At 69.9% G+C, this 56087-nt stretch carries 56 protein-coding genes and 1 pseudogene (2 of these 57 running past the window's edge); 24 read left to right on the top strand and 33 right to left on the bottom strand.

Annotated features, from left to right (window positions below):
* Together OVA26_RS05355 and guaB are read right to left on the bottom strand one after the other, a co-directional pair.
* Window positions 1–777: pseudogene (locus tag OVA26_RS05355) on the bottom strand (ABC-F family ATP-binding cassette domain-containing protein); it reaches 912 nt to the left of the window's first position.
* A gap of 216 nt (window positions 778–993) precedes the next feature.
* A complete protein-coding gene (guaB, locus tag OVA26_RS05350) occupies window positions 994–2496 on the bottom strand; it encodes an IMP dehydrogenase (RefSeq protein ID WP_268103307.1) in 1503 nt (500 codons plus the stop codon).
* Between the two features lie 346 nt (window positions 2497–2842).
* Between guaB and OVA26_RS05345 the strand changes: the two genes are divergently transcribed.
* Genes OVA26_RS05345 through OVA26_RS05330 form a run of 4 tightly spaced genes read left to right on the top strand, consistent with a single transcriptional unit; the run spans window position 2843 to window position 6830 of the window.
* Window positions 2843–4132: an ABC transporter permease subunit gene (locus OVA26_RS05345; protein WP_081349859.1), complete on the top strand. Its 1290-nt coding sequence runs from the start codon at window positions 2843–2845 to the stop codon at window positions 4130–4132.
* Window positions 4133–4139: 7 nt separating this feature from the next.
* Window positions 4140–5123 (top strand): branched-chain amino acid ABC transporter permease, encoded by a 984-nt coding sequence (locus tag OVA26_RS05340; protein WP_056226471.1) that lies wholly within the window; start codon window positions 4140–4142, stop codon window positions 5121–5123.
* 13 nt (window positions 5124–5136) lie between these two features.
* A complete protein-coding gene (locus OVA26_RS05335; RefSeq protein ID WP_143017967.1) occupies window positions 5137–6111 on the top strand; it encodes an ABC transporter ATP-binding protein in 975 nt (324 codons plus the stop codon).
* The gene (locus OVA26_RS05330) at window positions 6108–6830 is read left to right on the top strand and encodes an ABC transporter ATP-binding protein (protein WP_141375095.1); all 723 of its coding nucleotides are present in this window, start codon (window positions 6108–6110) and stop codon (window positions 6828–6830) included. The genes OVA26_RS05335 and OVA26_RS05330 overlap by 4 nt, the downstream gene beginning before the upstream one ends.
* A gap of 540 nt (window positions 6831–7370) precedes the next feature.
* Here OVA26_RS05330 and OVA26_RS05325 read toward each other — a convergent pair.
* From OVA26_RS05325 to groES, 3 genes are all read right to left on the bottom strand, one after another.
* Window positions 7371–8720 carry an ABC transporter substrate-binding protein gene (locus tag OVA26_RS05325; RefSeq protein WP_144782696.1) on the bottom strand — a complete coding sequence of 450 codons (1350 nt, stop codon included), beginning with the start codon at window positions 8718–8720 and terminating at the stop codon, window positions 7371–7373.
* Between the two features lie 167 nt (window positions 8721–8887).
* Window positions 8888–9829, bottom strand: a complete 942-nt coding sequence (gene rarD / locus OVA26_RS05320) for an EamA family transporter RarD (protein ID WP_268103306.1) — start codon at window positions 9827–9829, stop codon at window positions 8888–8890.
* Between the two features lie 138 nt (window positions 9830–9967).
* Window positions 9968–10264, bottom strand: coding sequence for a co-chaperone GroES (gene groES / locus OVA26_RS05315; protein WP_013583903.1), 297 nt, complete (start codon window positions 10262–10264; stop codon window positions 9968–9970).
* A 132-nt stretch (window positions 10265–10396) separates the two neighbouring features.
* Between groES and OVA26_RS05310 the strand changes: the two genes are divergently transcribed.
* Window positions 10397–11584 carry a THUMP-like domain-containing protein gene (locus OVA26_RS05310; protein ID WP_268103305.1) on the top strand — a complete coding sequence of 396 codons (1188 nt, stop codon included), beginning with the start codon at window positions 10397–10399 and terminating at the stop codon, window positions 11582–11584.
* Window positions 11585–11593: 9 nt separating this feature from the next.
* Here OVA26_RS05310 and OVA26_RS05305 read toward each other — a convergent pair whose 3' ends face one another.
* Genes OVA26_RS05305 through tsaB form a run of 4 tightly spaced genes read right to left on the bottom strand, consistent with a single transcriptional unit; the run spans window position 11594 to window position 14353 of the window.
* Window positions 11594–12058: a hypothetical protein gene (locus OVA26_RS05305; RefSeq protein ID WP_268103304.1), complete on the bottom strand. Its 465-nt coding sequence runs from the start codon at window positions 12056–12058 to the stop codon at window positions 11594–11596.
* Window positions 12055–13155 (bottom strand): tRNA (adenosine(37)-N6)-threonylcarbamoyltransferase complex transferase subunit TsaD, encoded by a 1101-nt coding sequence (tsaD, locus tag OVA26_RS05300; RefSeq protein ID WP_056228327.1) that lies wholly within the window; start codon window positions 13153–13155, stop codon window positions 12055–12057. Before tsaD ends, OVA26_RS05305 begins: the two co-directional genes overlap by 4 nt.
* Complete coding sequence (gene rimI, locus OVA26_RS05295) at window positions 13155–13721, bottom strand: ribosomal protein S18-alanine N-acetyltransferase (RefSeq protein ID WP_268103303.1); 567 nt, start codon at window positions 13719–13721, stop codon at window positions 13155–13157. Before rimI ends, tsaD begins: the two co-directional genes overlap by 1 nt.
* Window positions 13721–14353 (bottom strand): tRNA (adenosine(37)-N6)-threonylcarbamoyltransferase complex dimerization subunit type 1 TsaB, encoded by a 633-nt coding sequence (tsaB, locus tag OVA26_RS05290; protein ID WP_268103302.1) that lies wholly within the window; start codon window positions 14351–14353, stop codon window positions 13721–13723. Before tsaB ends, rimI begins: the two co-directional genes overlap by 1 nt.
* 64 nt (window positions 14354–14417) lie before the next feature.
* On the opposite strand from tsaB, the gene OVA26_RS05285 reads away from it, so the two are divergent.
* Window positions 14418–15386 carry an alpha/beta fold hydrolase gene (locus OVA26_RS05285; protein ID WP_268103301.1) on the top strand — a complete coding sequence of 323 codons (969 nt, stop codon included), beginning with the start codon at window positions 14418–14420 and terminating at the stop codon, window positions 15384–15386.
* Here the strand turns inward: OVA26_RS05285 and tsaE are convergent.
* From tsaE to coaA, 9 genes are all read right to left on the bottom strand, one after another.
* Complete coding sequence (gene tsaE, locus OVA26_RS05280; RefSeq protein ID WP_442786050.1) at window positions 15364–15867, bottom strand: tRNA (adenosine(37)-N6)-threonylcarbamoyltransferase complex ATPase subunit type 1 TsaE; 504 nt, start codon at window positions 15865–15867, stop codon at window positions 15364–15366. The two genes, OVA26_RS05285 and tsaE, sit on opposite strands and share 23 nt — an antisense overlap.
* Complete coding sequence (gene alr / locus OVA26_RS05275; protein ID WP_268103300.1) at window positions 15864–16985, bottom strand: alanine racemase; 1122 nt, start codon at window positions 16983–16985, stop codon at window positions 15864–15866. The genes tsaE and alr overlap by 4 nt, the downstream gene beginning before the upstream one ends.
* Complete coding sequence (locus OVA26_RS05270) at window positions 16982–17389, bottom strand: holo-ACP synthase (RefSeq protein WP_268103299.1); 408 nt, start codon at window positions 17387–17389, stop codon at window positions 16982–16984. Before OVA26_RS05270 ends, alr begins: the two co-directional genes overlap by 4 nt.
* Window positions 17390–17493: 104 nt before the next feature.
* Window positions 17494–19344, bottom strand: coding sequence for a glutamine--fructose-6-phosphate transaminase (isomerizing) (gene glmS / locus OVA26_RS05265; RefSeq protein WP_268103298.1), 1851 nt, complete (start codon window positions 19342–19344; stop codon window positions 17494–17496).
* 10 nt (window positions 19345–19354) lie between these two features.
* The gene (locus OVA26_RS05260) at window positions 19355–20392 is read right to left on the bottom strand and encodes an HTTM domain-containing protein (RefSeq protein ID WP_268103297.1); all 1038 of its coding nucleotides are present in this window, start codon (window positions 20390–20392) and stop codon (window positions 19355–19357) included.
* Window positions 20389–20754: a hypothetical protein gene (locus tag OVA26_RS17355; protein ID WP_326493354.1), complete on the bottom strand. Its 366-nt coding sequence runs from the start codon at window positions 20752–20754 to the stop codon at window positions 20389–20391. The genes OVA26_RS05260 and OVA26_RS17355 overlap by 4 nt, the downstream gene beginning before the upstream one ends.
* 27 nt (window positions 20755–20781) lie before the next feature.
* Window positions 20782–21198, bottom strand: coding sequence for a DUF5819 family protein (locus OVA26_RS17350; RefSeq protein ID WP_326493353.1), 417 nt, complete (start codon window positions 21196–21198; stop codon window positions 20782–20784).
* Window positions 21199–21200: 2 nt separating this feature from the next.
* Window positions 21201–24404, bottom strand: coding sequence for a choice-of-anchor G family protein (locus OVA26_RS05250; protein WP_268103296.1), 3204 nt, complete (start codon window positions 24402–24404; stop codon window positions 21201–21203).
* A 412-nt stretch (window positions 24405–24816) separates the two neighbouring features.
* Entirely contained in the window at window positions 24817–25770 is a 954-nt protein-coding gene (gene coaA / locus OVA26_RS05245) for a type I pantothenate kinase (protein ID WP_056226432.1), read from the bottom strand.
* A gap of 74 nt (window positions 25771–25844) precedes the next feature.
* Between coaA and OVA26_RS05240 the strand changes: the two genes are divergently transcribed.
* Window positions 25845–26774: a Ppx/GppA phosphatase family protein gene (locus tag OVA26_RS05240; protein ID WP_056226429.1), complete on the top strand. Its 930-nt coding sequence runs from the start codon at window positions 25845–25847 to the stop codon at window positions 26772–26774.
* Window positions 26775–26836: 62 nt separating this feature from the next.
* On the opposite strand, the gene glmM is transcribed toward OVA26_RS05240, so the two are convergent.
* The 4 genes from glmM to OVA26_RS05220 form a co-directional block, all read right to left on the bottom strand.
* Window positions 26837–28192, bottom strand: coding sequence for a phosphoglucosamine mutase (glmM, locus tag OVA26_RS05235; protein ID WP_268103295.1), 1356 nt, complete (start codon window positions 28190–28192; stop codon window positions 26837–26839).
* A gap of 14 nt (window positions 28193–28206) precedes the next feature.
* Window positions 28207–28677, bottom strand: coding sequence for a 30S ribosomal protein S9 (gene rpsI / locus OVA26_RS05230; RefSeq protein WP_074696481.1), 471 nt, complete (start codon window positions 28675–28677; stop codon window positions 28207–28209).
* A 24-nt stretch (window positions 28678–28701) separates the two neighbouring features.
* Window positions 28702–29163: a 50S ribosomal protein L13 gene (rplM, locus tag OVA26_RS05225; protein ID WP_268103294.1), complete on the bottom strand. Its 462-nt coding sequence runs from the start codon at window positions 29161–29163 to the stop codon at window positions 28702–28704.
* A gap of 359 nt (window positions 29164–29522) precedes the next feature.
* Window positions 29523–30359 (bottom strand): alpha/beta fold hydrolase, encoded by an 837-nt coding sequence (locus tag OVA26_RS05220; protein WP_268103293.1) that lies wholly within the window; start codon window positions 30357–30359, stop codon window positions 29523–29525.
* A 141-nt stretch (window positions 30360–30500) separates the two neighbouring features.
* Here OVA26_RS05220 and OVA26_RS05215 point away from each other — a divergent pair, with 141 nt between their 5' ends.
* Together OVA26_RS05215 and OVA26_RS05210 are read left to right on the top strand one after the other, a co-directional pair.
* Entirely contained in the window at window positions 30501–30980 is a 480-nt protein-coding gene (locus OVA26_RS05215; protein ID WP_268103292.1) for a PepSY domain-containing protein, read from the top strand.
* Window positions 30981–31142: 162 nt separating this feature from the next.
* Window positions 31143–32447, top strand: a complete 1305-nt coding sequence (locus OVA26_RS05210) for a hemolysin family protein (protein ID WP_268103291.1) — start codon at window positions 31143–31145, stop codon at window positions 32445–32447.
* A gap of 51 nt (window positions 32448–32498) precedes the next feature.
* On the opposite strand, the gene OVA26_RS05205 is transcribed toward OVA26_RS05210, so the two are convergent.
* Window positions 32499–32636 (bottom strand): hypothetical protein, encoded by a 138-nt coding sequence (locus tag OVA26_RS05205; RefSeq protein ID WP_176786380.1) that lies wholly within the window; start codon window positions 32634–32636, stop codon window positions 32499–32501.
* A 113-nt stretch (window positions 32637–32749) separates the two neighbouring features.
* Here OVA26_RS05205 and OVA26_RS05200 point away from each other — a divergent pair, with 113 nt between their 5' ends.
* The 3 genes from OVA26_RS05200 (at window position 32750) to OVA26_RS05190 (ending at window position 34442) form a co-directional block, all read left to right on the top strand.
* Window positions 32750–33226 carry a MarR family winged helix-turn-helix transcriptional regulator gene (locus OVA26_RS05200; RefSeq protein ID WP_268103290.1) on the top strand — a complete coding sequence of 159 codons (477 nt, stop codon included), beginning with the start codon at window positions 32750–32752 and terminating at the stop codon, window positions 33224–33226.
* A gap of 36 nt (window positions 33227–33262) precedes the next feature.
* Window positions 33263–33682 carry an organic hydroperoxide resistance protein gene (locus OVA26_RS05195; RefSeq protein WP_056226410.1) on the top strand — a complete coding sequence of 140 codons (420 nt, stop codon included), beginning with the start codon at window positions 33263–33265 and terminating at the stop codon, window positions 33680–33682.
* A gap of 112 nt (window positions 33683–33794) precedes the next feature.
* Window positions 33795–34442, top strand: a complete 648-nt coding sequence (locus tag OVA26_RS05190) for a response regulator (protein WP_268103289.1) — start codon at window positions 33795–33797, stop codon at window positions 34440–34442.
* 21 nt (window positions 34443–34463) lie between these two features.
* Here OVA26_RS05190 and OVA26_RS05185 read toward each other — a convergent pair whose 3' ends face one another.
* Entirely contained in the window at window positions 34464–35534 is a 1071-nt protein-coding gene (locus OVA26_RS05185; protein WP_268103288.1) for a PIG-L family deacetylase, read from the bottom strand.
* A 251-nt stretch (window positions 35535–35785) separates the two neighbouring features.
* On the opposite strand from OVA26_RS05185, the gene OVA26_RS05180 reads away from it, so the two are divergent.
* From OVA26_RS05180 to OVA26_RS05170, 3 genes are all read left to right on the top strand, one after another.
* Window positions 35786–36067: a hypothetical protein gene (locus OVA26_RS05180; RefSeq protein WP_056226400.1), complete on the top strand. Its 282-nt coding sequence runs from the start codon at window positions 35786–35788 to the stop codon at window positions 36065–36067.
* A gap of 69 nt (window positions 36068–36136) precedes the next feature.
* Complete coding sequence (locus tag OVA26_RS05175; protein WP_268103287.1) at window positions 36137–36661, top strand: YbhB/YbcL family Raf kinase inhibitor-like protein; 525 nt, start codon at window positions 36137–36139, stop codon at window positions 36659–36661.
* 10 nt (window positions 36662–36671) lie between these two features.
* Window positions 36672–36893 carry a three-helix bundle dimerization domain-containing protein gene (locus OVA26_RS05170; protein ID WP_268103286.1) on the top strand — a complete coding sequence of 74 codons (222 nt, stop codon included), beginning with the start codon at window positions 36672–36674 and terminating at the stop codon, window positions 36891–36893.
* Window positions 36894–36913: 20 nt separating this feature from the next.
* Here the strand turns inward: OVA26_RS05170 and OVA26_RS05165 are convergent, their stop codons facing one another.
* Window positions 36914–37990, bottom strand: a complete 1077-nt coding sequence (locus tag OVA26_RS05165) for a PIG-L family deacetylase (RefSeq protein ID WP_268103285.1) — start codon at window positions 37988–37990, stop codon at window positions 36914–36916.
* A gap of 258 nt (window positions 37991–38248) precedes the next feature.
* Here OVA26_RS05165 and OVA26_RS05160 point away from each other — a divergent pair, with 258 nt between their 5' ends.
* From OVA26_RS05160 to OVA26_RS05140, 5 genes are all read left to right on the top strand, one after another.
* Window positions 38249–39829, top strand: coding sequence for a sugar transferase (locus OVA26_RS05160; protein WP_268103284.1), 1581 nt, complete (start codon window positions 38249–38251; stop codon window positions 39827–39829).
* Between the two features lie 76 nt (window positions 39830–39905).
* The gene (locus tag OVA26_RS05155) at window positions 39906–41231 is read left to right on the top strand and encodes a UDP-glucose dehydrogenase family protein (protein ID WP_268103283.1); all 1326 of its coding nucleotides are present in this window, start codon (window positions 39906–39908) and stop codon (window positions 41229–41231) included.
* Between the two features lie 207 nt (window positions 41232–41438).
* A complete protein-coding gene (locus OVA26_RS05150) occupies window positions 41439–41663 on the top strand; it encodes a hypothetical protein (protein WP_268103282.1) in 225 nt (74 codons plus the stop codon).
* Between the two features lie 29 nt (window positions 41664–41692).
* On the top strand, window positions 41693–42100 hold the full coding sequence (locus OVA26_RS05145) for an MFS transporter permease (protein ID WP_268103281.1): 408 nt from the start codon (window positions 41693–41695) through the stop codon (window positions 42098–42100).
* A gap of 252 nt (window positions 42101–42352) precedes the next feature.
* A complete protein-coding gene (locus tag OVA26_RS05140; protein ID WP_268104874.1) occupies window positions 42353–44356 on the top strand; it encodes an ABC1 kinase family protein in 2004 nt (667 codons plus the stop codon).
* A gap of 71 nt (window positions 44357–44427) precedes the next feature.
* Here OVA26_RS05140 and OVA26_RS05135 read toward each other — a convergent pair whose 3' ends face one another.
* Window positions 44428–44631: a hypothetical protein gene (locus OVA26_RS05135; protein WP_268103280.1), complete on the bottom strand. Its 204-nt coding sequence runs from the start codon at window positions 44629–44631 to the stop codon at window positions 44428–44430.
* Window positions 44632–44872: 241 nt separating this feature from the next.
* Window positions 44873–45148 carry a helix-turn-helix domain-containing protein gene (locus OVA26_RS05130; protein WP_056226374.1) on the bottom strand — a complete coding sequence of 92 codons (276 nt, stop codon included), beginning with the start codon at window positions 45146–45148 and terminating at the stop codon, window positions 44873–44875.
* A 673-nt stretch (window positions 45149–45821) separates the two neighbouring features.
* On the opposite strand from OVA26_RS05130, the gene OVA26_RS05125 reads away from it, so the two are divergent.
* The gene (locus tag OVA26_RS05125; RefSeq protein WP_268104872.1) at window positions 45822–48272 is read left to right on the top strand and encodes a LuxR C-terminal-related transcriptional regulator; all 2451 of its coding nucleotides are present in this window, start codon (window positions 45822–45824) and stop codon (window positions 48270–48272) included.
* 201 nt (window positions 48273–48473) lie between these two features.
* On the opposite strand, the gene OVA26_RS05120 is transcribed toward OVA26_RS05125, so the two are convergent.
* The 3 genes from OVA26_RS05120 to OVA26_RS05110 form a co-directional block, all read right to left on the bottom strand.
* On the bottom strand, window positions 48474–49166 hold the full coding sequence (locus OVA26_RS05120) for a DUF998 domain-containing protein (protein WP_268103279.1): 693 nt from the start codon (window positions 49164–49166) through the stop codon (window positions 48474–48476).
* 570 nt (window positions 49167–49736) lie between these two features.
* Window positions 49737–50045 carry a hypothetical protein gene (locus OVA26_RS05115; RefSeq protein ID WP_268103278.1) on the bottom strand — a complete coding sequence of 103 codons (309 nt, stop codon included), beginning with the start codon at window positions 50043–50045 and terminating at the stop codon, window positions 49737–49739.
* Window positions 50042–50419, bottom strand: a complete 378-nt coding sequence (locus OVA26_RS05110) for a DUF7882 family protein (protein ID WP_268103277.1) — start codon at window positions 50417–50419, stop codon at window positions 50042–50044. The genes OVA26_RS05115 and OVA26_RS05110 overlap by 4 nt, the downstream gene beginning before the upstream one ends.
* A gap of 80 nt (window positions 50420–50499) precedes the next feature.
* On the opposite strand from OVA26_RS05110, the gene OVA26_RS05105 reads away from it, so the two are divergent.
* The gene (locus tag OVA26_RS05105; RefSeq protein ID WP_268103276.1) at window positions 50500–51093 is read left to right on the top strand and encodes a MarR family winged helix-turn-helix transcriptional regulator; all 594 of its coding nucleotides are present in this window, start codon (window positions 50500–50502) and stop codon (window positions 51091–51093) included.
* Between the two features lie 81 nt (window positions 51094–51174).
* Window positions 51175–53028 (top strand): DUF2207 family protein, encoded by a 1854-nt coding sequence (locus OVA26_RS05100; RefSeq protein ID WP_268103275.1) that lies wholly within the window; start codon window positions 51175–51177, stop codon window positions 53026–53028.
* A gap of 9 nt (window positions 53029–53037) precedes the next feature.
* On the opposite strand, the gene OVA26_RS05095 is transcribed toward OVA26_RS05100, so the two are convergent.
* Window positions 53038–53727 carry an esterase/lipase family protein gene (locus OVA26_RS05095; protein ID WP_268103274.1) on the bottom strand — a complete coding sequence of 230 codons (690 nt, stop codon included), beginning with the start codon at window positions 53725–53727 and terminating at the stop codon, window positions 53038–53040.
* A 126-nt stretch (window positions 53728–53853) separates the two neighbouring features.
* Between OVA26_RS05095 and OVA26_RS05090 the strand changes: the two genes are divergently transcribed.
* Window positions 53854–54096 (top strand): hypothetical protein, encoded by a 243-nt coding sequence (locus OVA26_RS05090; protein ID WP_056226351.1) that lies wholly within the window; start codon window positions 53854–53856, stop codon window positions 54094–54096.
* 210 nt (window positions 54097–54306) lie between these two features.
* Here the strand turns inward: OVA26_RS05090 and OVA26_RS05085 are convergent, their stop codons facing one another.
* A complete protein-coding gene (locus tag OVA26_RS05085) occupies window positions 54307–54495 on the bottom strand; it encodes a hypothetical protein (protein WP_056226347.1) in 189 nt (62 codons plus the stop codon).
* An 89-nt stretch (window positions 54496–54584) separates the two neighbouring features.
* Window positions 54585–56087 carry the 3' portion of an MMPL family transporter gene (locus OVA26_RS05080; protein ID WP_268103273.1) on the bottom strand. The gene runs 1104 nt beyond the window's last position, so 1503 of the gene's 2607 nt are visible here — the last part of the coding sequence; its start codon lies beyond the right edge, outside the window; its stop codon occupies window positions 54585–54587.

Genomic DNA, 56087 nt, shown 5'->3' with positions numbered 1-56087 from the left:
CATGCGGTCCTTCCGCGCGGCGCCGTACGTGCCGAATCCCCCGCCGTGCACTCAGGCGGTGCTCCCCGCGGCTCCCGTCTCGAGGGTGACGATGCGGTCGGCGGCGCGGGCGAGCAGTTCGCGGTCGTGCGAGACGAGCAGCACGGTCTTGGCCGTGGCTCGCAGCTGCTCCTCGAGCCAGCGCTTGCCGGGCACGTCGAGGTAGTTGTCGGGCTCGTCGAGCAAGAGCACGTCGTCGGGTCCGCGCAGCAGGGCCTCCAGGGCGAGCCTCTTCTGCTCGCCGCCCGAAAGCGTCGACAGGTCGCGGAACCGCGCCCGCTCGTACGGCAGCCCGAGGGCGGCCGTCGTGCAGGTGTCCCAGACCGTCTCGTGCTCGTAGCCGCCCGCGTCGGCGTAGTCGGCGAGCGCCGAGGCGTACCGCAGCTGGGTGTCGAGGTCGTCGCGCTCGATGAGGGCGTTCTCGGACGCCTCGAGCTCGATCGCCGCACGTCGGATGCGGGTCGGCGACACCGACACGAGGAGGTCGTGGACGCTCTCTTCGTCGCGCCCGTGCCCGACGAACTGGTCCATCACTCCGAGCGAGCCACCCATCGACACGACACCGCCGTGCGCCTTCTCGTCACCGCGGATGATGCGCAGCAACGTCGTCTTCCCCGCCCCGTTGGGACCGACCAGAGCGGTCGTCATCCCCTCGCCGACGCGGAACGTCACCTCGTCGAGCAGGGGCCTGCCGTCGGGCAGCGTGAACGAGAGGGCGGCGAGGTCGAGGTATCCCATGGCGAATTCCGGGTCGGCCGCTCGTGGCGGCGGAGGCGACGTCGGATGCCCACGGCAGTCCCACGTCGGCCCGCGGCTGGCGAGCCGACCAGCTTATCGGCATCCGGATGCCGTGTCCCCAGCGACCACCCGCGCTTCGGGCGCTACCGCCGAGGAGCCGCGGCGAAACGACGACGGGCCGGGCAGTCGCCTGCCCGGCCCTTTCGTGCAGAACGCCTACTTCTTGTAGTTCGGCGCCTCGACGACGATCTGCACGTCGTGCGGGTGCGACTCCTTGAGTCCCGCCGAGGTGATGCGGACGAACTTGCCCTTGGACTTGAGCTCCTCGACCGTGCGAGCCCCGACGTAGAACATCGACTGACGCAGCCCGCCGATGAGCTGGTAGGCCACGGCCGCCACGGGGCCGCGGTAGGGCACCTGGCCCTCAATGCCCTCGGGGATCAGCTTGTCGTCGCTGGGGACGTCGGCCTGGAAGTAGCGGTCCTTCGAGTACGAGGTCTTCTTGCCGCGCGTCTGCAGAGCGCCGAGCGAGCCCATCCCGCGGTACTGCTTGAACTGCTTGCCGCCCTGGAAGACGATCTCACCCGGCGACTCGTCGGTTCCGGCGAGGAGCGAGCCCAGCATGACGGTGTCGGCGCCCGCCACGAGCGCCTTGGCGATGTCGCCCGAGTACTGCAGGCCGCCGTCGGCGATCACGGGCACGCCCGCGGGAATCGCCGCCTTCGCCGCCTCGTAGATCGCGGTGACCTGCGGCACGCCGACGCCGGCGACGACGCGGGTGGTGCAGATGGAGCCCGGTCCGACGCCGACCTTCACCGCATCCACCCCCGCGTCGATGAGCGCCTGGGCGCCCTCGCGCGTCGCGACGTTGCCGCCGATGACGTCGACGTGGTCGAAGGTGGAGTCGGCCTTCAGGCGACGCACGATGTCGATCACGCCGGCCGACTGCCCGTTCGCGGTGTCGACCACGAGCACGTCGACGCCCGCGTCGCGCAGGGCCTCGGCACGCTGCCACGCGTCACCGAAGAAACCGATCGCCGCGCCCACGCGCAGGCGCCCCTGCTCGTCCTTGGTGGCGAGCGGGTACTTCTCGCTCTTGTCGAAGTCCTTGATGGTGATGAGGCCGGCGAGCTTGCCGTCGTCGTCGACGAGCGGCAGCTTCTCGACGCGGTGCTTGGCGAAGGTCGCGATGACGTCGTTGGCGTGGATGCCGACGTGCCCGGTGATCAGACCGTCCTTGGTCATGACGTCCTTGACCTTGGTGGTCTGACGCTCGAAGCCCGAGACGAAGCGCATGTCGCGGTTGGTGATGATGCCGACGAGGACCCCGTCGGGGTCGACCACCGGCAGACCCGAGATGCGGTACTGCGCGCACATCGCGTCGACCTCGGCCACCGTGGCATCCGGATTCGTGGTGATGGGGTTCGAGACCATGCCCGACTCGCTGCGCTTGACCTGGTCGACGATGCCGGCCTGATCCTCGATCGAGAGATTGCGGTGCACGATGCCGATACCGCCCTGGCGCGCGATCGCGATCGCCATGCGCGCTTCGGTGACGGTGTCCATCGCGCTCGAGAGCAGGGGCGTCGCCACCGTGATGCGGCGGCTCAGACGCGACGACGTGTCGGCCTCGCTCGGGATGACGTCGGTGTGGCCGGGAAGCAGCAACACGTCGTCGTAAGTCAGTCCGATGAATCCGAACGGGTCGTGCTGCTCCATGAATCCTCCTGCGCGCGCGGCGCCTGCTCGAAAAGGGACGTCGTCGGCCGGGGCGCGTGCGAGGCGCTCCGCCTGAAAGTGTAAGCGCCGGAGGGGCGTCTTTTCTTCCCCGCCCGCGCGGTATACCCCACCCTGCGCTCTCCCCTCTACCCCCGTTCCGCATTCTCGACGGCGCCGGAAATGCGCAACGCACAGCGAATCCATCGCATCCAGGTATCGTTCTCGCATCGACTGCTGCGATGGAAACAACGCGGCAATATTCCCGGACTACGGTGTCCGGGCGGCGACGGTCCACGTCGTCGAACGACCAGGAGGTTTCGTGACCACTCGGCAAGCATCCCCACGGATGCCTCGCCGTCGACGCTCGATCCTGACGCTGTTGTCAGGACTCTTCGCTGCCGCCCTGGTGCTGGGGTTCGCCCCGGCATCGACGGCAGCCGTCAACGATGAGGATCTTCCCTATTCGATCACGGTGAACGTGCGCTCCGAAGGTGAGCCCGTCGCTCAAGCGAAGGTGACCGCCACAGACGGTTCCTTCACCGGCGAGGCCACAACGGACGAGCGCGGTCGCGCGACGATCAAGGTCCCCACGAAAGAGGGGGCGTGGACGGTCGACCTCGACCGCAACTCGCTCCCCTCGGGAGTCACCGTCCCCGACGGGCAGGAGTTCGAGCGGCAGGTGCAGTTCGGCAGCTCCAGCACCGTCTCGAGCAACTTCACCCTCGGCGCCGCGGAGCGCCAGACGGTCGGCTTCATGGACCAGCTGCTCTCTCGCACGGTGAACGGCCTGAACTTCGGTCTCATGCTCGCCCTCGCCGCGATCGGCCTCTCCCTCGTGTTCGGCACGACGGGCCTGTCGAACTTCGCGCACGGCGAGATGGTGACCTTTGGCGCCATCGCGGCCCTCTTCCTGAGCGCCGGCACCGGGTGGTCGATCTGGATCGCCATCCCGCTCGCGGTGATCCTCTCGGGGGTCTTCGGACTCGCGATGGATGCCGGGATCTGGCGGCCCCTCCGGCGCAAGGGCCTCGGCATCGTCCAGCTCATGATCGTCTCGATCGGCCTCTCGCTCGCGCTGCGCTACATCTTCCAGATCTTCATCGGTGGTGGCACGCAGCAGCTCCCGGGGGCGTCGAGCGACATCATCCCGGGCCTCGGGTCGATCCGCATCAGCGTCACCGACCTGACCAGCATGGGCATCTCGATCGTCGTCATCGCGGCGTTCGCGTGGTTCCTCACGCGCACGCGACTGGGGCGCGCCACGCGCGCGGTGTCGGACAATCCGTCGCTGGCCGCTGCGAGCGGCATCGACGTCGACAACGTCGTGCGCATGGTCTGGATCCTGTCGTCGGCTCTGGCCGGTCTCGCGGGCGTGCTGTGGGCCTACTTCCGCCCCGGCATCCGCTGGGACATGGGTTCCGGCATCCTGCTTCTCATGTTCGCCGCCGTCGTGCTCGGCGGACTCGGTACCGCGTTCGGAGCCCTCATCGGCTCGATCGTGGTCGGCCTCCTCGTCGAGGTGTCCACCCTGTGGATCCCCTCCGACATGAAGTATGTGGGCGCCCTCGTCGTGCTCATCGTCATCCTCCTCTTCCGGCCGCAGGGCATCCTCGGCCGCCGAGAGCGAATCGGGTAGGTAAACCATGGACTTCCTGCAGATCCTCTCGAACACGGCCTCGCAGATCCTCGCGCCGGCCACGTTCGGTTACGCCCTCGCCGCCATCGGCCTGTCGATGCACTTCGGCTTCGCCGGCCTCCTCAACATGGGCGTCGCCGGCTTCATGGCCATCGGCGCGTACGGCTTCGCGATCTCGATCCTGACGTTCGGTCTCGCGTGGCCGATCGCGGCCCTGATCGGTTTCGCCGCCGCCGTCGTGTTCGCGCTCATCATGGGCATCCCGACGCTGCGACTGCGAGGCGACTACCTCGCCATCGTCACGATCGCGGCCGCCGAGATCCTCCGTCTGGTGTTCCTGACCTCGACCTTCCGTGGCGTCACGGGCTCGGCCGACGGTCTGTTCAACTTCCAGTCCGGCTGGCGCGGCGAGAACAACCCGCTCCCCGCGGGCGACTACGGATTCGGCCCGTGGACCTACAACGCCAACCGGTGGTACGTCATCATCCTCGGCCTGCTCGCCGTCGTGGTCGCCGTGCTCCTGGTCTGGATGCTCATGCGCAGCCCCTGGGGTCGTGTCATCCGCGGCATCCGCGAAGACGAGGACGCCGTGCGCGCGCTCGGCAAGAACGTCTTCGCCTTCAAGATGCAGGCGCTCGTCATCGGCGGCGTGATCATCGCGGCGGGCGGCATCATCACCGCGATGGACACGAACGTGAACCCGAACGTGTACGTCACGTCGCAGACGTTCTTCGTCTACACGGCGTTGCTCCTCGGTGGGGCCGCGACGATCTTCGGCCCGGTGCTCGGCGCGGTGCTGTTCTGGGTCGTGCGCGCGTTCCTGTCGAACCTGCTGCCGGCGCTGTCCTCGATCGGACTGTTGCCCTTCCTCACCGCCGACCAGTCCCAGATGCTCGTCTTCGTCATCGTCGGCGTCGCGCTCATGCTGCTCGTGATCTTCCGCCCCCAGGGAATCCTGGGCAGCAAGAAGGAGATGACCTTTGTCCGATGAGTCCACGCCGGTCGTGCCCAGCGCTCCCGCGCAACGGGTGAAGGCGACCGGACTGCACAAGGGCGAGATCGCCCCCGGCGTCGCCAAAGTCGATCCGATCATCGTCGCCGACAACGTCCGTCGCGACTTCGGCGGCAACACCGCCGTCGACGTGAAGCACCTCGAGATCCCGCGCAACGCCATCACGGCGCTGATCGGGCCCAACGGTGCGGGCAAGACGACGCTGTTCAACCTGCTCACCGGCTTCGACAAGCCCAACAGCGGCCAGTGGTCGTTCGACGGTCGCAACCTCGCCGGCATCCCCGCGTTCAAGGCGGCCCGGATGGGCCAGGTCCGTACGTTCCAGCTCACCAAAGCGCTGGGCCTTCTGACCGTGCTCGAGAACATGAAGCTGGGCGCCACGAAGCAGAAGGGCGAGAGCCTGCTCTCGAGCATCCTCCCCTTCGTCTGGCGCAAGCAGGAGACCGCCAACGACGAGAAGGCGCGCGATCTGCTGAAGCGGTTCAAGCTCGACTCCAAGGAGACGGACTTCGCCGCGTCGCTCTCGGGCGGTCAGCGCAAGCTTCTCGAGATGGCGCGAGCGCTCATGAGCGACCCGACGCTGGTTATGCTCGACGAGCCGATGGCCGGGGTCAACCCGGCGCTGACGCAGTCGCTGCTCGACCACATCCTCGACCTGAAGGATCTCGGGATGACCGTGCTCTTCGTCGAGCACGACATGCACATGGTCCGCCACATCGCCGACTGGGTCGTGGTGATGGCCGAGGGCAAGATCGTCGCCGAGGGACCGCCCGACACCGTCATGAAGGACCAGGCCGTGATCGACGCCTACCTCGGAGCCCATCAGGACGTCGACCTCGGCGTCGTCACGGGTCGCCACGAGGGGACGGTCGACTCCGCCGCCGCCGCCGAGCTGCTCGAGACCGCTCAGCAGGTCGACGCCGCGATCGACAACGAGTCGTCGCACGAGAAGGAGGACGGTCGATGACCGCCAACGTTGTCGAGCTCCGCGACGTTCACGCCGGCTACCTGCCGGGCGTGAACATCCTCAACGGCGCCAACCTCACCGCCGCTCCCGGCGAGCTGATCGGCATCATCGGCCCCAACGGCGCCGGCAAGTCGACGATGCTCAAGGCGATCTTCGGTCAGGTGAAGGTGCGCTCGGGCTCGGTCCTGCTGCAGGGCGAGGAGATCACGGGGCTGCGGGCGAACAAGCTCGTCGCGAAGGGCGTCGGGTTCGTCCCCCAGACGAACAATGTCTTTCCGAGCCTCACGATCGCCGAGAACCTGCAGATGGGTCTCTACCAACGACCGAAGGGGTTCACCGAGCGCGTCGACTTCGTCACGAGCATCTTCCCCGACCTCGCCAAGCGCCTCAAGCAGCGGGCGGGGTCGCTGTCGGGCGGTGAACGCCAGATGGTCGCCATGGGCCGCGCGCTCATGATGGACCCGAAGGTGCTGCTGCTCGACGAGCCGTCGGCCGGTCTCTCTCCCGTCCGTCAGGACGAGGCGTTCATCCGCGTCTCCGAGATCAACAAGGCCGGCGTGACCTGCATCATGGTGGAGCAGAACGCCCGCCGCTGCCTGCAGATCTGCGACCGCGGCTACGTGCTCGACCAGGGCCGTGACGCCTACACGGGCACGGGCCGCGAGCTCATGGACGACCCGGCCGTGATCGGCCTGTACCTGGGCACGCTCGGCACCTGAGCCGCGCTCCCGCCGGAAGGCCCGAGTCCCCCCGGGGGCTCGGGCCTTCTTCGTTCCGTGAGGCGGCGCTCCCCCGCCCCTGCCGACGAGCAGCGCACCCGTGCACCCGGTGCGGCCGCGGGCTCCGCCATCCGCCTCTGTCGACGAGCCGACTCGCGCATCCGCCCGTCGCGCCGTGAACCTGGCCGCCCCTTCCGACGAGCAGCGCGCTCATGCGCCCGTCGCGGCCACGGGCCACGGCATCCATCCCCGGTCCGTCCGACTCGAACACCGGCGACGAGCCCGCGGAACCCGCATCGCGCCGTCCGCGTCCTGCGACCCCCGTCGGTGACCGATCCCGGATGCCGCGACGCCCCGCCGACGGGCGCGTCCCTCGTCCGCGGGTCCTTCCCGGATGCCGCGACGTCCCGCCCCCGCTCCGCCCCGCGCCCACGGGTCCACTCCAGGCGCCACCGACGGCCTCGAACCGCCCTCGGCGCCGCTGCGCGCACGACAAGAGGCCCCGGGACCGAAGTCCCGGGGCCTCTCAGAGGGAACCGATCAACCGGCGCGGAGCCAGCTGTAGTTGTTGTCGTCGCCGTACTCGAAGACACCGATGGTGGCCTGCGTCGGGTCGCCCACGTCGTTGAACGTGATGGGGCCCGAGACGCCGTCGTAGTCGGCTTCGCCGCCGCCGACGATGATGTCAGCGCACTGGGCGTAGCTGGTGCACTTCGTGCCGCCGCCCTTGCCGCCCGAGACCGCCTGCATGTTCGCGGCCACGTCGGGACCGGCAGCCGAGCCCGCCTTCAGCGCCGCGAGGGCGAGGAGGACGACCGAGTCGTACGACTCGGGGGCGTAGGTGTAGTCCTCGAGCTTGGCGTTGCCCTTGCCCGTCCAGAACGAATCCAGCGTGCTGCGGAAGGTCGCCGTCGAGTCGGGGTCGACGCTGGGGTACGTGCCCTTGGCGCCGGTGAGGGTGCCGTTGGGGAACTGCGTGCCGAAGTTCTTCAGGTTGCCGTCGACGAAGAACAGCTTGTCCTTCGCGAAGCTGGCCGTCAGGTCGGGGATGATCGTCGAGACCTCGTCGAACGTGATCAGGGCGATCGCGTCGGGCTTCTGGGCCAGGACGTCCTCGATCTGCGCCGAGAAGTTCGTGTCACCGGTGTTGTACAGGCTGGTGGCGACGACGGATCCGCCCGCGCCCTCGAACGCCTTCTTGGTGAAGCACGCGAGGCCGGTGCCGTACGAGTCGTTCAGCACGATCATGCCGAGGGTCTCGTTGCCCTCGGAGGCGATCAGGTTGCCGAGGACCTCGCCCTGGAGCACGTCCGAGGGAGCAGTCCGCCAGTACAGGCCCTTGTCGTTGTAGCCCGTGAAGGCCGCCGAGGTGTTCGCCGGCGAGATCTGCACGGCATTGGCCGCGATGACCTGGTCGATGAACTGCAGCGAGGTGCCCGACGACGCCGCACCCACGATGGCCGTGGCACCGGCGCCGAGCAGGCGCGGGATCTCGGTCTCGTAGGCCTTGTTGTCGGTGTCACCCGAGTCGCCCTGGATGAGGTTGATGTTGACGCCCTTGTTGGCGGCGTTGATGTCGGATGCCGCGAGCTCGGTGCCCGCGATCTCGGGCGGGCCGAGGAAGGCGAGGTTACCGGTGACGGGCAGGGCCGTACCGATGTTGTACGTGAGGTCCTTGGCGGGGCCGGTCGAGGTCGACGAGTACTCGGGCGTGTACGAGGCGGGTTCGGCGGCGTTGCAGTCGATCGGGAAGTCGCCCCCACCGGCGGCGTTGCCGGAGTCGGACGGAGTGCTGGTGCCGGTACAACCGGCGAGGACGAGCGCGGTGACGCCGACCACGGCGAAGCCGCCGATGATCTTCGCCGCACGCGAACGGGAGAGGACACTCATATGGGTGCTCCTTGGTGAGATGGAACCGCGCGGATAACCCGCTCGGATTGTGACAAACCTAATGGCGCACTTGTAGCCGTGATGTTGCAATGTGTTAACGGTCGATTACGCGACCTAATCGTTACTTTCGCGCGGCAATTCCGGGCCGAGAAACGAAGGAAAAGGCGTCACACGGGCTCGACGACATCGACCGGAGCCCGTCGATGACGACGCGAGGCGACGACGGAGTCGACGCTGAGGATCGCGAGAGCCGCCCAGACGAGGGCGAAACCGGTCCAGCGCTCGACGGTCATGGGCTCGTGCAGCACCCACACCCCGATCGCGAACTGGATGATCGGGGCGACGAACTGCAGCAGGCCGATGACGGTGAGCGGCACGCGCCGAGCTCCCGAGGCGAACAGCAGCAGGGGGACGGCCGTGACGGCCCCCGCCGAGAGGAGGAGAACCGTGTGCAGCGTTCCCGCCGTGCCCAGGGTGATCCCCGTGAGATTCGCGACGAACACCAATTGGATGGCGGCGACCGGCAGGAGCCAGAGTGATTCGAGAGTGAGTCCGCTGACCGCATCCACCGCCGGCCCGATCTGCTTCTTCACGAGACCGTAGAAGCCGAACGAGAAGGCGAGGGTCAGCGCGATCCAGGGGAACGCACCGTAGCCGATGACGATCACCGCGACCGCGACGACGGCGAGGCCGATGGCGATCCACGGCACGAGGCGCAGCCGCTCGCGCAGCACGATGACTCCGAGCAGCACGGTCACGATCGGGTTGATGAAGTAGCCCAGGCTCGTCTCGATGACCCGATCGGTCAGCGCGCCGAACAGATAGGTCTGCCAGTTCACGTAGATGAGCACGCCGGCCACCGCGGTGAGCCCCATCAGACGCGGCTGGCGCACGATCGCGAGGAAGGGCCGCCACATGCGCAGCACCGTCAACAACAGGAGGCAGAAGACGAACGCGAGGATGATCCGCCAGGCCACGACCTCGAACGGGCCGGTGGGCTTGAGCTGCAGGAAGTAGATCGGCAGGACGCCCCACAACAGGTAGGCGCCGAGGGCGTACAGCGCACCGCGGGTGCTCCCGCCGGTCGGGGCGGAAGGAGCGGAGGTCACCGATCCAGCCTAGGGCTCCGCTCGCGCGTCGGGCCGCCGACCATCGCGCCTTTCCTGCCAGAGGGAGCCGATGAGCGCCGGGGACGACGAAGGCCCCGGATGCCGTGGCATCCGGGGCCTTCGAACGATCTCACTCGGTCAGCGGACGACGACCGCCAGGACGTCGCGAGCCGAGAGCACGAGGTACTCCTCGGCGCCGAACTTGACCTCGGTGCCGCCGTACTTGCTGTAGAGCACGCGGTCGCCGACGGCGACGTCGAGGGGGACACGGTTGCCGTTGTCGTCGATGCGGCCGGGGCCGACGGCGACGACTTCGCCCTCCTGCGGCTTCTCCTTGGCGGTGTCGGGGATGACGAGACCACTCGCAGTGGTCTGCTCAGCCTCGACCTGCTTGATGACGATGCGGTCCTCGAGCGGCTTGATGGAAACCGACACGGTCTACCTCTTCTTTCTCGTTACAGAAGACTTGTCAGCACTCACGCGGGGAGAGTGCTAATTCGAGTGTAGAGAAGCGCTGGCACTCACGCAACGCGAGTGCCAGCAACGACCCGCGCCTAGGCTGAATCGGTGGATACCACCGAGCTGACCGCCCTGCTCACACCCGAGGGCCTGCGCCTCCTCGACGAGGTGGGCGCCCTCGACTCGACCGACGAGGTCGCCCGAGCCGTCTCGCGCCTGCGAGCCTCCGGGCACTCCCCCGATCTCGTCTCGGCCGTCGTCGGGCAAGCGCGCCTCCGCGTCCGTGCGGCCGCGAAGTTCGGACCCTTCGCCGAGCGGATGCTCTTCACCAAGGCCGGCCTCGAACAGGCCACGCGCCTGTCCATCGCCGCCCGACACGCGGGTCGCTTCCGCGCCGCGGGGATCGACCGCGTGACCGACCTCGGCTGCGGGATCGGCGGGGACGCCCTCGGGATGGCGGGTCTCGGCATCCGGGTGCACGCCGTCGACGCCGACGAGGTGACCGCCGCGATCGCCGCCTACAACCTCGCCCCCTTCGGCGACGCGGCCACGGTGCAGCACGCGCGGGCCGAGGACGTCGACCTGAGCGGGACGGATGCCGTCTGGCTCGATCCCGCGCGCCGCACCGCGGGGCACGCCGAGACGCGACAGGTGTCGTCCGCCGAGTGGTCGCCGTCTCTCGAGTGGGTCTTCGAGCTGCTGAAGACGAAGCCGGGTGGGGTGAAGCTCGGGCCGGGATTCGATCGCACGCAGATCCCCGACGACGTCGAGGCGCAGTGGATCAGCGCCGACGGCTCGACCATCGAACTCGTCCTCTGGGCCGGATCCCTCGCCCGCGCGGGCGTGCGACGGGCCGCGCTCGTGGTGCGGGGCGGAGACGCCTGGGAGCTCACCGCCCCGGCCGACAGCCCCGACGTCGCGGACCGCGAACTCGGCGCGTTCGTCCACGAGCCCGACGGCGCCGTCATCCGCGCACGGCTCATCGGCGAGGTCGGACGAGCCCTGGATGCCGGCATGCTCGCGCCCGGCATCGCGTACCTGACCTCCGACGCGGCGTTGACGAGCCCGTTCGTGTCGTCGTTCCGCGTGCGCGAGCAGCTGCCGGCCGACCCGAAGAAGCTCGCTCAGGCCCTCCGCACCCGGGGCATCGGCACGCTGGAGATCAAGAAGCGCGGTGTCGACGTGGATCCGGCGGTGCTCCGCAAGAAGCTCGCGCTCCGCGGGGACGCAGCCGCCACGCTCATCCTCACGCGCGTGGGGTCGAAGCGGCTCGCCCTCCTGGCCGACCGCGTCTGACGACCCGGGTCACCCGACCGAGAGCTGCGAGAAACCCCAGATCAACCATCCGACGCTGAACGCGATCGACACCACCGCGAGAGCGAGAGCCCAGACGGCGCCCCGGCGACTGTCGTGCGCCCGGCGGAGGGAGACGGTCGCGAGGATCGCCCCGACGACACCGATCGGCACCAGCCACCCGGTGAACAGCGCCGCCGCGAGGGCGATGATCGCCACCCCCAGGGCCCAGGGCGCGACGGACGGCGGCTTCGGCGGAACGGGCGGCGCGTACGGGATCAGATGATCGCCGAACGCGGCCATCTCGAGTTGAGCGGTCGGCAGGCGACCGTCGTCATCGTCACCCGCGTCGGGGGTCGTCATCTCGGAACCCGCCGCCCGGACGTCGGCGGGCAGTGGTGGCACGGGAGGCAGCTCGACCGCGGGGGCGACGTCCTCCTTGCGGGCCCGACGCGTGGGCGGTGGCACCTCGGTCACGGGGTGGCTCCCGCGCGCGGCGCCGGGGTCTCGGCATCCGGATCCTCCGCCACCTGGATCTCGGTGACGGGGAGCGTCGAATCGGCCCCGAAGGCGAGGGTCGAGGGGCGACGGCCCGACGAGATGAGCTCCGCAGCGAGCGCCGCGATCATCGCGCCGTTGTCGGTGCACAGCCGCAGCGGCGGGATGCGCACGGCGACCCCGGCGGCCGCCGCACGCTCGAGAGCGACATCGCGCAGGCGCTTGTTGGCGATCACGCCACCGCCGAGCAGCAGACGCGGCACGCCGTGCCGCGCGCACGCGTCGAGGGCCTTCGTCACGAGCACATCGACGACGGCCTCGCGGAACGACGCGGCGACATCGGCGACCGGAACGGGCTCCCCCGCGGCCTCGTGCTGCTCGACCCAGCGCGCCACGGCCGTCTTCAGCCCCGAGAACGAGAAGTCGTAGCGGTGCGATGCCATGTCGGAGGCGCGGGAGAGGCCGCGCGGGAAGCGGATCGCCGTCGGGTCGCCCTCGGCCGCGGCACGATCGATCTCGGGGCCACCGGGGTACGGGAGCTTCAGCAGGCGGGCGACTTTGTCGAACGCCTCGCCGGCCGCGTCGTCCATCGTCTCGCCGAGGAGCTCGACATCGCTCGTCAGGTCGCGCACCAGCAGGAGCGAGGTGTGCCCGCCGCTGACGAGCAGGGCGACGGTCGGGTACTCCAGCTCCCCTGCGTCGGCGTCGAGGATGTCGGCGGCGATGTGCCCGACGAGGTGGTTGACGGCGTACAGCGGCTTGTCGAGGGCGACCGCGAGCCCCTTGGCGGCACCCACGCCGACCATCAGGGCACCCGCCAAGCCCGGCCCGCTCGTCACCGCCACGGCGTCGAGATCGGCCAGGGTCACACCGGCCTCGGCGAGAGCCGCGTCGATCGAGGGCTGCAGAGCCTCGAGGTGGGCGCGCGCGGCGACCTCGGGCACGACCCCGCCGTAGCGGGCGTGCTCGTCCATGCTCGAGGCGATCGTGTTGCTGAGCAGCTGCCTGCCGCGCACGATCCCGATACCGGTCTCGTCGCAACTGGTCTCGATGCCGAGCACGAGAGGCGCGTTCATCAGCACCAGCCCTTTCCGGTGGCGGTCGGGGAGGACGGCGCCTCCGCGCCGTCGACGGGCGGAGAGCTCTCGGGCGAGGCGGATGCGGGGGCCGTCGGCTCCGCCCGCCGGGCGACCCAGCCGCGCAGGTTCAACTGCATGACGATCGCGTCGACGTCGTCGGGTTGGTAGTAGCGGGGGCGACGCCCCACCTCGCTGAACCCCTCCGAGAGGTACAGCTTCTGGGCGACGGGATTGTCGGCGCGCACCTCGAGGAACACGTCGTGGACCCCGCGGCGCGCGGCCTCGTCGAGCAGAGCGGTCAGCAGGGCTCGGCCCCGCCCCCGACCCCGCGCGGCCTCGGAGACCGTGATGGTCTGGATGTCGGCATCCCGAGCCCCGCGCACGGCGCGCAGACCCGCGTAGCCGAGGACCCGCCCTGCCTCTTCGGCGACGACGTACCAGCCGTGCGGCGACGCGAGCTCCTCACGCATCATCGCCGGGCTCCACGCGTCGGTCGGGAACGAGGCGTGCTCGAGCGCCATGATCGCGTCGAGGTCGGCGACGGTGGCGGTCCGCGTCGCCATCAGCTCACCCGCTTCGGCGCGTGGGCGGCGACGACGTCGGGGCTGCGCAGGTACAGGGGCTCGGAGTCCGCGAGCGTGCGGCCGGCGTCGAGGGCTCGTGCCGCCGCGAGCGCGATCATCGCGGCCGACACGATCGTGGCATCGTACCGACGCGCACCGGCCGCATCGAGCCGGGCGTCGAGGTCGTCACGGGGGCTCAGCTGCGCGCCGGAGACCCGAACGGGAAGACCGTCGTCGTCGATGCCCTCGTAGACGCTGTAGGCGAACTCCTTGCGGCGTGCATCGGTGACGACGGCGAACCGACCGGTCTCGCCGCCCGTCAACGCGTCGGAGAGGAGGACGCCGAGGGCGACGCCGTCGTGGCTCGGCACGGGCACGACCGGCACCCCGCGCCCGAGGGCGTAGACGCGGGCCGTGGCGATGCCCACCCGCAGCCCGGTGAAGGGTCCGGGGCCCATGCCGATCGCGACGTGCGTGGGGGCGGGCGCTCCGGCGGTCGCGCGGACCAGCAGATCGCCGATCACCTCCGCGTGGCCGAGGGGATTGCCGCTCTGCTCGTCGGCGAGCACTTCCCCGTCGCGGGCGATCGCGGCGACGGCGGTGCCGAGCGAGGTGTCGATGCCGAGAATCACGGTTCCAGGGTATCCGCCCCCTCTCCACGGCATCCGACCGCGCCCTCCGCTCCGAAGAAAGGGCATGGATGCCGACGACCTCGCGCTGCGGCGCGTCGTGGTCCCCACCGGGGTGGGGCCGCTGGTGGTGCACGCCGGCCGTCGGTCGGGTAGCCCCGTGGCGACGATCCTGGTGCACGGCGCCGCGGGGTCATGGCGCACGTGGGGCGCGTTGATCGCGGCATCCGACGGGCTCCGGCTCCCCCTGTCGGACATCGTCGCGATCGACCTGCCCGGCTGGGGCGAGACGCCGGGGCCCGTGCCGGAGCCGGCCGAGATCGCCGTGTCGGTCGCCGCGGTCGCTCGCGCGCTCGGCTACCCGCGTTGGCGCGTGGTCGGGCATTCCCTCGGCGGCGTGATCGCGCTCGACGTCGCCGCCCGCTTCCCGCGCGAGACCGTCGCGGTCGGGGTCGTCTCACCGAGCGGAGCGGGGGCGCGGGCCATCGCGCGGCGCCCCGTCCGCAGCGCTGTCCGGCTGCCCTGGCTCGCGGGGATGGTGCTCGCGATGCGGGTGCTGCGCGGACTCGGCCCCCTCGCCCGCCCGCTGCTGCGTCTGTTGCGTCGTACCGGCGCGTTGCACCGGCTCGCGCGACCGCTGTTCCGGCATCCCGAGCGCGTGGATCGGTCGGTGACCGACGATCTCGCCGACGAGATCCGCCCGTCGGCCTTTCTCGCCGCGGCGCACCTCTCGACCGGCCACGACGACGGCGTCTGGCGTCGGATCACCTGTCCGGTGCGATCGGTGCGGGGCGCGCACGACGTGTTCGTCGCCGAGCGCGACGCTCGGGAATGGGGGCGCCTCATGAACGATTACGACGATCGCGTCCTCGACGACAGCGGGCACTTCGCCCACGTCGAGCAGCCGGTCGAGACGCTCCAGGCCCTGCGCGAGGTGTGGGCGGCCGACCGCGCTCCGGCGCCCCGCGGAGGATCCGGACGTCCCCGCTCGTCCATCGCGCGGCGCTCGAACCTCAGGGGTGACGCGAGATCGTGACCCGGCGCGGGGCGTCGGCGTCGAGTTCGACGGTGTGCACCCCGATCTCGCCGCACGCGTTGTCGACGCCTCGGCCCCCGACCTGACGATCGATCTCGATCTCCCACCACGAATCGGCGAGGTATTCGGCGACACCGCGACCCCACTCGACGATCACCGCCGACCCCGCGACGTCGATGTCGAGGTCGTCGAGCTCCACGGCGGCTCCGAGCCGGTACGCGTCCACGTGCACCAGCGGCGTCCCGCCGACCAGAGAGGGGTGAGTGCGGGCGATCACGAAAGTGGGGCTCTGAACGGGACCCCGGATGCCGAGACCCTCGCCGATACCTCGGGTCAGGGTCGTCTTCCCGGCGCCGAGGGGGCCGGTCATCACGATCACGTCACCCGGCTCGAGAGCGCGGCCGATGCTCCGTCCGAGTTCCTCCATGTCGCCCGGGCCCTCGACGATCCTCTCGCCCAGCACACTGTCGGGAACGCTCACGCGCGAACCTCCCGTCGGGGCACGCGTGCTCCCACGCGCGTGACGATCTCGTAATCGATGGTGCCGGCGGCATCCGCCCAGTCCCGTGCGGCGGGGACGCCCAACGTCGGATCACCGAAGAGCACCACCTCGTCGCCCACCGCGACCGGGTGATCACCCACGTCGACGACGAACTGGTCCATCGCGATCCGCCCCGCCACCGTGAAACGGCGACCGTTGATCGACACCGGCCCGCGCCCCGAGGCCTGCCGGGGCACGCCGTCGGCGTAGCCGAGCGGCACCAGGGCGAGCGTCGTCTCACGCTCCGTGCGGTGGTCGTAGCCGTACGAGACGCCCGTGCCCGCGGGCACGCGCCGCACCGCCGCGACCGCGCCGCGCAGGGTCATCGCGGGGCGCAGCCCCAGGTCGGCGGACGAGCGGTCGTCGAAGGGCGAGATGCCGTACAGGCCGATGCCGATGCGCACGCACCCCAGGCGGGTCTCGGGGAGGGCGATGGCGGCGTTCGTGGCCGCGAGATGACGCAGCGGGGGGTTCAGCCCCACCGAGGCCGCGAGCACCACGCCCTCTTCGAAGCGCGCGAGGGCGGCACGATCGTCGTCGACACTCGTGTTCGACAGGTGCGAGAACAGACCGACGACCCGGAGTCGCCCGATGCGTTCGAGTCGCGCGGCCTCCGAGAACACGGTGCGCCAGTCGGCCGGAGCGATGCCGTTGCGCGACAGCCCCGTCTCGATCTTCAGATGCACGACGGCGGGACGCTCACCGTGGGCGGCGTCGGCCGCGCGCAGGAGCTGGTCGATGTCGGAGATCCCCAGCTCGACCTCCTCGCGCACGGCCTCGACGAACGAGGCCCCCGGTGCGTGCAGCCAGGCGAACAGGGGCGCGGTGATGCCCGCGCGATGCAGCGCCAACGCCTCGTCGATGTCGGACACGCCGATGCGCGTCGCTCCCCCGCGCAGAGCAGCGGCCGCGGCGCGGTACGCCCCGTGCCCGTAGCCGGCGGCCTTGACCACCGCGATGATCTCGGCCCCCGTCAGCGCGCGCAGATGACGCACGTTCTCGGTGATCGCGTCGACGTCAATGACGGCTTCGCGCAGCACTCCCGGTTGCATCGTCATGCGCGGTCCTCTCGAAGGGGCGGGATTCGGGATGCCGACGACTCGGCGCCGGCACGCGCCTCGGCGATGACGTACGCCGTCGCCAGGCCCGCGTCGTGCGACATCGACAGGTGCAGGGCGGTGATGCCCCGCGCGGCGACCGTCGCGGCGGTCTCTCCGCTCAGCGAGAAGCCGGGGCGTCCGGACGCCTCCGAGGTGACCTCGATGTCGGTCCAGTGCACGCCGTCCGACCCGCCGAGCGCTTTGATCAGGGCCTCTTTCGCGGCATACCGGGCGGCCAGGGAGCGGGGCTTCAGCACGCGCTCCGAGGCCGAGAACAGACGCGGGAGCAGCCGGGGCGTTCGCTCCAGGTGCTCCTCGAACCGCGGCACGTCGACGAGATCGACGCCGATACCGACGATCATGCGCCCTCCCCTCCTGGCATCCCTCTATTCTGCCCGTGCACGCCGACACCGAGACGACGAAGGGGCCGGATGCCACGGCATCCGGCCCCGTCTCGACGCGAGGTCTACTCGACCGTCACCGACTTGGCGAGGTTGCGCGGCTGGTCGACGTCGAGGCCCTTCGCCTCGGCGAGGCCCATCGCGAAGATGTGCAGCGGAACGACGGCCAGCAGCGGCTCGAAGAGGGGGGCCGCGAGCGGGATACGCAGCACCTCGTCGGCGGCGGGGAGCACCGCCACGTCGCCCTCTTCGGCGATCGCGATGACACGGGCGCCGCGGGCGCGGATCTCCTCGATGTTCGAGACGACCTTCTTGTGCATCTCGCCCGAACCACGTGGGCTCGGAACGACGACGAACACGGGCTGGCCGGGCTCGATCAGCGCGATGGGGCCGTGCTTGAGCTCTCCAGCGGCGAAGCCCTCAGCGTGGATGTAGGCCAGCTCCTTGAGCTTGAGCGCGCCCTCGAGGGCGATCGGATAGCCGACGTTTCGGCCGAGGAAGAGCACCGACCGGGTGTCGGCCATCCAGTGCGCGAGTTGCCCGATGCGCTCCTGTTCGGTCTCGAGGACCCGGGCGATCTTGCCGGGGACGGCCTCGAGCTCGGTCACGGCCTCGACGGCGGACATCGGGTCGATCGCGCCGCGCACGCGGCCCACGTGCAGGGCCAGCAGGTACAGGGCGGTGATCTGCGCGACGAAGGCCTTGGTGGAGGCGACGGCCACCTCGGGACCCGCGTGGGTGTAGACGATCGCGTCGGACTCGCGCGGAATCGTGGCCCCCTGCGTGTTGCAGATCGACAGCGTCTTCGCGCCGCGCGAGCGCGCGTACTTGACGGCCATGAGTGTGTCCATGGTCTCGCCCGACTGGCTGATCGACACCACGAGCGTGCGCTCCGAGAGCACCGGGTTGCGGTAGCGGAACTCGTGCGCCAGCTCGACGTCGACGGGAACCCGGGTCCAGGTTTCGAGGGCGTACTTGCCGACCATGCCCGCGTAGGCGGCGGTGCCGCACGCGATGACGAGGATGCGATCGATGTCGGCGAGGAAGTCGTCCATCCCCTCGAGTTCGGGGATCTCGACACGGCCCTCGTGGATGCGACCGCGAATGGTGTTGGCGACGGCCTCGGGCTCCTCCGAGACCTCCTTGGCCATGAACGACGACCAGCCGCCCTTCTCGGCCGCCGACGCGTCCCACGTGACCTCGAAGGCCTCCACCTCGACCGGAGCGCCCGAGAAGTCCGTGACCTCGACGCCCTCGGGGGTGATCGCGACGATCTCGTCCTGGCCGATGGCGAGCGCGTTGCGCGTGTGCTCCACGAACGCGGCGACGTCGGAGCCGAGGAAGTTCTCGCCCTCGCCGAGACCGATCACGAGCGGCGAGTTGCGACGCGCACCGACGACGAGACCGGGGTGGTCCTCGTGCATCGCGAGGAGCGTGTAGGCCCCCTCGAGGCGCGATACGACCGAACGGAAAGCCTGCACGAGATCCTTCGTGCGTGCGTACTCGCGGCCGATCATGACCGCCGCGACCTCGGTGTCGGTCTCGCTGCGGAAGGCGAAGCCCTCGCCCACGAGCTCGCTTTTGAGCTCGGCGAAATTCTCGATGATCCCGTTGTGGATGACGGCGAGCTTGTCGTCGTCGGCCAGGTGCGGGTGGGCGTTGGCGTCGGTGGGGCCACCGTGCGTGGCCCAGCGGGTGTGGCCGATGCCCGTGGTGCCGTTGGGCATGGGCGTCGATTCGAGGTCGTCACGCAGGACGGCGAGCTTCCCCGCGCGCTTGCGCATGTCGAGCTGACCGTCGCCGTCGATCACGGCGATGCCGGCGGAGTCGTACCCCCGGTACTCCAGGCGCGACAGGCCCGCCAGAAGGATGTCCTGGCTCTGCCGAGGACCCACGTAACCGATGATTCCGCACATGGGGTCGAGTCTACGTGGCGGGGCTGAGCAAACCCCTCCGCACCGAACCGAGGCGCGAACCCAGCCTGGTCCACGACCCGTCGCGGACGAGGAGCAGGTCGAGGGCGAGCATCGCGAGCGAGAACGGCCACAGCCCCAGCAGGATCGCGATGCTCAGGTGCATTCCGGTGATGACGAACACCGCCGCGTAGCGCGTCGGCTTCCACAGGATGAGCAGGGGGAACAGCATCTGCACCCAGAGCGCGGTCCAGGTCGCGAGCGCCACGACGGGCGCCGACTGCCAGGCGAGCTGGCTGAGGGCGGGCAGGACGTGGAACTGCTCGATGCTCAGCGCGTAGTAGATCGCCGTCCCGTCCAGCCATTCCTCCCCCTGGAACTTCAGCACGCTCGAGACGACGTAGACGAGCAGGATCTGGAACACGCAGAGGATGAGCACCGTGTTGTGGGCCCAGATCGCCAGCCACGGCGGCACCCAGGTCGGCATCCGTCCGGAAAGCCGGGAGGGCCGGATGCCGCGACGCGGGCGCATCCACGCATCCACCGAGAAGTGCCGGCTCAGGTCGGCGAAGATGACGAAGAAGAGCACGATCCGCATGAGCGTGTCTCCGCCGTTGCCGAGCAGCGTGCTGTTGGTCGAGAGCCCCACCCAGAACACGAGGAGGACCGGGGTCACCCACCGCGTCTGGAACCCCACGACGAACAGGACGGCGAGGGCCAGCAGCACGTGGAACGAGAGGTCGAAGACCACCGCGTTGTCTTTCGGGAAGAGCATCCTCAGCGGTTCCCACCACCCTCGCCGGTTGGCTTCGGGGTCGACCCACCAGGCCCCGGCGCCCCAGAGGTAGTGGCGGTCGGCGTAGCTCGGAACCAGGACGATCAGCATCGCGACGCCGAAGAGCACGCGGAGGACGGAGAAGCCGATCGTCGAATGCTTCCGCCCGGTCAGCCAGAGCTGCAGGCGCGGCCACAGCGTCGAGGGCGCGACGCGGTCCCGCCGACCGGTCGTCGCGATGGTCTTCTCGTCGTCGACGGATGCCGATCGGCTCATCGTCCCGTGTACCTCTCGATGACCTCGTCGTAGATGGCCTGCACCTCATCCGACGGCGCGACCGCAGGTTGCCGCCACCCGAACGTCGTGTACGAGGGTTCCGTTTGGCGCTCCGTGTCGAAACGGTGGAGGAAGTCGTTCGGCCGATCGTGCTCGATTCGCCACCGGACGCGCTCTACGTCGTGGTCGGAGTACGCACTGCCGAAGGCGGACGAGAAGCGCACGAGCATGTAGTCGTACCGCAGGTAGCTCACCAGAGCGGCGCGGCTGCCCCCGAGATCGTCGAGCTCCTCGAGCAACGCCGACGGGTCCATCGGCGCGAAGGCGCCGTCGTTGACGCGGCGGATGAAGGTGTCGCGCACGCGATCCCTCTGATCGGCGCTGAGCGCTTAGTACCGCGTCAGGTAGGTCTGAGCGACGTTGAAGCTGTTCTTCGAGATCCGCGACGGAGTCGGGATGCCGCGCGCCGCGGAGAACTCCGCGTCGGTGACGTCGACCCATTCGCTGCGCTGGAGCTCGCCGTCCTCCCGCCATTGCACTTGGATCTGGAGCGAGCGGTTCACCTTCATGATGTTCGGGGCGAACACGTTCCACCGTTGCTGGAAGTACGGGGCGAAGGCGGCCGACACGGCGGCACGCGTCGGGCTCGAGGGAATGGTGAACGACACCGCCACGAAGGCGTAGCCGAGGACGATGGCGAGGGTCATGGCGGCGGCGACCGCCGCCATGACCCCACCCGACCGCCGGGCGAAGGAAGGCCCCTTCGACACCCCCGCTTCGGGGGCCTCCTCCGCCGTGGTGGTCATCGTCAGCGCTGCTCTCCGCTGGCCCTCCGTCGACGCAGGGTCCACACAGCCGCACCAGCGAGGATCAGTGCCGCAGCCAAGCCGCCGGCGAGAGGACCGTTGAGGCCCAGACCGGTGGCCGGGAGCGAGGAGCCCCCGCCGTTGCCCGCGACGGCGGGCTGCGCCGTCACGGTGAAGGCGGTGTTCTCCCGCTCGGTCGGGAGTTCACCCGTGACCGAACCGCGCACGTCGACCCGGTGAGCGCCGAGTTCGAAGTCGGCGCCGACCGCGAAGGTCATGCGCGCCGTACCCGAGCCGTCCGCAGTCACCGGAGTGAGCTCGAACGGAGTGGAATTCACCGTCGCCGAGACCGTCTCACCGGGCTGGAAGCCCTGGACGACCACGGTCTGGCTGACCCCGGTGCCGCGCACGATCTGCGGGAGCAGCACGTCGGCACGCGCCTGCGTGGTGACGTCGCCTTCGGTCGCGTCGGCGTCCGTCGCGTCAGCGTCCGTCGCGTCGGCGTCCGCGGCGTCAGCATCCACGGCGTCTGCATCGATTGCGTCGGTGTCCGTCGCGTCAGCATCCATCGCGTCGGTGTCGGTCGCGTCGGCGTCGGTCGCATCGGCGTCCACGGCGTCAGCGTCCACAGCGTCAGCGTCCACAGCGTCAGCATCCATCGCGTCAGCGTCCGCCGCGTCAGCATCCATCGCGTCCGCGTCCGCGTCCGCGTCGGCGTCGGCCGCGGTCACCGAGAACGACGTCGTGTCGACCGAGCCGTCGATGTCCTGGATCGCGGTCACCGTGAAGTCACCCACGGGAACCTCCGCGAACGAGACCGACCACAGACCGAGGCCCGAGACGGTCGTCGTCTGCGCGCCGAGGGTCGGGATCGAGACGGCGATCTCGGCGCCGGCCTGGCCGGAACCGGTCACGGTCACCGAGCGCGTGGCATCCGCCTCTCCGACCTCGTACTCCGTGCCGGCGATGGGTGCCGTGATGTCGACGGCCTCGGCGAGCACGACGCTGAACGCGACGGTGTCGACCGAGTCGTCGGCATCCTGAGTCGCCGTCGCCGTGTAGTCGGCGATCGGCAGAGCGTCGAAGACCACGTTCCAGGTACCGTCCGGGGCCGCGGTCGTCGTCTCGATGTCGCCGTTGTCGAGTTCGACCGTGACGGTCGCTCCCGGCGAAGCGGTTCCCGAAACGGTCACCGCGGTGACGCCCTCCGCAGTGCCGACCGCGATCTCGGTTCCGTCAGCGGGCTCCTCGATCACGACATCGGGCGTCTCGGCGATCGAGAAGTCGACCGTGTCGGTCGATCCGTCGAACTCCTGCGTCGCGGTCACGGTGTAGTCGCCGATGGGCAGGCCCGGGAACGTCGCCGTCCAGGTTCCCTTCGCGGTCACGGTGACCGTTTGGGTGGTGCCGCCGACCTCGACCTCGACATCCGAGCCCGCGAAGCCGGTTCCGGTGACGATCACGTCCGAGGTGTCGTCGGCCCCGGGGACGACGATGATCTGGTCGGGGGTCGGAGCGGTGATGACCACGTCCGGGGCCTCGATGACCGAGAAGTCGACGGTCGCGGTGGTGCCGTCGGCATCCTGCGTCGCGGTGGCCGTGTAGTCGCCGACCGGGAGGTCGGGGAACGTGACCGTCCAGGTGCCCTCGGGGGTGACCGTGGCGTCCTGATCCTCCTGACCGGGGATCGAGACCGTGATCACGGCCTCGGGCTCGCCGGTTCCGGAGACGGTCACGTCCGAGACGTCGTCGGCCCCGGGAACGACGAACTCGTCGCCGCTCTCGGGAGCGGTGATCGTCACGTCGGCGTTCTCATCGAGCGCGTTCGGTCCGACGGTGGCGTTCGCCAGTTCGATCGTCGTGGCCGCCGAACCCGGCAGGACCGTCACGATGGCCCCGGTGATCGAAAAGACACCCTCGGCGCTCGTCGACTGGTTGTTGACGGTCGCGCTCGCGACGGCGGGCAGCACGGCGCCCAGCGCGGGCGAGAGCAGCGTCGTCACCGGGGTGACGATCGTGTCGACCGCAGCGCCGACGTTCCCGATCACGGTTTGCACCGGAGCGAGGATCGCGCCCGCCACGACACCGAGGCCGACCGGAAGGGTGATTCCGCCCAGCACCTGGATCCCGGAGGTGTTCCCGTCGAGCAGCTGCCCGATGGTGGTGTTCACGCTGAGGACCGGGATCTGCGGGGTGATCAGGGTCGGCGGGATGACGACCCCGCCGAGGACCGAGAGACCGCGCACGGCGTTCAGGACGGCCGTGTCGACCCGGTCGGTGAGGCCGCTGACGGCGTCGACGACGGCGGCCTGGATGTAAGGCAGTGTCTGCGATCCGAGCAGTTCCGTCCCCGCGGGGAGGCCGTTGAGACCGGCGATCTCGTCGAGGTCGACCGTGATCTCGCCCGTCCCCAGGTCGATCACCACGCCGGGGTAGTCGTCCGAGGTGATCTGGCCGGTCAAGAGACCGCTGATCGCGTCGGTCAGGCTGGTCGTGCCCACCTCCAGGTTCGCCTGCACGCCGAGGAGTCCGAGGGCGCTGCCCACAGCGGGGTTGTCCAGACCGCCCACCCCGTCGAGCGAGTTCTGGAGGCCGGCCACCGCGGTGTTCAGCTCCGCGGTCAACGTCGACAGCGTCGCGCTTTCGACGATGAGCTGACCGCCCGCGATCGTGTAGCTGCTCGTCGCGTCGTCGGGAGCGTCCTGCGACGCCCTCGCCGACACGGCGCCCAGGGTCAGGTCCACGGCGGCGATCTCGTCGACGAGCTCGGCGGCCAGGGATCCCGCGAGGGAATCGACCGCGCCGCCCAGACTGATGCTCAGCGGGCCGGTCGCCGGGCCGCCGGTGCCGATGACCCCGCCGTCGCCCACGGCGCCCGAGGCCCCGACCGACGAGCCATCGGGATCCGCGCTCGCGTACTGGCCGACGACGCCGAGCGATCCGAAGTCGATGGGAACCTGGATGCCGCCGGGCACGGTGACGTTGATCACGCCGAGGGCCGTGAGGTCGAGTGTGTTCTGGTCGGTCACCGTCGGGACGGACCCGGCGTTGGTGGCGACCGCGCCCTGAATCTGCGCCAGGTCGTCGAGATCGACGAGGCTGAGGATCGACCCGCCCACGAACGTGCCCGAGGCGTTCGACAGGTCACCGGGGGCGGCGTTCGCGGCGGTGACGCCGCCGAACAGGCTGAGAGAGGCGGCCCCCACCGCCGCGGCCGTCTTGACCGATGCCCGTCCGATCCGGGAGCGCGTCCACAGCGCACTCCGACTCCGTGTGGCGGTCCGTCCGGGCGATGCGCCGGACGTCCCCTGATTCGCGCGATCCATAGAAACACTCCTGTACGTGGTGCTCGGGACGCGCGTGTGCAGCGCCCTCTGCGGCCTTTCGACAGCCGTATGGGACATCCAAGGGGGCTCGGAGAACCCTGAGAACACGCTGGGCTACGGGGATCGGTACGGGTCCGCGCTCCCCGTAGTACCGAGGTCAACGGGCATGCGACGGCGCCTGCGAATCGCCCGGATCGACAAGCGGCCGGGCGGAAGCACCCCGCGATCGACGCCGATACCGGTGGACCTCGGTATACCGACTCACTACCGTGCCCGCACCGCGGCGGGCACCTCAGAGCTTGCGGAGCAGGACCGTCTCGACGGTGTGATCCGCACCCTTCTGCAGCACGAGCTTCGCGCGGTGTCGCGTCGGAAGCACGTTCTCTTCGAGGTTCGGGAGGTTGATCTCGCGCCAGTATCCGAGCGCTCGCTCGACGGCCTCTTCATCGCTGATGTCGGCGAAGACGCGGAAGAACGACGTCGGGTTGGTGAAGGCGTTGTCTCGGAGCGCGAGGAACCGGTCCACGTACCACCGCTCGATGTGCGCGGCGTCCGCGTCGACGTAGATCGAGAAGTCGAAGAGGTCGCTCACCGCGACCTCGTTCGGAGACGGCGGCGGCTGGAGCACGTTCAGGCCCTCGACGATGACCACGTCCGGCCGATGCACGGTCACGTGCGCGTCCGGCATGATGTCGTATCGCACGTGCGAGTAGAAGGGCGCGCGCGCCTCCTCGGCACCGGACTTCACCTCGCTGAGGAACTCGACGAGCGCCCGCCGGTCATACGACTCGGGGAATCCCTTGCGGTCCATGAGGCCGCGGCGTTCGAGCTCCGCGTTCGGGTAGAGGAAGCCATCGGTGGTGACCAGCTCGACGCGAGGGGTGTCGGGCCAGCGGCTCATCAGCTCGCGCAGCAGTCGCGCGATCGTCGACTTCCCGACGGCCACGGATCCCGCGACCCCGATGACGAAGGGGGTCGTGGCGTCCGGTTCGCCGAGGAAGCTGCTCGTGTCGGCGCCGAGGCGGCGCGTGGCGCGGGCGTAGAGGCTCAACAGCCGGCTGAGGGGGAGGTAGACCTCGGCGACTTCGCGCGGATCCAGCCGGTCGCCGATCCCGCGCAACTGGACGATCTCGTTCTCGGTCAGCGGCTGTGTCAGCCCGCCGGCCATGCGAGCCCAGTCGTCGCGGTCGATCTGACGGTAGGGGCTCAGCGACGGTGCGGGAGCGGTGGTCTCGGCTGCGGACACCCGCTCATGCTACCCGGGGCGTCGCCCTCCCCCGCGGTCGGAGCCGTGCGCACCGCGCCCACTACGCTCGGACCGTGCGCCTGGGAGTCCTCGACATCGGTTCGAACACCGTCCACCTGCTCGTCGCGAACGCCCGAGCGGGAGGGCGCCCCACTGCCACCACCTCGCACCGTTCCGTGCTCCGCCTCATGCGTTATCTGCTGCCGGACGGATCGATTTCGGCGGAGGGTGTGCAGGGACTGGTGGATGCCGTGACCGCCGCGCGCGATCGCGCTCGCGCCGAGGGGGTCGACGAGTTGCTCGCCACCGCGACCTCCGCGGTCCGGGAGGCGACCAACGGTGACGAGGTGATCGCTCTCATCGAGGAGGCGCTCGGACAACCACTCCAGGTGCTCGGCGGCGAGACCGAGGCACGGTTCACCTACCTCGCGGTCCGGCGCTGGTTCGGGTGGTCGGCGGGACAGATCCTTCTGTTCGACATCGGCGGGGGATCCCTCGAGATCGCCGGTGGCGCGGACGAACTCCCCGACCTCGCCGAATCGGTCCCGCTGGGAGCGGGGCGGTCCACCGTGCAGTTCCTGCCCCACGATCCTCCGAGCGACGACGAGATCGATGCGCTTCGCCAGCATGCGGCCTCCGTCCTCGCTCCTGTCGCCGAGCGATTTGCGGCACTCCCCCGCCCCGATCACGTGGTGGGGTCGTCGAAGGCGATCCGATCCCTCGCGAAGTTGGCGGGCTACCCCGTGCCGGGCTGGTCGGGGATCGATCGCATGGTGCTCCCGCGCAGGGAGCTGAAGGACTGGATTCCGCGCCTGGCCCGCATCCCCGCCGATGCGCGCGAAGCCCTGCCGGGCATCACCGCCGACCGCACCTTCCAGATCGTGGCCGCGGCGATCGTCGTCGAGCGCGCGATGAAAGCCCTCGACGTCGAGGAGCTCGAGGTGTCGCCCTGGGCCCTGCGTGAGGGCGTCCTGTTGCGCTACATCGAATCGCTCGAGTACTGAGACGACGAAGGCCCAGGGCTCCGATGAACGGAGGACCCTGAGCCTGTCGAAGGGAACGGGACCTACAGCGCCAGACGTTCCCGGACGACGTCGGCGAGCCGGTCGGCGTGCGCCCGTGCGGTGTGTTCGTCGGCCGCTTCGACCATCACGCGAACGAGCGGCTCGGTGCCGGACGCGCGCAGCAGCACGCGGCCCGAATCACCGAGTTCGGCGGTCGAGACGGCCACCGCCTCCTGGACGCCCTCGTCGCTCACCCCGTCGCGGTCGACGCCGCGCACGTTGACGAGCACCTGCGGGTAGACGGTCATGATCGAGGCGAGTTCCGCGAGGGTCTTGCCCTGGCGGGCCATCTCGGCCACCAGGTGGAGGCCGGTCAACAGCCCGTCGCCGGTGGTCGCGAACTCGCTCATGATGACGTGCCCCGACTGCTCGCCGCCGAGGGAGTAGCCGCCCTCGTTCATGGCCTCGAGCACGTAGCGGTCGCCGACCCCGGTCTGCAGGACCCGGATGCCATGGTCTTCCATGGCGCGGTGCAGGCCGAGGTTGCTCATCACCGTCGCGACGAGCGTGTCGTCGACGAGCGCACCGCGCTGCTTCATCGCGACCGCGAGGATCGCCATGATCTGGTCGCCGTCGACGATGTTGCCCTGCGCGTCCACGGCGAGGCAGCGGTCGGCGTCGCCGTCGTGGGCGATGCCGACGTCGGCTCCCAGACGGACGACGGCTTCAGCGAGCACGTTGAGGTGCGTGGAGCCCACGCCGTCGTTGATGTTCAGGCCGTCGGGCTCGGCCCCGATCACGGTGACCTGGGCGCCCGCGTCCTTGAAGGTCTCGGGAGAGACCCCGGCCGCGGCGCCGTGCGCGCAGTCGAGGACGACGTGGATGCCGTCGAGACGGTGCGGCAGCGACCCGAGGAGGTGCAGCACGTAGCGGTCTTCCGCGTCGGCGAAGCGGCGGATGCGTCCGACGCCCGCGCCGGTCGGCTGCAGCCGCTCCCCCTCGAGGGCGCGCTCGATGCGCTGCTCGACGATGTCGGGGAGCTTCGTCCCGCCACGGGCGAAGATCTTGATGCCGTTGTCAGGCGCCGGGTTGTGGGAGGCCGAGACCATCACACCGAAGTCGGCGTCGTGATCGGCGATCAAGAAGGCGGTCGCCGGGGTGGGGATGACGCCGGCGTCGAGGACGTCGACCCCCGAGGAGGCCAGTCCTGCGGCGACCGCGGCCGAGAGGAACTCTCCCGAGACGCGCGGGTCGCGCGCGACGACGGCCGTGAGTCGACGACCCTCGGCCTTTCGCGCCTCCGCAGAACGGCCCTGGCCCAGGACGACAGCAGTCGCCTGGGCCAGGTGCAGCGCAAGTTCGGCGGTGAGGAGGCCGTTGGCCAGCCCCCGCACCCCGTCCGTGCCAAAGAGAGGCATACGGAGGTTCGAACTCAGCGCTTGGAGTACTGAGGCGCCTTGCGGGCCTTCTTGAGACCGGCCTTCTTGCGCTCTTTGACGCGAGCGTCGCGCGAGAGGAAGCCGGCCTTCTTGAGGGTCGGGCGGTTGTTCTCGGCGTCGATCTCGTTGAGCGCGCGGGCGATGCCCAGGCGCAGCGCGCCGGCCTGACCCGAGGGGCCGCCACCGGAGATGCGCGCGATCACGTCGTACGAGCCCGCGAGCTCGAGCACCGTGAACGGGTCGTTGATCAGCTGCTGGTGCAGCTTGTTCGGGAAGTAGTCCTCGATCGTGCGGCCGTTGACCGTGATCGTGCCCGAACCGGGGACGAGACGCACGCGGGCGATGGCCTGCTTGCGACGGCCCACGGCTGCGCCGGGAACCGAGAGCACGGGGCGCTCGGTGGCGACGGCCGACTGCTCGGCCGGCGTCTCGGTGCTGTAGTTGCTGGAGTCGATGTTCGACACTGTTTCGTCCTTATCCGGCGGCGCTTACTGGGCGACCTGGTCGAAGGTGTATGCCGTGGGCTGCTGGGCACCGTGGGGGTGCTCGGCGCCGCGGTACACCTTGAGCTTCTTGAGCTGCGCCGCGCCGAGGCTGTTCTTGGGCAGCATGCCGCGGATGGCCTTCTCGACCGCGCGGACGGGGTTCTTCTCGAGGAGTTCGTCGTAGGTGACGGACTTGAGGCCGCCCGGGAAGCCCGAGTGGCGGTACGCCTTCTTCTGGGTGAGCTTCTGACCCGTGAGCGCCACCTTTTCGGCGTTGATCACGATGACGAAGTCGCCGGAGTCGATGTGGTTGGCGAAGGTCGCCTTGTGCTTGCCGCGGAGGAGGACCGCCGCGTGCGAGGCCGCCGCGTGCGAGGCCAGACGGCCGAGAACGACGTCGGTGGCGTCGATAACGACCCACTCGCGCGTGACCTCAGCGGCCTTGGGGGTGAAAGTGCGCGTCACAGTAGTGCTGCTTTCTTGATCGAACGGAGGAGTTCGTGAATCCCGCTCCGGTGGTCCGTTCACCGCTTGAGGGCGATGGAACAGGGCCGGTGGAGGGCTCACGTTCGGGTGACCCGCTCGCAGAGAGGCAGGCACCAAAGATCAAGACTACGTCATCCGGATGCCATGACCAAACAGAACCGATCGCGCCCGGTCCACCCCCGGGGGGCGGAGCGTCACCCAGCGCCTCACCCGCTTGCTCGAACTTCTCGCCCGAACGCCGTGATGCCCCGTCACCGATGAGGCGCGGGGCATCATGGCATCCGCCCATGCCCTCCGCGAGTGCGGGCGAGAGGTGAGGGCGTGAGCGGAGGCGGGTTTCAGCGCTTCAGGAAGTCGAGAAGCACGCGGTTGAACTCGTCGACGTGGCTGACGTTCACTCCGTGCGGAGCGCCCGCGACGACGTGGAGCTCGCTCCCGGCGATCGCCTCGTGGGTCCGCTTACCCGAGCCCTCGAAAGGGACCGTCGCGTCGCTGTCGCCGTGGATGACCAGGGTGGGCACCGTCACGTTCGGCAGGTCGTCGCGGAAGTCGGTGGTCGCGAACGCCTCCATCGCCTTCAGCGCGGCGTGGTGGTCGGCCTGGTTCGCCAGGCGCTCGGCCTCTGCGCGGTCGGCCTCCGAAACCATGAGCTCGCCGTCGACCGAGAAGAAGTCGGTCGTGAACTGGTGGTAGAAGGCCTTCTCGTCACCCTTCAGACCCTGCTTCATCCCGTCGGCGGTCGCGTCGTCGAGCGGCCCCTCCGGGTTGTCGTCGGTCTGGGCCAGGTAGGGCGGAACGGCCGCGGCGAAGACAACGCTGTGCACGCGGTCGGAGCCGTGACGCGTCAGGTAACGGGCGACCTCGCCGCCCCCCATCGAGAACCCGACCAGGGTGACATCGCGCAGGTCGAGAGCCTCCAGCACCGCCTCGAGGTCGTTGCTGAACGTGTCGTAGTCGTACCCGGTGCGCGGCTTGTCGCTGCGGCCGAATCCGCGCCGGTCGTAGGTCACGACCCGATATCCGGCGCCCTCGAGGGCCGGGACCTGGTGCGCCCACGACTCGCCGGAGAGGGGCCAGCCGTGGATCAGGACGACGGGGCGGCCGGTGCCGCCGGTGTCGTCGACGTGGAGGTCGATGTCGGTCAGAAGTCCGTGGTGTGCAGTGATCTCGCTCATGGACGTCATGATTCGAGTCCCGCCTGAACGTGCGGCACCTGTTGACGACTCGTGCCCCGCTTGATAAGTCGGCGCTGAGCACACGTCACGGTCGACGCGCAACACCTCGGAGGGCGCTCGAGCGCTGACTAGCCTTCCCCCATGGCCCCGAGTCGCATTCCTACCGCCGCCCTGTTGCTCGCCGCGGTCGCCCTGGTGGCGACCGCCTGCGGTTCCGACACCTCCGGGAGTGCCGCCGCGAACGATCGCGAAGCCGTTCGCGCGATCACGACCGCCGAGTCGACCGCGGGCGGACGAGCCTTCCAGCTCGAGGCGGATGACGGAGCGTGGGAGGTGCACGTGGCATCCGGCGATCGCGAGGTCGAGGTGCGCGTGAGCGCCGACGGAGGTTCGGTGCGTTCCTCCTCGGACAGTGGGGCCCTCGACGCCGCGGATCGCGCGGCGCTCGATGCGGCGAGCACCACCCTCGCCGACGCCGTCCGCATCGCCGCGGCCCAGGGCACGGGCGGCTCCGTCGAGGATGCCGAACTCGAGCGGGACGACACCACCGCTCGCTGGAGCGTCGACCTCGCGGGCGGCGTCACGGTGCGCGTTTCCGCGGCCGACGGCAGCGTGGGCTGAGCAGAATCCTCGCATCGACGCAAGCCCGCCGGGCTCTCCCGGTGGCGAGCGCGGCGCTCATTACACTCGGCGCATGAACCACGCCCCCCATGCCGACGGCCACAGTCCACGCGCCCGGGTGACCCCGGGCGACGCTCTCTCACCGGCCGGGGCGGTGCGCCGATGAACGATCTCGTCCTCAATATCGTGCTGGTCGTCGTCTTCGTCCTGATCGGCGGGGTGTTCGCGGCCACCGAGATGGCGCTCGTCACCTTGCGCGAGAGCCAGGTGAACGCCCTCGCGGCCCGCGGTCGCCGCGGCCAGAAGGTCGCCGATCTGGCGCGCAATCCCAACACCTTCCTCTCCGCCGTGCAGATCGGCGTGACGGTCGCCGGATTCGCCTCGGCGGCGTACGGGGCCTCTTCCATCGCCCCCTCGGTCACGCCGTTGTTCACCGGTCTCGGTCTCGAGCAGGGGGTCGCCGCCACGGTCGCGACCATCGCCCTCACCCTGGTCATCGCGTACCTGTCTCTGGTTCTCGGCGAACTGGTCCCCAAGCGGCTCGCCATCCAGCGCAACGCGGCGTTCGCGTACGCGGTCGCGCCGGTCCTCAACGGCTTCGCCACGCTCATGCGCCCCGTCATCTGGCTGCTGTCGATCTCGACGAACGTGCTCGTGCGCCTCCTCGGGGGCGACCCGAACAAGACCGGCGAGGAACTCACCGAAGAAGAGCTCCGCGACATCGTCTCCAGTCACGAAGGACTCCCCGCCGACGAGCGGCGCATCCTCGACGACGTGCTCTCGCTCCGTGATCGCCACGTGAGCGAGGTCATGCGGCCCCGCCCCGAAGTGGTGACCCTCGACGCCGGCGGCACGGTCGCCGAGGCCTACGAGCAGGTCCGGGACCTCCCCTTCTCGCGCTACCCGGTCGCGGAGCAGACGATCGACGACGTCGTGGGTTTCGTGCACGTCCGCGACCTGACCGACGATCCCGAACGCGCGCTCAGCGCCGTCATGCGCGAGATCCGGTACATCCCCTCCACCGCCCGCGTCCTCCCGACGCTCACGTCCATGCGCGCGGACGGGAGCCACATCGCGGTGGTCGTCGACGAGTACGGGGGGACGGACGGCATCGTCACCCTCGAAGACCTCGTCGAAGAGGTCGTGGGAGAGATCTTCGACGAGTACGACACGGATGCCGAACAGCTGCTGTCCGAGGGAGAGCACGGCACCGTCGAGGGGCGTTTGAACCTGCAGGACTTCGAGGAGGCGACGGGGGTCCCCCTCCCGCGCGGGGCGTCCGACACCGTGGCCGGCTTCGTGGTCGAGCGGCTCGGCCGCCTGGCCCGCGTCGGCGATGTCGTCGAGGTCGAGGGCGCGACACTGAAGGTGAGCGCGGTGGATCGTCGCCGGGTGGCCGAGCTGCTGGTGACCCGGCATCCCGTCGACGAGCCTGCGGAGGAACGCGACGACTCGACCGCCGACTGATCGCCCGGGGCGGGCCGAGGACGCGAGCTCGTCGGCCCGCACGGGTGATGGTCAGGCGAGGTCGCCGGCGACCGGGGCGATCGGCCCGCCCAGGTCGAAGTGGTGCCCGTTGATGGCGAACAGATCCCGGTCCCCGTCGGGGAGGAACCCCGGGGGCGCGGATGCGCTCGCGTCGCTGCGGCTGATCATGGGACCCATGCTCCGTCGCGACGGGGCTCGATGTCAGGGCTTGACATCGTCGACGTGGGGCTGATCCTCACAATTCAGTTGTGCACAATTAAGTTGTGTGCAATAGTTTTCGCATGCCCGCCGTCGACCAGCTCGTGTGCTTCGCGCTCTACGCCGCCAATCGAACGACCACGCAGGCGTATCGGGCACTGCTCGAACCGTGGAACCTCACGTACCCGCAGTACATCGCCCTCGTGACGCTCTGGAACGACGGCGATCAGACGGTCGGCAGTCTCGGCGAGGCCCTGCAGCTCGATTCCGGGACTCTCTCCCCCATGCTCGCCCGCATGGAAAGCGCCGGCTATCTGACCCGATCGCGTCGCGCCGATGACGAGCGCGTGGTGTCCGTCACGCTCACCGACCGCGGCACCGAGTTGCGCACCGAACTCGCCCACGTCCCCCGGTGCATCGCCGCGGGGTCGGGGATCACCGACGCCGACAGCGCCCGAGAGCTCATCGACGCTCTGCACCAGCTCACCGAGGCCATGAAAGGCCTGCGAGACCACCCCGACGAGGTGCGTGACGCCGACGCGGCGCGACACCCGGCCTGACGGCCGCACCCCCATCCGTCCCCAGAAAGGAACACCATGGACGTTCTCTACACCGCCGAAGCCGTCTCCACAGGCCAGGGCCGCCTCGGCCACGTGACCGCCGGCACCTACCTCGACCTCGATGTCGCTCCCCCCAAGGAGCTCGGCGGCTCCGGCGCCGGCACCAACCCCGAGCAGCTCTTCGCCGCGGGATACGCCGCCTGCTTCCACAGCGCGCTGCACTCCGTGGCCCGCGCCCGTAAGGTCGCCATCGCGGACTCGTCCGTGGGTGGCCGCGTCCACATCGGCCCCAATGGCCAGGGCGGCTACCAGCTCGCCGTCCTGCTCGAGGTCGTCCTGCCCGGCATCGAGTCCGAGCTCGCTCAGCAGCTCGCCGACGAGGCGCACCAGGTCTGCCCGTACTCGAACGCGACGCGCGGCAACATCGAGGTCACCGTCACCGTCTCCGAGGACTGACCTCTCCCCGACCCCGGGGCGAGGCGCTGAGCCCCACGTATCGTGCCTCGTCCCGGCCTGCCGCCCCGTATCCCGCGGGGCGGCTTCGTCGTATCGGCGTACAGTGACTGGCGTGATCCGGGTTGTTGTCGTCGACGATGAGGCCCTCGTCCGCTCCGGCTTCGCCTTCATCCTCAACGCCGCCGACGACATCGAGGTCGTCGCGGCCGTCGACGGCCCCGACGCGCTCGACGCGATCCGGGCGCTCCGCCCCGATGTCGTGCTCCTCGACATCCGGATGCCGGGACTCACCGGCCTCGAGATCCTCGCCGAGGTGCGAGGCGATGACGATCCGCCCGTGGTCGGCATCCTCACGACGTTCGCAGCGGACGAGTCGATCGCGAGAGCCCTGCGAGAGGGCGCGACGGGTTTCCTCGTCAAGGACACCGACCCGGAACACCTCGCCGCGATGGTCCGCTCGCTCGCGGCCGGCGGCGTCGTGCTCTCTCCGGAGGTCTCTCGGGCCCTCGTCGACGGGTTCTCGGGCGGCCCCGACCTCGACGCCGCGCGCCGCGTCGCTCTCCTGACGGAGCGCGAGCGCGACGTGCTCGAGTGCCTCCCCACCGGAGACTCCAATGCCGAGATCGGGCGCCGGCTGCACTTGAGCTCCGCCACGGTCAAAGACCACGTCAGCTCGATCCTGAGCAAGTTGTCGGTCTCGTCCCGGGTCGAGGCCGCGCTCATCGCGGAGCGCGCGGGCTCTCCCGCTTCGCGACGCTGACCCGCCTCGAACCGCGAGGCGTCAGGTGAGACGCAGCTCGGCCTCGGTCTTTCCGTACGAACGACGCAGCCACTGCCCGAACCCCGGCTGCGCGAGGCAGGCGGCGGCGCCGTCGCACGTGACCACCGGGTCCTGGGCGGCGTAGGTGGCGTACACGTCGACCTTTGCATCGAGAGCGTCGCCCTCGACGTTGACCGGCTCGTGCAGCGAGGGATACCCGATGTAGTACGTGACCGCTTCCGGGGCGATCCCCGACACGGGGGCGACGGCGCGGACGAGCGAGCCGACGCACGAGTGGTCGGGGTGGTCGCCGCGCGCGAAGGCGCTCTCGTGCGGGATATTGGTCGTGATGTGGTCGGGGCGACCCGCGTGGATGAGCTCGGCGACCGTCTCGGCCAGTCTGCTCGCGTCGAGCGTCGGCCCGTCGTCGATCGGGGCGAGCGCGGGGACCGTGCCGTTGATGAGCTGGGTGAGTCCCGCTTCGCCCGTGGTCGCGAACCCCTTTCCGCTGAGGTTGCCGTCGGGGAGGCGCAGCACCGTGATCGACAGGCGCGGGTCATCGGACGGCACGAATCGGGTGACGCGTGCACCGCTCCGGAGGGTCAGTTGGGCGGTGTTCCACGGCTGCGTGCTGCCGCGCATCTCGTCGTACGCGGCCCGGATGCCGGCCTCGCGCTGCTTCGCGTAATCGAGGCCGCGGCCGGCGTCACCGGCGGTGACGAAGATCGTGCGCAGGGTCGCACCGGAGCCGATGATTCCGGCGAGGTGCGGGTTGGCGAAGATGATGTCATCGTCGGCGTGCGCCCAGACCGCCACCGTGGTGTCGCTTCCCGGCTCCTCGAAGGCCGGCGACACGGGCCGCGGTGAGGCTTCGGGCACCGGGACGATGGGACTGAGTTTCACCCAGGTCCCCTCCGGCGGCGCTGAGCGACGGATCTCGCGGTAGACGAGCGCGCCGCCGCCGAGCGCGGCGAGGCCGCCCACGGCGATGCCGCCGAACACGAGGGCTCTGCGGGAGATCCCGGAACGACGCGGTGCCGCGGGGTCGACGGGTGCCTGATCGGCGCCCGAAGGCTCGTCGATGTCACTCACGGCGACTCCGTCCTGTACTTCGCCCCCCGGCGACGGATTGCGGGTTCCCCCTCGCCCTCGGGCGCGTTCCGACGCTATCGCGACGGTGCCGGTTTGCGGATCCGAAACCCCACAGCCCCGCCACCCGGCGGGGTGGGGTGAAACCGATCGGCGGATCACGCTCCCACACGGGCGGCGCGATGAGAACGCCGCGCACCGGACGCATCGACGATCCTCAGCGCGCACCTAGAGAGGGTGACGACACTCGCCCTATGCAGACGTCCACACCGCCGCGGTCATTGTCGCCCGTAGCCCTGCGCATCCGCGCCGTCCTCAACGAGTGGGATCCCATCGGGGTCCACCACATCGGTCAGGGCTGGCCCGATGACGAGTACGACGACCTGATCCTGCCGATCCTCGAGGCACTCGACACGAGGCCCTCGGTCGATGAACTGGCCGCGGAGCTGCGGACGGTCGTCGAGAACGACTACGGCCTTCCCGCTCCCGAGGGGTGCCGCGAGACCGCGCACTCTCTTCTCCGCCTGCACGGCTGAGCGCTATCCGGCGTCGGGCCGGGATGCAAGCCCTGCTCCCCGGCCACCGGGCGGTTCTAGCGTGCCTGCATGGCCGATCTGTCCCGCCCGCAGACCCCCGATCCGTACCCGCTCCTTCCGTTCGCGCCGTCCTTCGCGGTGACCAGCGACGACATCGCCGACGGTCAGCCCCTGAAGGACGACCAGGTCGCCGACAAGGGCAACACCTCCCCGCACCTGGCGTGGTCAGAGGTCCCGGAGGGCACCAAGTCGTTCGTGATCACGGGCTTCGACCCCGACGCGCCGACCCCGAGCGGCTTCTGGCACTGGGTCCTGGTCGACGTTCCGGCGGATGTCCGCGAAATGGCCTCGGGCGCCGCTTCCGGAGAGCTCCCGGGCGCGGCCTTCCACGTTCGCAACGACGGCGGCGAGAAGGGGTTCCTCGGGGCGGCTCCCCCGCAGGGCGACCAGCCCCACCGGTACTTCTTCGTCGTGCACGCCGTGGGCGAGGAGACGCTCGGCGTCGACTCGGATGCCTCCCCGGCCGTCGTCTCGTTCAATCTGGCGTTCAAGACGCTGGGGCGGGCGATCCTGCACGGCACCTACCAGCACTGAGGATCCGGCCATGACGAAGCGCAGCGAAGGTTTCGACAAGGACGAGACGGTCGCCGGAGTCGAGGAGCGCGTCCAGGCGCGCTTCCCCGACGCCGAGCCGGAGGTGGTTCACGAAGAGGCCGTCATCGCGGTGGACAAGTACGCCGAAGCTCCCGTCAAGGACTTCGTCGACATCATCGCCGAGCGTGAGGCCCGCGCGGCCGTCGAGGAATCGCTCGCCGCCGACTCCTGAGTTCGGGCACCGGGACCGATTCACCCCATCTGCAGGTCGGCTTCGGCCTTCGGATAGGACCGTTGCAGCCACTGCCCGAACTTCCGGGTCTTCAGGCACGCGCTGCGATCGGCGCACCGGACCACCTGATCCTGCTGCGTGTAGATGCGGTAGGTGTCGACCTTGGTGTCGAGCACCGCGCCCTCGAGATTCGCCGGCAGGTTCTCGGAGGGGTACCCCACGAAGTACCGGATGCCGGGCCCCACCGCCGCGTCGGAGGTCAGTGAGTCGCGGATCAGCGTTCCCACCGCCGAGTGATCCGGGTGGTCCCCGGGGGCGAAGGCGCTGCCACGCGGGATATGGGTGAGCGTCCCTTCCGGGTGGAATGCCGACACCAGCTCCCGGACGGACGCGATGAGCTGATCGCGGGTCACGGCCGGTCCCCCGTCGACGGGCGCGAGGGTCCCCGCGGCTCCGTCGTAGAGCTTGCTCAAGGTCGCGTGCGCCGTCGCGTCGAATCCCTCGCCGGTGAGGTTCCCGTCCGGGAGGCGGAGATACAGAACCGACAGGCGCGGATCGTCCTTCGGAACGAGCCGCCGGACCTGCATTCCCGTGCCGAGCGTGATCTCGGCGGCATCCCACTCGCCGTCCTTGCCGCGCATGGCGTTGTACGCGCGCAGGATGCCGAGCTCCCGCGCCGCCACGTAGTCCAGGCCCTTACCGGCGTCGCCCGCGGTCACGAACACCGTCCGCACGCACCGACCGGCGGCGATGGCGTCCGAGATGGTCGGGTTGGCGAAGATGATGTCGTCGTCGGGGTGCGCCCAGATGGTCATCAGGGTCGACGCCCCCTCGCATCCCTGCGCGGCGGGCGACGACGGGACGGGCGGGGGCGGCGGCGGGATCGTCGCGGTCGGTGAGGCCGACGCGGACGGCGTGGCCGTCGTTGCCGCCGCGGACGGGGTCGGCGTCGGCGTCGACGCGGGCTCCGGACGGAACAGTGCGAAGGCGAAGACGCCGCCGACCGCCAAGACCACCACGGCGGCGATCGCGATCGCGACGACGAGCCCGGCCTGCACCCGACGGGGGCGAGAAATCGACGACGAGGCGCGTGGCATCGGAACCTTTCGGACGGGGTGTGACGACCCCACCGTGCGGCACGATCTCGAGACAGCCGAGTTCGGCTGATCCGCGCCCGAGTGTAGAGGAACGTCCATACCGGACCAACACTTCATTCGCCAGGTGAATTGCACACGCCTATCGTTCAGGTTTCCTACGTATGACAAGAGATGCAGGGTGACTTGACGGGTGAATTTCGCCTGTTACTGTTCGCGGGAGGGCTCCCACGCACGCGTGGGATGGGGGGAGGAAGAGACATGGCGATGTCCGACCTGCGCCCCGGCGCGTCCTCCGCAGATGCGGATCCGGTCGGTGCCACCGCCCCGGCATCCCGGACCGTACCGACCGAGGCCTCCGCCGGAGTGACACCGGTGACGGCACCTCCCCCGTCGCACGTGAAAGACCGCTGGCGCGGTCGGTACCGGCGCAATCTGGTCCTCACCGACTTCGCCGCGCTGGTCTGGGTCGTCTACGGCACCCAGCTGCTCTGGTTCGGGCTCGGGAATGCGCAACTCGCCGCGGGCAGCGACAGCCGCATCAGCGATCTCTCCTATTGGGCCTTCTCCGCCATCCTCATCGTGACCTGGATGTGGGCGCTCGCCTTCGTCGAGTCCCGCAGCGACCGGGTCATCGGCACCGGCTCCGCCGAGTACGTGCGCATCGCCGACGCCAGCTTCCGCCTGTTCGGCGCCGTGGCGATCATCGCCTTCCTCACCCAGATCGACGTGGCCCGCGGTTACCTGCTGGTCAGCCTGCCGTCCGGCATCCTGGTCCTCTGCTTCACGCGGTGGATGTGGAGGCAGTGGCTCGTCGTGCAGCGGTCCCGCGGTCGGTACTCCGCGCACGTCCTCCTCGTCGGTTCGCTCCCCTCGGTGACGCAGCTCGCGCGCGAATTCGCCCGAACGCCCAGCGCCGGCTACCGCGTCGTCGGCGCCTGCGTGCCCCACGCCAAGACGGCCGACACCATCCCGGGCACCGAGATTCCGATCATGGGTCACGTCGGCGACGTGTCGCGGGCCCTGGCCGCGACCGGCGCCGACACGGTCGCCATCACCAGTGCCGACGAGCTGCCCGCGGAGAAGGTCAAAGAGATCTCGTGGAGCCTGGAAGCGGGTCGCCAGCACCTCGTGCTCGCCCCGAGCATCGTCGACATAGCCGGGCCACGACTGCACACCAGGCCCGTCGCCGGCCTCCCCCTCATCCACGTCGAGACCCCGAAGTTCTCGAGGGGACAGAGCTTCCTGAAGAGATCCGTCGACCTCGCCGCGGCGAGCCTCGGGGTGGTGTTGCTCAGCCCCCTGCTGCTGTTCCTGGCCGTCGCCGTGCGACTGTCGAGCGAGGGGCCGGTCCTGTTCCGCCAGACTCGCGTCGGCTTCCGCGGCCGCGAGTTCACCATGTTCAAGTTCCGTTCGATGGTGGTCAACGCCGAGGAGTTGCGCGCGCAGCTGATCGCGCAGCAGCGGGATTCCGGGAACGAAGTGCTGTTCAAGATGAAGAACGACCCGCGCGTCACCCCCATCGGTCGGGTGATGCGCAAGTTCAGCCTCGACGAGCTCCCCCAGCTCTTCAACGTGGTGGGGGGCTCGATGTCGCTGGTCGGACCGCGCCCTCCGCTTCCCTCGGAGGTGGCCGTCTACGCCGACCACGTGCACCGGCGATTCCTCGCCAAACCCGGCATCACGGGTCTCTGGCAGGTCAGCGGGCGGTCCTCCCTCTCCTGGGAGGAGTCCGTACGACTCGACCTGTCGTACGTGGAGAACTGGACCCTTCTGGGCGACTTCGTCATCCTCGGCAAGACCGCCCGCGCGGCCCTCGCTCCCGGTGAGACGGCGGCGTGACGATCGCCACTACCCCGTTCCGGTCTTCGGACCGTCGCCGTCGGTTCTCGCCGCGGATATCTGAAAGGCTGTGATCGTGCGTCTGTCTGTCGTGGGTTGCGGATACTTGGGAGCTGTTCACGCGGCGGCGATGGCCTCCATCGGCCACGACGTGGTGGGCATCGACGTCGACGAGCGCAAGGTCGCGACTCTCTCGCGGGGAGAGGCACCGTTCTTCGAGCCCGGCCTGCAGCAGATTCTCACCGAGGGGATCGCCTCGGGACGCCTCTCGTTCACGACGGACATGTCGGCGGCTCGAGGTGCCGCGGTGCACTTCATCGGCGTCGGCACACCCCAGCAGGCGGGCGGCCACGCTGCGGATCTGACCTACGTCGATGCGGCGATCGACACGCTTCTTCCCTTCCTCGCTCCCGGCGATGTCGTCGCGGGCAAGTCGACCGTCCCCGTCGGCACCGCCGCCCGTCTGGCACCCCGGGTGTCCGAGCGCGGCGCGGTGCTCGTCTGGAACCCGGAGTTCCTGCGCGAGGGCTGGGCGGTGCAGGACACCATCGACCCCGATCGACTCGTCGCCGGCGTTCCCTCGGCTGACGGCTCCCCGACGGCGGAGGGTGAGCGCACCGCACAGATCCTGCGCGAGGTTTACCACCCCTCGATCACGAAGGGAACGCCGTTCGTCGTGACCGACTACGCCACGGCCGAGCTGGTCAAGGTCGCGGCGAACGCCTTCCTCGCCACCAAGATCAGCTTCATCAATGCGATGGCCGAGATCGCGGAGGTGACGGGGGCCGACGTGACCACGCTCGCCGACGCGATCGGCCATGACGTGCGCATCGGACGCCGCTTCCTCGGAGCCGGCATCGGATTCGGCGGAGGGTGCCTCCCGAAGGACATTCGAGCCTTCTCCGCGCGGGCCGAAGAACTGGGCCGCGGCGAGTCCGTCGCCTTCCTCCGAGAAGTGGATGCCATCAACCTCCGCCGCCGCGACCGCGCCGTCGAGCTCGCCGTGAGCGCGCTGGACGGATCCGTCTTCGAGAAGAAGATCGCCGTGCTGGGAGCGGCCTTCAAGCCGCACAGCGACGACATCCGCGACTCTCCCGCGCTCGATGTGGCCGTTCGACTGCACGGTTTGGGGGCCCAGGTCACCCTGACCGATCCCGCGGCGATCGAGAACGCGCGACGGGTGCACCCGCAGCTCACCTACGACACCGACCTGGACGCCACCCTCCGCGACGCGGACGCGGTCATCGTCGTGACGGAGTGGGACGAGTACCGACGCGAGTTGAGCCCTGAGCACGCCGCCTCGCTCGCGCGGGGTCGCGTCGTGATCGACGGACGCAACTGCCTCGATCCGGCGGCGTGGCGCGCAGCCGGCTGGACCTATCACGGCATGGGGCGCCCCTGACCCGGACACGGTCCGCCTGATCGTGAACGCGTCTGCTCCGGAGGGCGTCGCGCCCCGCGCGCGCGATGACAGACGTCGGCGCTGTCGACCTTTCCTCCACGGCGCGTGACGAATCAGCCGCTCGCCACGTCTCCTCGGTGACGGATCTCGCGCCGAGGGCCCCTCCCTGCGGAGTGCATCGAGATCCTCGACGACAAGGAGGATGCCATGCGCAACAAGCTCATCGTGATCGGCGCCGTCGCCCTGATCGCCTATGCGGTCGGCACCCGGACCCCGCGCGTCCAGGTGAAGAACCGGGAGTCCGTCGGCCACCAGATCGTCCGGCTGTGGGACGACCCGCGCGCCCGCAAGCGTCGCCACAAGGCGGCGAAGAAGGCTGCCGCCGCCGCGGAGAAGCGCGCGAAGAAGACGTTTCACGACCTCCGGAAGTGATGCACCCGACCCTCGAACGGAGGCTCTCCATGTTTCGTTCCTCCTCGAGCGGGACCCTGCTGCAATCGCGGCGCAGCGTCATCGCGGGAGCAGTGGGGGCTGGCGCGGTCGCGATCATCGCGCTGGCGCTGTACCTACCACTCGTCGGCTTTCTCGGCGGGGCGACGGCGAGCACAGTCGGTATCGTGCCCTTCCCCGCCCTCAGCGTCCTCGCGGTCACCGTCGTCGGTGCCGTCGTGATCGCGGGGCTTCTCGCCCTCGCGATCACACGGCGCCGGGCACCCGCCGCATGGACGCTGGCGGTCATAGGCGTTCTCGTGGCGCTGGCCGTGACGGCCTTCCCGCTCGTCGCCGTCGTGCTCGGGTCGGCCCAGCGCGTCGGCGAGATCGGACCAGTCGTCGCGATCCTGTGGGACCAGGTGTCGGGGATCTTCTGAGCAGCGGCCTGTGGATAACACGGTTACCCGCACATGCGCATGTCAAAATGCCTCATGCGCATCTCGGCTCCCGGCGACCGATCCGTGCTTCAGGATGACGGCGACGACGAGATCGCGGGCTTCGCCCCCGCCTGCGCGTCCTGCGGGGGCGTGACCGAACCCATCCAGCGAGGCTCTGCAGCCTGGTGGGCCTGCCACCATTGCGGGCTCGCCCGGATCGCGTGAGCCTCGCCCGGCTACGCTGACCACGTGATGGCCAGTCTCCTCATCTCGATCACCGCCGTCGTCTCGGCGCTCCTCGTCGGGTTCGTCGCGCGTCGAGTCCTCGGCACCGCGGTGGGCTGGCCGCGCAGTATCGTCGTCGGTCTGCTGGTCTTCCTCCTGGGAGTACCCTCGGCCGGATGGACGCTGCGACAGACCGGGTTCCCCGATTCCTCGGCATCCATTCCCGCGGAGGACGGCTGGATCTGGGCGGGCCTGATCGCGCTCTCGCTGGCATGGGTCTTCGCCCTCGGCGTCGCCGCCCTCGTGGCGAGCGAGGCGATCTTCCCGACGCGCCCCCTCCCGAATCCGATCGACGTCGTGCGGGCAGCGCTTCGCCAGCGCAAACGGACCCGGCGGTACCTGGAGATCCTCGCGATCGCCTCTCGGCACGGGGTCGGGTGGCTCTTCCACGGCGGCCGCGCGCGCGTCGAGGAGCAACTGAGCACCTCGGAGGAACGGGCGCGAGCCATCGTGGCGACGATCAACGATGCCGGGGTGAGTTTCGTCAAGCTCGGCCAGGTGCTCTCGACCCGTCGCGACCTCGTCCCCGAGCCGTATCTGAGCGCCCTCGCCTCCCTGCAGACGAGCGCGACGACGCTTCCCTGGGAAACAGTGCGCGCGGTCATCGAGAGCGACCTCGGCCAGCCGATCGATGCGGTCTACGCCGAGGTCGATCCGGTCCCCCTCGCCGCCGCCTCCGTCGCCCAGGTACACCGCGCGCGGCTGCTCGACGGCACCCACGTCGTCATCAAGGTCCAGCGGCCCGCCGCGCGGGCGCAGGTGGAGGCGGATGCCGACATCATCGGCCGCCTCGCGCACCGGGCCGAGGCGCGCACACGCGTCGGACGCGATCTCCGCATCGAATCGGTCGCCCGCGGCTTCACCACCACCCTCCTCGAAGAACTCGATTACCGCATCGAGGCCCGCAACACGCAGATGATCGGCTCGACCTTCGAATTGATCGATCGCGCCGAACCCGGACGCCGCGGGCTCGTGAGCGTTCCGCGCATCTTCTCCGACGCGTCCGGCCAACGCGTGCTCACGATGGGCCTCGTCGACGGAACGGCCTTGAGCGACGCGGCGCCGCTGATCGCCGACCTCGATCCGTCGCAGCGCGATCGCCTCGCCGAGACATTGATGGCGACCGTCCTCGAGCAGATCCTCGTGTACGGGGTCTTCCACGCGGACCTTCATCCCGGCAACGTGCTGCTGAAGAGCGACGGGACCCTGGGGCTCATCGACTTCGGCGCCGTCGGCGTCATCGAGCGCAGTCGACGTCAGCACATGACGGCTTTCCTCCTCGCCGCCCTCAGCGAGAACGATGTCGCGGCGACGGACGCCCTGCTCCTCATCGTCGACGCCCCCGACGACGCCGACCTCGACGCCTTCCGACACGACGTGGGAGTGGTCCTCACCACCGAGCACCTGCGCACCAGCGGGCACGGATCGATCTTCACGCGAATGGTCGACGTGATCCGCCAGCACCACATCGCTCTGCCCGGCGAACTCGCCTCGGCCTTCCGGAGCTTCGCCACTCTCGAAGGGTGCCTGCGCGTCATCGTCGATGACTTCGACATGGTCGGTCGAGCGCTCCCGCTCATGCCGAGCCTCCTTCGTCGGACGGTGTCGGTCAAGCGCATGGCCACCGACCTCCAGGCGCAAACGGTCATTGCCTTCGCTCGCCTCGAACAGATCCCCCGTCGCCTCGACGCCCTGCTCACGGGTGTCGAGAAGGGGTCCATCGGGATCACGTTGCGCAGCTCCGATGGGGAGGACGTCAGCGGCATCCTCGGCCGGGCGACGGGCGAGATCGCCAGCACGCTGGTTTCGATCGCCGCCGTCGTGATCGCCGTCGTCCTGGTGATCGCGGGGGGCGGGCCCGTTCTCGACGGGTCCATCACCCTGTTCGCCGTCCTGGGTGCCGTCGTCGGCCTGTTCGGCTTCCTCGGTCTCCTCCGCATCGTGCGAAAGACGTTCGGACGCCGCGGCTGACTCGTCGCGGACCGACGAACGGTCCCGTCGGCACCTCCGTCATCGGCGCGCAGTCCTTCCTGCGCGGGAGATCAGTGGGTCTCGGGTTCGGCAGCGAGGAGGGCGACGAGTTCACCCTCCTCCCGGAGGCCGATCGCGAGTTCGCGGACCGCGCTGACCGGGAGGGAAACGGACGCCCCGATCCCGGTCTCCACGATCACCCATGTCTCGGCATCGGTGGTCCGTCGCAGCAGACCGATCTCCACCTCCGCGAGGAGGCCGGGGCCGAGCCCCACCGCGTCTCGCACCCTCGCGCTGACTCCGACGCCTGCGCTGCGGTGATCTTCGTCGTCGGGATGAGCGGTCGAGCCGTGCTCTGTGACGCACCAGCGGAAGGCACACCTTCGGGCACCGGAGGTCCGTTTGGCGCGAGACTGCCGAGTCATGCATGACACCTTTCCGTCGGGGTCACCGCGGGCGGCGAACCGAACACTGGTGGGCACGAACGCATTACATCGCGAACCTCCGACACCGCCGTCACCGTCCGGGCGGGAGCCCCTTCGGCGGGGTGGGGATCAGGTCGGGCAAAGCGATCCCGAGGACATCCGACAGGGCCACCAAGGTGCGCAGGCGCGGGTTCGCGGCGGTCCCGGGATTGGACTCCCCCTTCTCGAGCTTCCGATAGGTGAAGGTCGCGAGCCCCGCTTCGTGGGCGACCTGCTCCTGAGACATCTGTTTCTCGGCGCGGGCGCGGAGCATGCGCACGCCCAACTCGCGGGCGAACTCTGTCCAGGGGTCGGGCGCGTCGTTCATGAGACCAGCTTGATCGGAAGTCAACGCTCACATGAACATGCATACATGCCCGGCCGCCGGGCGCGACCCCCACGGTGGGGATCGAGGCGGGCGAAGGACGGGCGGCCGGAGGTGGAACGCGCCAGGCAGTCTTCGTGGCGTCACCCGACCGCCCCTCCCCCGCGCAGAGAGCGAAGCCCCCGGAATGGAGCCCGAGCCGGTCATTCCCGCGTACCCGCCCCCGCGCGGCGCACCAGCCTATGGGGCGCCGGCGCCGGGGCGGCACCACGCCCCCGCGCCCGCCCACTCCCCTGATCAGAGCGCCGGGAAGCCACCGCGCATCGGACGCGGATCACGAGAGACGGCGAATATTTCACCCGCAGCATCACCCGGACGGCCGACGACGGGTCACCCAACGCCCCCTCTTCCGAGCACGGCGAGGCGACGCCGCTCTTGACGCGAGAACGGCGAGCGACCAGGTGAAGGACGTACCGGCCCGAGAGGGTGATGCGGAGGGGGTGAATCGGGGATGACGCGGGGGATGAAACCTGCGAGATTCGTCCGACCATCGTGCGCAAAACCCGCAGGATCTTCTCGACGGGGTGGGAGTTCACCGCGTCGACCGCAGCCCCACCTCAGAGGGGCGGCAGTCCTTTCGCTCCTGGAGGTCCCGATGTTGATCGGTGTGGATGACATGGTGATCGGCGTTCGAGCCGCCCGCCGCACGAGCCGGTTCTGGGCACCGCGTCCACAGGCGCTGGGCCGTCTCGAAGCGGCATTGCGCACCGATGTCGTCCTGCTCCGTGGGCCGACCGGCGTGGGGAAGACCGCGCTGCTGCGCCAATTCGCCGACGCTCTGGCATCGGACACCGAGCATGGCGTACAGCTCATCGACGGCGCCCTCACCTCGCCGGAATCCCTTCCGCATATCGCGGAGGCATTCGCAGACGGGCCCGCCTCCCATGTCCTCCTCGTGGACGATCACGTCGAAGGACGCGGGGTTTCGACCCACCATCTGCTCGATCTGCTGCGCGCCGACCGCAACCTTCGAATCGTCGTCGCCACCCGTCAGCCGACGGGTTTCGAGAATCCCCTCGTCGCACTGGAATTCGATGTGCAGGCGCTCCCCTCAGGAGACCTGCTCATGACCCGAGAGGAGGTCGCATCGGTCCTCGCCGTGAACGGGGTCGAGTCAACCGACATCGCCACCGACGAGCTCGCCGCACTCACGCACGGGTGGCCCGCCCTCGTCCAGCTGGCCAGCACTCGGCTCCGCTTGGAGGGCCTCCCCCTCCACACGCGCGGCGAAGCCGCCACGGCGGCCGCCTATGCGAGCGCCGCGCTCACCCGCGACATGGAGGCGCGACTGGGCGCACCGGTCACGGACGATCTCCGCCTCCTCGCTCTCGCCCCCTACATCACCGAGCCCCTCGCCCGCGCCCTCGGCGTCGACTCGCAGCATGGAGCCACCCCCGATCTTCTCGATCGGCTCCAGAGCGCGGGTGTGGTCTGGCCCGGCACGACGCGCGCGCTGTTGGCCGAGCCGATTCGCGAGCGGTGGTTCCAGGAGATCACCGCGAAGCAGCCGTCCCGGGTGTCCGCAGCCCGGCTCCGGCTGCTCGAGCATCTCGTGTCGAACGGCGAGTCCCTGCTGGCGACCCGGCTCGCCGCGGACGCGCGACAGTGGACGACCCTGGCCGGGATCCTGCGCAGGTCGGGGTCCGAGGTCTGGGCGCGCAGCGCCGACGGCTTTTCGAGCGCCCTCGCGCGGCTCCGATCGAGCGCGTCATCAGCTCCGGTGGTCGTCGAGGCGCTACTCTCCCTCGACCCCGAGACCGCCGTGTCAGCAGAGACGCCCTCGCTCGTGGCCTCCGCTCTCAACCGCCTGCCCGATGTCTCGAGCGTCACAGCGGGCCGCCCCGACGCCCTGATCATCCGTGTGAGTCTTCTTCGCGCCGCGGGGCGATTCGCACTCGCCTCCGAAGCGTCGGACATGCTTTCCGACGCCCTCGGCCGCGCGCGAGATCTCAAACTCGAGACGAAGGCCGAGGGGTGGTATCAGGTCGCGATGACCTTCCTCGCCATGGGGCAGCTGCGCGCGGCGAGCGAGTGCATGTCACGGGCCGAGCAGACGGCGCTCCCTGCGCAGCGGCTGCGGGCGCGCGGCGCCCTCGCCGTCATCGCTCTGCTCGAAGGTGACGTGCGCACCGCGCGAGCCCTCGTCGAGGCGGAGTGCTCGGACACCTGGGTGGCGTCTCCCTGGGGTGAAGGCCTCCGACTGGCGTCCGCGTGGGTCCTCCTCGAGGCCGGCGAAGCGGAAGAGGCGCGCCCGCTCTTCGACGCTCTGCCGTCCACCGCCGCGGCTCGCGAGCTGTGGCCCTACGCGGCGTCGGCCCACGTCCTGACGCTCCTCGTGTCGGGCGCCGCATCCGACGCGCTCGAAGTGCTGCGCACGTGGACGACGGCAATACGCAGCACACCCCCATCGCACTTCCAGTCGACGCTTCTCCTGACGACGCGAGCGAAAGTGCTCATCGCCCTCCGGCAAGCACGGGACGCTCTCGCCCTGTTCGAGGGCCCGTTCATGCTCTCCCCCCTCACCGCTCCCGCCATCGCGCTGTCTCAGCTGTACGCCGGGCGAGCGCACGACGCCTTCGTCCTGAGCGTTAAGTGGGGCCTCCAGCACGAGCCCTCCCCACGCACGACTCTCGAGAGCCTCGTCGTCAGTATCGTGGCCGAGGTGCGCCTGCGTGGGGCCGCCTCCCGCCGCCCCACCCTGGAGCGCGCCGAAGCGCTGAGTATCCGACACGATCTGTGGAGCCCCTGGAGCGCGTTGGCGCCAGAAGACCGCGCGGTGGTCGCGAAGACGCTGTCGTCCACGTCGCGCGCTCACATCGAAGCGCGCGCGTCTTACTTCGTGTCATCGGCGAGCGTGCCCCAACTCACCGCCCGCGAGAAGGTGGTGTTGGACCACCTCACGCCGTCGGCGACGATCGCCGTCATCGCCCGCGAGCTCTCCGTCTCTCCGAATACGGTCAAGACGCAGCTGCGGAGTCTTTACCGGAAGCTCGAGGCGTCGGATCGGTCGAGTGCGATCCGAGCGGCCCACGCGTGGGGACTCATCGAGAGCCCCGAGGACGTGTGACGGAGCGCTCGCGCCGGTGACGGCGAGCTCGTCCGATCATCAGGCGCGCGGCACCGAGAAGGATGATGGCGAGCAAGATGCCGGGGAGCGTCAGCGGTACGCCCGCTGACCGGACAACCGCGAGGATGACGGCGAATGCGGCCAGGGGCGCAAGCCACCCCGCGATGCGCCGCAGTCGCCGGAACGCATCTCCCGGGGTACTCACGCGCGCACGCCGAACGCATCCGGGTGGCTTCGCCGAATATCAGAGGCGACCTGCAGGCCCCAGACCCCGAACCACGCGATGGCGAGCGTCGCGGCGGCGAACTCCAGGTTGCCGCCGAGCACCGTGTCACCACGGGAAAGAGCGATCATCGCGCCGGTCAGCGATGTGGCACCGACTGCGACGAGCGTGAAGACGGAGGCCGCGCGCATCCAGGGACGCCGAGGCCTCGCGGCAACCTGACCCATGGCGACGATCGCCGACAGGAACCCGAGGACGGCGAAGGAGATGTGGATCAGGTCTTGGGGGAGGGCGCCCTCGGTGAAAGGAATGGGGCATCCGGGCGAGCAGGTGACGACGGATGCCACGGCGAAGCACAACCCGCACACGAGCAGCGTCGTGGCGACGGGCCACCCGGCACCGTAACCTTCGCCCCGCCCGGCGAGCGATCTATCGAGCAGGACCGTGGCGATCGCGAGCAGAAGCAGCGCCGTGTTGAACAGGGGCGCGGTGGGCATCGCCGTCGCACCGAGCTGACTCACATACTGCACACCGGGCTCCCAGAGGCGGCATATCCAGATGAGCGCAGCGCTGACGAAAGCGGCCGAACCGCCGATCGTCGCCGCGAGGGCGGGTGGTGCGCTTCGGAGCCCCTGCACCCGAGCGAGGGGCCGCTCGGCGGTTTCGGTCATCGGCTCCTCCTGCAACGGGCTCGGCCACCCTATCGCTTCGATCGCGCGCACCCGTCATCGTTGGCCGCATCAGCCTCGGCGAAGAGGTGTCCCTCCGTGAACTCCGGCCGATGAGCTCGTTCCGGCGGGAAGAGCCTCGGCATGACGGAAGAGATCGGTGTTGCGCGCGGGCCAGCCCCCGTGACGTCGGGAATGGCCCCGACTCGCGTCTGTTCACGCCGCTCCTCCCGGCACTCGTCTAGGCTGGCGTCAAGTCCGCATCCGGAGGGGTCCGATGAGTTCGCGATCACCACGTCCGATGGGTTTCGCGCTCTGCGTCGTCGCAATGGCCGTCCTGGCCGCCCCGACCCTGCTCTTCCCCGCCGATTCGCCCACTGGGCCCCGACTAATCTTCGGAGCCCTGGGAGGGGTCTGCTTCGCGGTCGCCGTTCTGCTCGTGCGAAAAGAGCCCGCGGCGCGGGCGCCCGTCGACCGGTCAGGCGAGGACGTCACCGAGAACCGGGAACCGGAGGATCCCCCGGGTCGGTGATGCGGATCGTCCCGCGGGTGCGTCCCACGTCGGGGTTTCGATCATGACTGCGCTCTGAAGAGTCTGGCGATCGTCGCACTACGCCTGACCTCGCGGAGGAACTGCATTCCGCGGACGGCCGGGTTCTCGCGTCGATCCCGGGCGTGGCCGCCCAGTGCCGATCGCGCCGCATCGGCGTGGTCGAAGGTGCCGATGTGCCGCCCGTGCGGGTCGAAGGCGAGGAACGTCCCGAGGGAGCGGCGATCGACGTACCCGGCGAAGTCGCCGTCGCGCGTGGCGACAGAGAGGTCGGCGTCTACCCGTGACCAGACGACCGCCCCGTTCGACGCGTGCGGCGCAGAAGGGGTCACGCCGCGCGGACGAGGGAACGCGTCGACTTCGACGCAGAGGCCGACACCCGCGGCGGGACGACTTTCTCCGCGGGCTCCTCGAGGGCGATGTCGAGACTGAGGCCTCGCGAGGAGTTGGCATCGTTGGCCATGCGCTTCAGAAGGTTCTGGTCGAGCGCCTCCGGCTGCTCCGAGTCGAAGACGAACCGCAGAGGAATGGACGGCTGCAGCCAGATCGTCGACCGTCCCACCGGCTCGTCGGCGCCGTGCACCCACGAGAGCGTGAAGCTCTCGCCGCGGCGGAGCTTGGTGGCGACGACCACCTTGACGTGCGCCAACATGCGGTCGTCGATGCGGATCGGCTCGGTCGTCGTGCCGTAGTAGAGCTTCGCCATGATGTACCCCTCTGCTCGTTGCTCACTGAAGAACTTACTAGGTAGACTAGCGAATAGGCAAGCGAGATATTAGGAGATCGATGTCCAGCGAGAACGCGGCACCGCCGTCGTACTGGTACAGCGACAGCGTCGAAGACGAGCGCGGGGCGCGCGTCATGGAGGCGATGCGCGCGTACCGTTCAGCGGAGATGGCGATGCGTCGCCGCACTCAGGACTCCATGTCGATGGGCGAGAACGAACTCCTCGTCCTGCGCTTCCTCGCGAGGGCCAGCGGCGCGGGCCGGGACGTCACCCCCATCGACCTCGCCCGCCATCTCGGCGTGTCGACGGCGTCCGTGACGGCCCTGCTCGATCGGCTCGAGCGGTCGGGGCACCTCCGGCGCACGCCGCACCCCTCCGACCGCCGCAAGGTGGTCATCACCGCCACCCCGCACGCCGACGAGGAGATGCGCGAGACCCTCCGGTCGATGCACGCGCGCATGATGCAGGCGACCCGCGGGATGTCCGAGAGCGAGACGGTGGCCGTGACGGCGTTTCTCCAGCGCATGCGATGCGCCGTCGCCGATGCCTGCGAGGTCTCGGGCCGCTCCTGCTGTGCGCTGTTCGCTCCCCCTGCTGCCGCGCCCTCGATCCTTCGGACGGTCGCGGCGGCCACCCCCAGCGCCGCGGCCTGAGCGCTGCGTTCCCTCGACCGCGCACCAGACTCCGCCGCAGGGGGGATCCGCTCGCAACGGGCGGCCGGATAGCGTCTGAGCATGCCGAGCCTCGCCTCCTCGCCTTTCCGGGTCCGCCGCTCGTGGGCGGCCGTCGCCGTCGTCGCGTTGGCGTTGCTCATCGCGCTCGCATCGCCTCGTCCCGCTTCGGCCGATACGAGCGACTTCACCTTCGACTCCTTCGACGCGCAGATGACGCTCACTCGGGCGGCCGACGGTCACGCCGAGCTCGCGGTGACCGAAACGCTCGTCGCGCGGTTCCCCGACGAGGACCAGAACCGCGGCATCATCCGGTCGATACCCGATGACTACGACGGGGTGCCCCTGCAGACCCGTGTCGTCTCGGTCGTGGACGCCGCGGGCGCGGCAGTTCCTTTCGAGGTCGAGTCCGACCGCCGCGAGGTGAGGGTGCTCACCGGCGACGACTCCTACGTCCGTGGCGTGCAGACGTACGTGATCTCCTACACGCAGCGCGACACCATCCGCTCCTTCGCGGATACGGACGCCGATGAGTTCTACCGCGACGTGAACGGCACGCAGTGGGAGCAGCCCTTCGGCGCAGTCTCCGTGCGCTTGTCGGTCGACGCGGCGCTCGTCCCCTTCCTGCGAGAGGGGGCGGCCGCCTGCTACGTCGGCTCGGAGGGATCGGACCGTCGGTGCGACATCGCGAGCGGATCCGGCGCCGCCGGCGTCGTATTCTCGTCGCAGGAGCAGTCGCTCGGCCCCGGCGAGAACGTCACCGTCGCCATCGGGTTCGCCCGCGGGACGTTCATCCCCGGGGAGGTGGTGCGAACACCCCTCGAGCAATTCTCGGTCGACGCGGCCCCCGCGCTGGCCGGCAGCTCGATCGCGGCGGTGGGGATCGGCCTCGCGGGGGTCGGCGTCGCCGCCGTCGCTCGTCGGCGCGGTCGCGATGCGGACGGACGCGGCATCATCGTTCCCGAGTACGGGCCGCCCTCAGGAGTCGACGTGATGGAGGGCGCCGAACTGGTGCACCGGTCGGGTGCCGGCATCCCGGCCGCCCTTCTCGACACGGCCATCGCAGGCCATCTGCGCATCATCGAGACACCGGGGGAACCCGGCTCGCTCGAGCTCGAGTTCGTCGACGACGCGGGGGCGACACCGCTTCGGGCCGCCGTCGTCCACGCCGTCTTCGGCGACGCCCCGGCCGCCGGGCAACGAGTGAGGCCCGGGCCCGCCCGTCAGGATGTCGCCCTCGCTCTGCGGCGGCTGCCGGCCGCGGCCTCGGCGGAGCTCCGCTCACGCGGCTGGACCGCGAAGCAGAGACCGGGCACCGCGATCCTCGCCGCGGGCATCGTCGTCCTGGCCTTCGGGATCTCGGTGGCCGCCCTGGTCCTCGCCGCAGCGGGCAGTGCACCGGCCTGGTGGCAGATCGTCGCGATTCCCGCGACGGTGGTTCTCGGCATCCTGACCTTCGTCGTCCTGCGCTATCGGGATCGAATCACGGATGCCGGAGCCCCGGCACGCGATCACCTTCGGGGCCTGCGCGACTACCTGAGCCTCGCCGAAGCGGATCGCCTCCGCGTCCTGCAGAGCCCGGAAGGCGCCGAGAGGACCTCGCTCGACCCGGGTGACCCGACGCAGGTGCTGCACCTGTACGAACGGCTCCTCCCCTGGGCGGTCGTGTGGGGCGTGGAGAAGGAGTGGGCCGAGGCCCTCGACACCCGCGTTCGCGAAGCGGGCGCGGATCTGGGGTGGTACAGCGGCGGCAGCGGGTTCTCGCCCGTGGCCTTCACGGGCATGATGGGGTCGCTGCACACGGCGAGCGCCCCGGCCGTGGCGACGACGAGTGGGTCGGGGAGCTTCTCCGGCGGCTCGTTCGGCGGCGGCTTCTCGGGCGGCGGAATGGGCGGCGGAGGCGGCGGAGGGCGCTGAACCGACCGGTCACTCCGCGGCGCGCAACACTTCGGCGATCACCCGCGGATCCGCCAGGACGCGGAAGTGCCCGCCGCGCGCCAGGACGATGTTCCTCGCCCCCGCGAGCTCGCTCCCCTCGGGAATGTGGGGGTCGAACGGGCCGAAGATCGAGACGATGCGAGTGTTCACGTCCGCTGAGGCGGCGAGCGCGCGCATGGTCGCGTCACCCGAGGCGAAGGCGCGCAGCGAGGGGGTCGGCATGAGCCTGCTGTAGCGCGACCCGCCGAACGGGGTGGCGACGGCGACCATCCCCCTCACGCGAGCGCCTTCGGGGCTGAACGCCATGACGTGCTTGCCGATGAGCCCGCCCTTGCTGTGCGCGACGAGCAGCACGTCATCGAGGCCGCGAGCGATCAACAGCTCCGCCACGCGCCCGGCGGATTCGGCGATCGGCCGACGGTTGCCGCCGAGCTCCGTCACGACGTGCACGGGATGGCCGCGGTCGTGAAGGGCACGCGCGAGCGGCTCCATGAACCGCCAGGTCTCGTAGATGCCCGGAAGCAGGACGATCGGGGCGCCCTCCCCCGCGGCGAGTGAATCGGGGGCACCACGATCCCGCAGAGCGCGCGCCTGCGCCCGCACCGCGTAGACGTAGTCCAGCGCCCACCACCCGGCATCGCGCGCGGCGACGCGCACTCGTTGCGGCAGGGTCGTCACGGCATCCCTCTTCATATCCCCATCGTGTCGCGCTCGGGACGACGATACGGGCGGGTTGCCGCGCACATCGGCTCGTGCGACACAAGCCCGGGATCGCGGGAAGGGCGCCGACCGTACCGTGTGGCCATGGACATCTCAGACATCCGCTGGAACGAACCCGCCCGCCAGAAAATCCTCGACGACGCCGACGCCGTCCTGCGCGAGGCCGTCGTCGCGATCGCCCGGGACAGCGAGGGCATCTCGTCGGACGAGGCCTTCGCGCAGATCAACGCGCGCATCAAGGACCGCTTCATCGATTACGAGCCCGGCCCCGACATCCGCACCTACGCCGACGCGATCGCGGCGGGCGAGATCCCCACGACATCCTGAACCCCCGAGCGACGAAGGCGGTCCCGCGAGAATCCGCGGGACCGCCTTCGTATCGCCTGAGAGAACGCGACCGGAGTGGCGCACCGGCGTAGCCTGCCGGTACCCGGCCCCGGCATCGCCGGCGCGGATGACGCCACTTTCGGCGTCCCCGACGACTCCCGCCCGTCGAGCCCGTCCCCCACTCGGCTCCGGACGGGAGTCGTCGTCCGCCTAGCGGTCCTCGCCGTATCCGCGAATGCTGCGGAGGTCGTCCTTCAGGTCCTGCTGCGCGGGCTCGTCGTCGTGAACGGCGGCGTCCGCCGCGCGCTGCTGCTGCGCTCCGGCCTTCTTCTCCTCCACGCCGGCGTCGGTGGCGCCGTCCATGACGGGGGCGTCCTGCGTCTCTTCACGATCGGTCATCGTCGTCCTCCTCGGAATCGGTCCTACCCGGCATCCTGTTGCTTCCGCCCCCACGGGAGCCGGGGCTTGCGCCGCCCGGCCGCGGGTGCTCAGGACCCGTGATGCCCGGGGTGGCGCCGCTCGAGAGCGGACCCTTCGACGTCGACGTCGGGAACGATCCGGTCCAGCCACTTCGGAAGCCACCAGGCGGACCCGCCGAGGACGTGCATGATCGCGGGCATGAGCAGCATCCGCACGATGAACGCGTCGAAGAGCACGCCGAGCGCGAGACCGAGGCCCATCGACTTGATGATCACGGAGTCCGAGGCGATGAAGCCCGAGAACACTGCCACCATGATGATGGCGGCCGCCGTCACGACCGTGCGCCCGGCTCGGAAGCCCTGGGCGACGGCCACGCGCGGCGCCGCTCCGTGCGCCCACGCCTCGCGCATCCCCGTGGCCAAGAACAGCTGGTAGTCCATCGCGAGCCCGAACAGGATGCCGACCAGGATCACCGGCAGGAAGCTCAGGATCGGGCCGGGGTTGTGCACGCCGAGCACGCCACCGAGCCACCCCCACTGGAACACCGCCGTCACGGCGCCGTAGGTCGCGAACAGCGACATGACGAACCCGAGGGTCGCGATCAGCGGCACGAGGAGCGAGCGGAAGACCATCACCATGATGAGGAACGACAGCCCCACCACCACGACGAGGTAGATCGGCAGGACGCTCGCCAAACCCTCGGAGATGTCGATGTTGATCGCCGCGGCGCCCGCCACCCCCAGGTCGATGTCACCGTCCACGGGCGGGATCGCCCGCAGGTCGCGCACGAGCTGTTCGGTGGAGACGGCGTTCGGCCCCTCGTTGGGAATGACCTGGAACGCCGCGAGCGTGCGGTCGTCGGAGACCGCGACCGGGGCGACGGCGGCGACATCGTTCTGCGAGAACAGCTCGCGGGCGACGTCGAGCTGAATACCTCGCACCTCGTCCTCGGCGGTTCCCGCGGGAAGGGCGGCGGTCACGAGCAGCGGGGCGTTCGCACCGGCACCGAACGCCTGCTCCGTCCAGGTGAAGGCCTTGTACGCCGTCGAGTCCTCGGCCTCCGATCCGCCGTCGGGAAGACCGAGGCGCATCGACAGTGCGGGGATCGCGACGACCAGCAGGACGATCGTGGCCACGACCATCGTGACGACGGCACGGAACGTCGACATCGGCTTCACTCCGGCCGCGGCGACCGGGACGGCACCCGTGCGAGCGGCGCGTCGAGGGTGCTCCTGGACGTCCGAGGGCGCGATGCCCTCGCGGGCCGCCCGACGAGGGTGCGCTTCGGCCGCTGCGGCGACGAGTCGCCCGCGCGCGCGTCGGCTCAGGATGCGCGTGCCCGCGAGGCCGAGCAGGGCCGGCGTCAACGACACGGCGATGAGCACGGCGACGAGGACGCTCACCGCACCCGCCGTCCCCATCAGCCCGAGGAACGGGATGCCGGTGATGTTCAGCGCCAGGAGGGCGACGATGACCGTGGTGCCGGCGAACACCACCGCATTGCCGGCGGTGCCGTTGGCGAGGCCGATCGAGTCGACGACGTCCGCGCCCTGCAGGAGCTGGCGCCGGTG

It is taken from the genome of Microbacterium sp. SL62 (genome assembly GCF_026672635.1).
In the GTDB taxonomy this organism is placed as follows: domain Bacteria; phylum Actinomycetota; class Actinomycetes; order Actinomycetales; family Microbacteriaceae; genus Microbacterium; species Microbacterium testaceum_A.
The sequence above is the reverse complement of the archived record's forward strand: the minus strand, read 5'-3'. Positions and strand labels throughout refer to the sequence as shown.

Excerpts from the sequence above, each read along its gene's own strand:
- guaB (WP_268103307.1), bottom strand. The coding sequence starts at position 2,496 with ATGGAGCAGCACGACCCGTTCGGATTCATCGGACTGACTTACGACGAC.
- OVA26_RS05345 (WP_081349859.1), top strand. The coding sequence starts at position 2,843 with ATGCCTCGCCGTCGACGCTCGATCCTGACGCTGTTGTCAGGACTCTTC.
- OVA26_RS05340 (WP_056226471.1), top strand. The coding sequence starts at position 4,140 with ATGGACTTCCTGCAGATCCTCTCGAACACGGCCTCGCAGATCCTCGCG.
- OVA26_RS05330 (WP_141375095.1), top strand. The coding sequence starts at position 6,108 with ATGACCGCCAACGTTGTCGAGCTCCGCGACGTTCACGCCGGCTACCTG.
- OVA26_RS05325 (WP_144782696.1), bottom strand. The coding sequence starts at position 8,720 with ATGAGTGTCCTCTCCCGTTCGCGTGCGGCGAAGATCATCGGCGGCTTC.
- tsaD (WP_056228327.1), bottom strand. The coding sequence starts at position 13,155 with ATGAACGCGCCTCTCGTGCTCGGCATCGAGACCAGTTGCGACGAGACC.
- rimI (WP_268103303.1), bottom strand. The coding sequence starts at position 13,721 with ATGGCGACGCGGACCGCCACCGTCGCCGACCTCGACGCGATCATGGCG.
- OVA26_RS05285 (WP_268103301.1), top strand. The coding sequence starts at position 14,418 with ATGGATGCCGACGACCTCGCGCTGCGGCGCGTCGTGGTCCCCACCGGG.
- alr (WP_268103300.1), bottom strand. The coding sequence starts at position 16,985 with ATGACGATGCAACCGGGAGTGCTGCGCGAAGCCGTCATTGACGTCGAC.
- OVA26_RS05270 (WP_268103299.1), bottom strand. The coding sequence starts at position 17,389 with ATGATCGTCGGTATCGGCGTCGATCTCGTCGACGTGCCGCGGTTCGAG.
- glmS (WP_268103298.1), bottom strand. The coding sequence starts at position 19,344 with ATGTGCGGAATCATCGGTTACGTGGGTCCTCGGCAGAGCCAGGACATC.
- OVA26_RS05260 (WP_268103297.1), bottom strand. The coding sequence starts at position 20,392 with ATGAGCCGATCGGCATCCGTCGACGACGAGAAGACCATCGCGACGACC.
- OVA26_RS17350 (WP_326493353.1), bottom strand. The coding sequence starts at position 21,198 with ATGACCACCACGGCGGAGGAGGCCCCCGAAGCGGGGGTGTCGAAGGGG.
- glmM (WP_268103295.1), bottom strand. The coding sequence starts at position 28,192 with ATGCCTCTCTTTGGCACGGACGGGGTGCGGGGGCTGGCCAACGGCCTC.
- OVA26_RS05220 (WP_268103293.1), bottom strand. The coding sequence starts at position 30,359 with ATGAGCGAGATCACTGCACACCACGGACTTCTGACCGACATCGACCTC.
- OVA26_RS05215 (WP_268103292.1), top strand. The coding sequence starts at position 30,501 with ATGGCCCCGAGTCGCATTCCTACCGCCGCCCTGTTGCTCGCCGCGGTC.
- OVA26_RS05210 (WP_268103291.1), top strand. The coding sequence starts at position 31,143 with ATGAACGATCTCGTCCTCAATATCGTGCTGGTCGTCGTCTTCGTCCTG.
- OVA26_RS05205 (WP_176786380.1), bottom strand. The coding sequence starts at position 32,636 with ATGATCAGCCGCAGCGACGCGAGCGCATCCGCGCCCCCGGGGTTCCTC.
- OVA26_RS05200 (WP_268103290.1), top strand. The coding sequence starts at position 32,750 with ATGCCCGCCGTCGACCAGCTCGTGTGCTTCGCGCTCTACGCCGCCAAT.
- OVA26_RS05195 (WP_056226410.1), top strand. The coding sequence starts at position 33,263 with ATGGACGTTCTCTACACCGCCGAAGCCGTCTCCACAGGCCAGGGCCGC.
- OVA26_RS05180 (WP_056226400.1), top strand. The coding sequence starts at position 35,786 with ATGCAGACGTCCACACCGCCGCGGTCATTGTCGCCCGTAGCCCTGCGC.
- OVA26_RS05175 (WP_268103287.1), top strand. The coding sequence starts at position 36,137 with ATGGCCGATCTGTCCCGCCCGCAGACCCCCGATCCGTACCCGCTCCTT.
- OVA26_RS05170 (WP_268103286.1), top strand. The coding sequence starts at position 36,672 with ATGACGAAGCGCAGCGAAGGTTTCGACAAGGACGAGACGGTCGCCGGA.
- OVA26_RS05165 (WP_268103285.1), bottom strand. The coding sequence starts at position 37,990 with ATGCCACGCGCCTCGTCGTCGATTTCTCGCCCCCGTCGGGTGCAGGCC.
- OVA26_RS05160 (WP_268103284.1), top strand. The coding sequence starts at position 38,249 with ATGGCGATGTCCGACCTGCGCCCCGGCGCGTCCTCCGCAGATGCGGAT.
- OVA26_RS05150 (WP_268103282.1), top strand. The coding sequence starts at position 41,439 with ATGCGCAACAAGCTCATCGTGATCGGCGCCGTCGCCCTGATCGCCTAT.
- OVA26_RS05145 (WP_268103281.1), top strand. The coding sequence starts at position 41,693 with ATGTTTCGTTCCTCCTCGAGCGGGACCCTGCTGCAATCGCGGCGCAGC.
- OVA26_RS05140 (WP_268104874.1), top strand. The coding sequence starts at position 42,353 with ATGGCCAGTCTCCTCATCTCGATCACCGCCGTCGTCTCGGCGCTCCTC.
- OVA26_RS05130 (WP_056226374.1), bottom strand. The coding sequence starts at position 45,148 with ATGAACGACGCGCCCGACCCCTGGACAGAGTTCGCCCGCGAGTTGGGC.
- OVA26_RS05125 (WP_268104872.1), top strand. The coding sequence starts at position 45,822 with ATGGTGATCGGCGTTCGAGCCGCCCGCCGCACGAGCCGGTTCTGGGCA.
- OVA26_RS05120 (WP_268103279.1), bottom strand. The coding sequence starts at position 49,166 with ATGACCGAAACCGCCGAGCGGCCCCTCGCTCGGGTGCAGGGGCTCCGA.
- OVA26_RS05110 (WP_268103277.1), bottom strand. The coding sequence starts at position 50,419 with ATGGCGAAGCTCTACTACGGCACGACGACCGAGCCGATCCGCATCGAC.
- OVA26_RS05105 (WP_268103276.1), top strand. The coding sequence starts at position 50,500 with ATGTCCAGCGAGAACGCGGCACCGCCGTCGTACTGGTACAGCGACAGC.
- OVA26_RS05100 (WP_268103275.1), top strand. The coding sequence starts at position 51,175 with ATGCCGAGCCTCGCCTCCTCGCCTTTCCGGGTCCGCCGCTCGTGGGCG.
- OVA26_RS05090 (WP_056226351.1), top strand. The coding sequence starts at position 53,854 with ATGGACATCTCAGACATCCGCTGGAACGAACCCGCCCGCCAGAAAATC.
- OVA26_RS05085 (WP_056226347.1), bottom strand. The coding sequence starts at position 54,495 with ATGACCGATCGTGAAGAGACGCAGGACGCCCCCGTCATGGACGGCGCC.